Origin of the sequence: Comamonas testosteroni (genome assembly GCF_014076415.1) — a bacterium.
Lineage (GTDB): Bacteria > Pseudomonadota > Gammaproteobacteria > Burkholderiales > Burkholderiaceae_C > Comamonas > Comamonas testosteroni_F.
On the sequence record NZ_CP043568.1, the window covers coordinates 4849148 to 4904983 of the forward strand.

General features: G+C 60.6%; 55 protein-coding genes and 2 pseudogenes (2 of these 57 only partly in view). 31 read left to right on the forward strand and 26 right to left on the reverse strand.

Going from position 1 to position 55836, the window contains the following annotated elements:
- Positions 1-566: the end of a SulP family inorganic anion transporter gene (locus F0P97_RS22355; RefSeq protein ID WP_182284344.1), read on the forward strand. It extends 916 nt beyond the left edge of the window; 566 of the gene's 1482 nt are visible here — the last part of the coding sequence; its start codon lies off the left edge, out of view; the stop codon is at positions 564-566.
- Positions 567-586: 20 nt separating this feature from the next.
- Here F0P97_RS22355 and F0P97_RS22360 read toward each other — a convergent pair whose 3' ends face one another.
- The gene (locus tag F0P97_RS22360) at positions 587-958 is read right to left on the reverse strand and encodes a polyhydroxyalkanoate granule-associated phasin (RefSeq protein WP_003066750.1); all 372 of its coding nucleotides are present in this window, start codon (positions 956-958) and stop codon (positions 587-589) included.
- A gap of 87 nt (positions 959-1045) precedes the next feature.
- Positions 1046-1972, reverse strand: a complete 927-nt coding sequence (locus F0P97_RS22365; RefSeq protein ID WP_182284346.1) for a LysR family transcriptional regulator — start codon at positions 1970-1972, stop codon at positions 1046-1048.
- Positions 1973-2078: 106 nt separating this feature from the next.
- Here F0P97_RS22365 and lysA point away from each other — a divergent pair, with 106 nt between their 5' ends.
- Together lysA and F0P97_RS22375 are read left to right on the forward strand one after the other, a co-directional pair.
- Positions 2079-3326 (forward strand): diaminopimelate decarboxylase, encoded by a 1248-nt coding sequence (gene lysA / locus F0P97_RS22370; protein WP_182284348.1) that lies wholly within the window; start codon positions 2079-2081, stop codon positions 3324-3326.
- Between the two features lie 310 nt (positions 3327-3636).
- The gene (locus F0P97_RS22375) at positions 3637-4527 is read left to right on the forward strand and encodes a DMT family transporter (RefSeq protein WP_182284350.1); all 891 of its coding nucleotides are present in this window, start codon (positions 3637-3639) and stop codon (positions 4525-4527) included.
- Between the two features lie 116 nt (positions 4528-4643).
- Here F0P97_RS22375 and F0P97_RS22380 read toward each other — a convergent pair whose 3' ends face one another.
- From F0P97_RS22380 to F0P97_RS22395, 4 genes are all read right to left on the reverse strand, one after another.
- Complete coding sequence (locus F0P97_RS22380; RefSeq protein ID WP_182284352.1) at positions 4644-5654, reverse strand: NAD(P)H-dependent glycerol-3-phosphate dehydrogenase; 1011 nt, start codon at positions 5652-5654, stop codon at positions 4644-4646.
- A gap of 115 nt (positions 5655-5769) precedes the next feature.
- Positions 5770-6231, reverse strand: coding sequence for a protein-export chaperone SecB (gene secB, locus F0P97_RS22385; protein ID WP_182284355.1), 462 nt, complete (start codon positions 6229-6231; stop codon positions 5770-5772).
- Positions 6232-6428: 197 nt separating this feature from the next.
- The gene (gene grxC, locus F0P97_RS22390; protein WP_087080739.1) at positions 6429-6686 is read right to left on the reverse strand and encodes a glutaredoxin 3; all 258 of its coding nucleotides are present in this window, start codon (positions 6684-6686) and stop codon (positions 6429-6431) included.
- A 73-nt stretch (positions 6687-6759) separates the two neighbouring features.
- Complete coding sequence (locus F0P97_RS22395) at positions 6760-7167, reverse strand: rhodanese-like domain-containing protein (RefSeq protein WP_087080738.1); 408 nt, start codon at positions 7165-7167, stop codon at positions 6760-6762.
- A gap of 285 nt (positions 7168-7452) precedes the next feature.
- On the opposite strand from F0P97_RS22395, the gene gpmA reads away from it, so the two are divergent.
- The 4 genes from gpmA (at position 7453) to F0P97_RS22415 (ending at position 11169) form a co-directional block, all read left to right on the forward strand.
- Complete coding sequence (gene gpmA, locus F0P97_RS22400; protein ID WP_003066733.1) at positions 7453-8196, forward strand: 2,3-diphosphoglycerate-dependent phosphoglycerate mutase; 744 nt, start codon at positions 7453-7455, stop codon at positions 8194-8196.
- Positions 8197-8327: 131 nt separating this feature from the next.
- On the forward strand, positions 8328-9839 hold the full coding sequence (locus F0P97_RS22405) for a S41 family peptidase (RefSeq protein WP_182284356.1): 1512 nt from the start codon (positions 8328-8330) through the stop codon (positions 9837-9839).
- A gap of 75 nt (positions 9840-9914) precedes the next feature.
- On the forward strand, positions 9915-10682 hold the full coding sequence (locus F0P97_RS22410) for a HesA/MoeB/ThiF family protein (protein ID WP_182284358.1): 768 nt from the start codon (positions 9915-9917) through the stop codon (positions 10680-10682).
- Between the two features lie 106 nt (positions 10683-10788).
- The gene (locus tag F0P97_RS22415) at positions 10789-11169 is read left to right on the forward strand and encodes a response regulator (protein WP_182284360.1); all 381 of its coding nucleotides are present in this window, start codon (positions 10789-10791) and stop codon (positions 11167-11169) included.
- A 58-nt stretch (positions 11170-11227) separates the two neighbouring features.
- Here F0P97_RS22415 and F0P97_RS22420 read toward each other — a convergent pair whose 3' ends face one another.
- Entirely contained in the window at positions 11228-11860 is a 633-nt protein-coding gene (locus F0P97_RS22420) for a response regulator transcription factor (protein ID WP_003051886.1), read from the reverse strand.
- 133 nt (positions 11861-11993) lie between these two features.
- On the opposite strand from F0P97_RS22420, the gene F0P97_RS22425 reads away from it, so the two are divergent.
- The 5 genes from F0P97_RS22425 (at position 11994) to F0P97_RS22445 (ending at position 15937) form a co-directional block, all read left to right on the forward strand.
- Positions 11994-13343 (forward strand): CHASE3 domain-containing protein, encoded by a 1350-nt coding sequence (locus F0P97_RS22425; RefSeq protein WP_182284362.1) that lies wholly within the window; start codon positions 11994-11996, stop codon positions 13341-13343.
- A gap of 158 nt (positions 13344-13501) precedes the next feature.
- A complete protein-coding gene (locus F0P97_RS22430) occupies positions 13502-13663 on the forward strand; it encodes a DUF1328 domain-containing protein (protein ID WP_003051882.1) in 162 nt (53 codons plus the stop codon).
- A 161-nt stretch (positions 13664-13824) separates the two neighbouring features.
- Positions 13825-14367 carry a hypothetical protein gene (locus tag F0P97_RS22435; protein WP_182284364.1) on the forward strand — a complete coding sequence of 181 codons (543 nt, stop codon included), beginning with the start codon at positions 13825-13827 and terminating at the stop codon, positions 14365-14367.
- A gap of 73 nt (positions 14368-14440) precedes the next feature.
- Positions 14441-14761 carry a BON domain-containing protein gene (locus F0P97_RS22440; RefSeq protein WP_182284366.1) on the forward strand — a complete coding sequence of 107 codons (321 nt, stop codon included), beginning with the start codon at positions 14441-14443 and terminating at the stop codon, positions 14759-14761.
- Between the two features lie 120 nt (positions 14762-14881).
- On the forward strand, positions 14882-15937 hold the full coding sequence (locus F0P97_RS22445) for a zinc-binding metallopeptidase family protein (protein WP_182284367.1): 1056 nt from the start codon (positions 14882-14884) through the stop codon (positions 15935-15937).
- Between the two features lie 4 nt (positions 15938-15941).
- Here the strand turns inward: F0P97_RS22445 and coaD are convergent, their stop codons facing one another.
- From coaD to F0P97_RS22465, 4 genes are all read right to left on the reverse strand, one after another.
- Positions 15942-16436 carry a pantetheine-phosphate adenylyltransferase gene (gene coaD / locus F0P97_RS22450; RefSeq protein ID WP_182284368.1) on the reverse strand — a complete coding sequence of 165 codons (495 nt, stop codon included), beginning with the start codon at positions 16434-16436 and terminating at the stop codon, positions 15942-15944.
- A gap of 160 nt (positions 16437-16596) precedes the next feature.
- Positions 16597-17307 (reverse strand): 16S rRNA (guanine(966)-N(2))-methyltransferase RsmD, encoded by a 711-nt coding sequence (rsmD, locus tag F0P97_RS22455; RefSeq protein ID WP_182284369.1) that lies wholly within the window; start codon positions 17305-17307, stop codon positions 16597-16599.
- Positions 17304-18656, reverse strand: coding sequence for a M16 family metallopeptidase (locus tag F0P97_RS22460; RefSeq protein ID WP_182284370.1), 1353 nt, complete (start codon positions 18654-18656; stop codon positions 17304-17306). The genes rsmD and F0P97_RS22460 overlap by 4 nt, the downstream gene beginning before the upstream one ends.
- Positions 18657-18673: 17 nt before the next feature.
- The gene (locus F0P97_RS22465) at positions 18674-20107 is read right to left on the reverse strand and encodes a M16 family metallopeptidase (protein ID WP_371878557.1); all 1434 of its coding nucleotides are present in this window, start codon (positions 20105-20107) and stop codon (positions 18674-18676) included.
- A 64-nt stretch (positions 20108-20171) separates the two neighbouring features.
- Between F0P97_RS22465 and ftsY the strand changes: the two genes are divergently transcribed.
- Positions 20172-21338 carry a signal recognition particle-docking protein FtsY gene (gene ftsY, locus F0P97_RS22470; protein ID WP_182284372.1) on the forward strand — a complete coding sequence of 389 codons (1167 nt, stop codon included), beginning with the start codon at positions 20172-20174 and terminating at the stop codon, positions 21336-21338.
- Positions 21339-21445: 107 nt separating this feature from the next.
- Here the strand turns inward: ftsY and cutA are convergent, their stop codons facing one another.
- Complete coding sequence (cutA, locus tag F0P97_RS22475; protein WP_043006216.1) at positions 21446-21820, reverse strand: divalent-cation tolerance protein CutA; 375 nt, start codon at positions 21818-21820, stop codon at positions 21446-21448.
- A gap of 42 nt (positions 21821-21862) precedes the next feature.
- Positions 21863-22867: a 2-dehydropantoate 2-reductase gene (locus F0P97_RS22480; protein ID WP_182284373.1), complete on the reverse strand. Its 1005-nt coding sequence runs from the start codon at positions 22865-22867 to the stop codon at positions 21863-21865.
- A 239-nt stretch (positions 22868-23106) separates the two neighbouring features.
- Here F0P97_RS22480 and F0P97_RS22485 point away from each other — a divergent pair, with 239 nt between their 5' ends.
- Positions 23107-23319, forward strand: coding sequence for a hypothetical protein (locus F0P97_RS22485; RefSeq protein WP_182284374.1), 213 nt, complete (start codon positions 23107-23109; stop codon positions 23317-23319).
- Positions 23320-23399: 80 nt separating this feature from the next.
- On the opposite strand, the gene F0P97_RS22490 is transcribed toward F0P97_RS22485, so the two are convergent.
- From F0P97_RS22490 to F0P97_RS22510, 5 genes are all read right to left on the reverse strand, one after another.
- Positions 23400-24848, reverse strand: coding sequence for an aldehyde dehydrogenase family protein (locus tag F0P97_RS22490; RefSeq protein ID WP_182284375.1), 1449 nt, complete (start codon positions 24846-24848; stop codon positions 23400-23402).
- A 114-nt stretch (positions 24849-24962) separates the two neighbouring features.
- Complete coding sequence (locus tag F0P97_RS22495; RefSeq protein WP_182284376.1) at positions 24963-25892, reverse strand: dihydrodipicolinate synthase family protein; 930 nt, start codon at positions 25890-25892, stop codon at positions 24963-24965.
- Between the two features lie 11 nt (positions 25893-25903).
- Positions 25904-27076, reverse strand: coding sequence for an L-rhamnonate dehydratase (locus F0P97_RS22500; RefSeq protein WP_182284377.1), 1173 nt, complete (start codon positions 27074-27076; stop codon positions 25904-25906).
- A gap of 60 nt (positions 27077-27136) precedes the next feature.
- Positions 27137-28186 (reverse strand): 4-hydroxythreonine-4-phosphate dehydrogenase PdxA, encoded by a 1050-nt coding sequence (locus F0P97_RS22505; protein WP_182284378.1) that lies wholly within the window; start codon positions 28184-28186, stop codon positions 27137-27139.
- A 2-nt stretch (positions 28187-28188) separates the two neighbouring features.
- Positions 28189-29178, reverse strand: a complete 990-nt coding sequence (locus tag F0P97_RS22510) for a Bug family tripartite tricarboxylate transporter substrate binding protein (protein WP_182284379.1) — start codon at positions 29176-29178, stop codon at positions 28189-28191.
- A gap of 115 nt (positions 29179-29293) precedes the next feature.
- Here F0P97_RS22510 and F0P97_RS22515 point away from each other — a divergent pair, with 115 nt between their 5' ends.
- The 3 genes and pseudogenes from F0P97_RS22515 to F0P97_RS22525 all read left to right on the forward strand — a co-directional run.
- The gene (locus F0P97_RS22515; RefSeq protein WP_182284380.1) at positions 29294-30238 is read left to right on the forward strand and encodes a LysR family transcriptional regulator; all 945 of its coding nucleotides are present in this window, start codon (positions 29294-29296) and stop codon (positions 30236-30238) included.
- Positions 30239-30336: 98 nt separating this feature from the next.
- On the forward strand, positions 30337-30495 hold the full coding sequence (locus F0P97_RS22520) for a hypothetical protein (RefSeq protein WP_182284381.1): 159 nt from the start codon (positions 30337-30339) through the stop codon (positions 30493-30495).
- Positions 30496-30668: 173 nt separating this feature from the next.
- A pseudogene (locus F0P97_RS22525) lies at positions 30669-30806 on the forward strand (Mu-like prophage major head subunit gpT family protein); the annotation flags it as partial.
- A gap of 117 nt (positions 30807-30923) precedes the next feature.
- On the opposite strand, the gene F0P97_RS22530 reads toward F0P97_RS22525, so the two are convergent.
- Positions 30924-31769 carry a DNA-binding transcriptional regulator gene (locus F0P97_RS22530; protein ID WP_232538019.1) on the reverse strand — a complete coding sequence of 282 codons (846 nt, stop codon included), beginning with the start codon at positions 31767-31769 and terminating at the stop codon, positions 30924-30926.
- Positions 31770-32033: 264 nt separating this feature from the next.
- Between F0P97_RS22530 and F0P97_RS22535 the strand changes: the two genes are divergently transcribed.
- The 8 genes from F0P97_RS22535 to F0P97_RS22570 all read left to right on the forward strand — a co-directional run bounded on the left by F0P97_RS22535 (position 32034) and on the right by F0P97_RS22570 (position 40546).
- Entirely contained in the window at positions 32034-33803 is a 1770-nt protein-coding gene (locus F0P97_RS22535) for a bifunctional 3-(3-hydroxy-phenyl)propionate/3-hydroxycinnamic acid hydroxylase (protein WP_182284382.1), read from the forward strand.
- A gap of 2 nt (positions 33804-33805) precedes the next feature.
- The gene (locus F0P97_RS22540; protein WP_232538020.1) at positions 33806-34771 is read left to right on the forward strand and encodes a 3-carboxyethylcatechol 2,3-dioxygenase; all 966 of its coding nucleotides are present in this window, start codon (positions 33806-33808) and stop codon (positions 34769-34771) included.
- Between the two features lie 13 nt (positions 34772-34784).
- The gene (mhpD, locus tag F0P97_RS22545; RefSeq protein ID WP_198424704.1) at positions 34785-35576 is read left to right on the forward strand and encodes a 2-keto-4-pentenoate hydratase; all 792 of its coding nucleotides are present in this window, start codon (positions 34785-34787) and stop codon (positions 35574-35576) included.
- A 65-nt stretch (positions 35577-35641) separates the two neighbouring features.
- Complete coding sequence (locus tag F0P97_RS22550; protein WP_182284384.1) at positions 35642-36619, forward strand: Bug family tripartite tricarboxylate transporter substrate binding protein; 978 nt, start codon at positions 35642-35644, stop codon at positions 36617-36619.
- 11 nt (positions 36620-36630) lie between these two features.
- Positions 36631-37608 carry a Bug family tripartite tricarboxylate transporter substrate binding protein gene (locus F0P97_RS22555; protein WP_232538021.1) on the forward strand — a complete coding sequence of 326 codons (978 nt, stop codon included), beginning with the start codon at positions 36631-36633 and terminating at the stop codon, positions 37606-37608.
- Between the two features lie 23 nt (positions 37609-37631).
- The gene (locus F0P97_RS22560) at positions 37632-38582 is read left to right on the forward strand and encodes an acetaldehyde dehydrogenase (acetylating) (RefSeq protein ID WP_182284385.1); all 951 of its coding nucleotides are present in this window, start codon (positions 37632-37634) and stop codon (positions 38580-38582) included.
- A 14-nt stretch (positions 38583-38596) separates the two neighbouring features.
- A complete protein-coding gene (dmpG, locus tag F0P97_RS22565; protein WP_182284386.1) occupies positions 38597-39628 on the forward strand; it encodes a 4-hydroxy-2-oxovalerate aldolase in 1032 nt (343 codons plus the stop codon).
- 57 nt (positions 39629-39685) lie between these two features.
- Positions 39686-40546 carry an alpha/beta fold hydrolase gene (locus F0P97_RS22570; protein WP_182284387.1) on the forward strand — a complete coding sequence of 287 codons (861 nt, stop codon included), beginning with the start codon at positions 39686-39688 and terminating at the stop codon, positions 40544-40546.
- A 318-nt stretch (positions 40547-40864) separates the two neighbouring features.
- Here F0P97_RS22570 and F0P97_RS22575 read toward each other — a convergent pair whose 3' ends face one another.
- Positions 40865-41833, reverse strand: a complete 969-nt coding sequence (locus tag F0P97_RS22575) for a LysR substrate-binding domain-containing protein (protein WP_182284388.1) — start codon at positions 41831-41833, stop codon at positions 40865-40867.
- A gap of 127 nt (positions 41834-41960) precedes the next feature.
- Here F0P97_RS22575 and F0P97_RS22580 point away from each other — a divergent pair, with 127 nt between their 5' ends.
- Positions 41961-43535, forward strand: a complete 1575-nt coding sequence (locus F0P97_RS22580; protein WP_182284389.1) for an MFS transporter — start codon at positions 41961-41963, stop codon at positions 43533-43535.
- Between the two features lie 1537 nt (positions 43536-45072).
- Here the strand turns inward: F0P97_RS22580 and F0P97_RS22585 are convergent.
- Positions 45073-46329 carry an alpha/beta hydrolase gene (locus F0P97_RS22585; protein WP_232538022.1) on the reverse strand — a complete coding sequence of 419 codons (1257 nt, stop codon included), beginning with the start codon at positions 46327-46329 and terminating at the stop codon, positions 45073-45075.
- Between the two features lie 65 nt (positions 46330-46394).
- On the reverse strand, positions 46395-47444 hold the full coding sequence (locus F0P97_RS22590) for an SDR family oxidoreductase (RefSeq protein ID WP_182284390.1): 1050 nt from the start codon (positions 47442-47444) through the stop codon (positions 46395-46397).
- A gap of 147 nt (positions 47445-47591) precedes the next feature.
- Between F0P97_RS22590 and F0P97_RS22595 the strand changes: the two genes are divergently transcribed.
- The 4 genes and pseudogenes from F0P97_RS22595 to F0P97_RS22605 all read left to right on the forward strand — a co-directional run bounded on the left by F0P97_RS22595 (position 47592) and on the right by F0P97_RS22605 (position 51657).
- The gene (locus F0P97_RS22595; protein WP_182284391.1) at positions 47592-48305 is read left to right on the forward strand and encodes a TetR/AcrR family transcriptional regulator; all 714 of its coding nucleotides are present in this window, start codon (positions 47592-47594) and stop codon (positions 48303-48305) included.
- A 115-nt stretch (positions 48306-48420) separates the two neighbouring features.
- Positions 48421-48788: pseudogene (locus F0P97_RS27740) on the forward strand (transposase); the annotation flags it as partial.
- A gap of 338 nt (positions 48789-49126) precedes the next feature.
- Positions 49127-50914, forward strand: coding sequence for an allophanate hydrolase (gene atzF / locus F0P97_RS22600; RefSeq protein WP_182284392.1), 1788 nt, complete (start codon positions 49127-49129; stop codon positions 50912-50914).
- 65 nt (positions 50915-50979) lie between these two features.
- Entirely contained in the window at positions 50980-51657 is a 678-nt protein-coding gene (locus tag F0P97_RS22605) for a GntR family transcriptional regulator (RefSeq protein WP_182284393.1), read from the forward strand.
- Positions 51658-51687: 30 nt separating this feature from the next.
- Here the strand turns inward: F0P97_RS22605 and F0P97_RS22610 are convergent, their stop codons facing one another.
- The 4 genes from F0P97_RS22610 to F0P97_RS22625 all read right to left on the reverse strand — a co-directional run bounded on the left by F0P97_RS22610 (position 51688) and on the right by F0P97_RS22625 (position 55212).
- Complete coding sequence (locus F0P97_RS22610) at positions 51688-52485, reverse strand: alpha/beta hydrolase (protein ID WP_232538023.1); 798 nt, start codon at positions 52483-52485, stop codon at positions 51688-51690.
- A gap of 14 nt (positions 52486-52499) precedes the next feature.
- A complete protein-coding gene (locus F0P97_RS22615) occupies positions 52500-53300 on the reverse strand; it encodes an ABC transporter ATP-binding protein (protein ID WP_182284395.1) in 801 nt (266 codons plus the stop codon).
- Positions 53293-54099 carry an ABC transporter permease gene (locus F0P97_RS22620; protein WP_182284396.1) on the reverse strand — a complete coding sequence of 269 codons (807 nt, stop codon included), beginning with the start codon at positions 54097-54099 and terminating at the stop codon, positions 53293-53295. Before F0P97_RS22620 ends, F0P97_RS22615 begins: the two co-directional genes overlap by 8 nt.
- Positions 54100-54273: 174 nt before the next feature.
- Positions 54274-55212: an ABC transporter substrate-binding protein gene (locus F0P97_RS22625; protein ID WP_182284397.1), complete on the reverse strand. Its 939-nt coding sequence runs from the start codon at positions 55210-55212 to the stop codon at positions 54274-54276.
- Positions 55213-55694: 482 nt separating this feature from the next.
- Here F0P97_RS22625 and F0P97_RS22630 point away from each other — a divergent pair, with 482 nt between their 5' ends.
- Positions 55695-55836: the 5' portion of an SDR family NAD(P)-dependent oxidoreductase gene (locus tag F0P97_RS22630; protein WP_182284398.1), read on the forward strand. It continues 776 nt past the right edge of the window; 142 of the gene's 918 nt are visible here — the first part of the coding sequence; its start codon is at positions 55695-55697; its stop codon lies beyond the right edge, outside the window.

Below are 55836 nucleotides of genomic sequence, written 5' to 3' on the forward strand. Positions count from 1 at the left end.
CCACCCTGTTTGCCGGGGTGTTTCTGCTGATTCTCATGGTCGCCCTCAAGCCCTGGGTGTCGCGGGTACCGGTGATTGCTCTGGTGGCCATCATGGTCATGGTGTCGGTCTCGACCTTCGACTGGAAGTCGCTGGGCAATCTGGTGCGCCACCCGCGTCTGTCCAGCTCGGTGATGCTGGTGACGGTGGTCATCACCATCGCCACCCACAATCTGGCCGCCGGCGTGGTGGCAGGCGTGCTGCTCTCGGGCGTGTTCTTCACCTTCAAGGTGGCCCATATGCTGCAGGTCCGGGGCAGCCTGGACGAGACCGGCGATCTCTATACCTGGACGGTGAGCGGCCAGGTGTTTTTTGCCTCGGCCGATGCGCTGATCGAAGCCTTCGACGTGCGTGCCGCGGCCGGCAGGCAGGCCCGCATCGATGTAAGTGGCGCGCATTTCTGGGACATCACCGCCGTGGGCGCGCTGGACAAGGTGATGGAGCGCCTGCGCCAGCATGGCTGCCGCGTGGAGCTGACGGGGCTGGACGAGGCCAGTCAACGACTGATAGAACGCATCAGGGTCTAGGTTTGGCGGCTGGTGGCCGCTTATTTCAGGCTGGTCTGCGACAGGCGCTTGGCATTGGCCACGGCCTTGCGGCGAATCGGCGCCAGGCTTCTGGCCGCCACCTTGTCGGCCGCCACGGGCAGCTTCTGGCTCATGGTCCAGGGGTTGCGCATCCAGGCCAGACACAGCTGCTGCTGCACCTTGAACATTTCGGCCCCCATGGTCAGCCAGGCCTGGCTGAAGGCGACCTGCTTTTCCACCACCATGCGCGTGAACTCCTTCTGGTCGCGCGCAGAGAGCACCGGACCGCTGAGGGCCATGCGCGTGAGCCGGTGGTTGATGACCTGAGGCACGGCCATGCTGATGTCCAGCAGTTCGCTGGCAGTGCGGTGGGGGATGGCGGATTCAGGCATGTGTAACTCCTTGCATTCAGGCGTTTTATTGTGCACTGCAACATAGAAGTTTGCGCAAGCTCACCTGCGAAAGCCCTATCGCCGAATTCAGCGCCTGTGCCCAAGCAGGCTGAGTGCCTCCTGCTCCAGTGCCGCCGTCAGCCAGGGCAGGCCCGCATCGGCAGGCCGGTGCAGCGGCAGCAGCATATGCACCTGGAACGCTATCGAGAACGCCAGCGGCCGCACCACCAGCTGCGGGCCGGCGCAGGCCCGCGCAGTCAGCGGGTTGACGATGGCCAGACCCAGGCCATGCTGGACCATGGCGCAGACGGCAACGGCGCTGGCGGTCTCCAGGCTCAGCCGGCGCTGTACGCCGGCACGGGCGAACACCGCATCGATCTGGGCCCGGTAGGGGTCGTCGCGCGCCAGGCTGATGAAGGATTCGCCCTCAAAGTCCCGCTCACTCAGCAGCGCCTTCTGCGCCAGCGCATGGTCGGCAGGCAGCACGGCTACCTCGTCCATGGCCGGCAAGGGCTGGCTGCGCGTGCCCGGCGGCGCCTCGGCCAGCTCGGACAGGCCCAGATCGAAGCGCTGGGCCGCCATCCATTCCTGCAGCAGCGGTGCCTCCTGGGTGCTCACGCTCACGGCCACGGCGCCATGACTGACCTGCAGACGCGCCAGCGCTCCCGGCAGCAAGGCGTGGCTGAGTGCCGGCAGGCACAGCACGCTGATGCTCGCGCCCTGCGGGCGCCCCAGCTCCACGGCGCGGTCGATCACGCGCTCCAGGCCCTGCCAGCTGCGCCGCACCTCGTCCCAGAGCAGCAAGGCCCGCGCATTGGCGCGCAGACGGCCCTGCACGCGTTCGAACAGTGCATAGCCCAGCAGTTGCTCCATGCGCGCCAGCTCGCGGCTGACCGTGGGTTGGGAGGTATAGAGCAGTTGTGCCGCACCTGTGACGCTGCCGGCCGTCATGACGGCACGGAACACCTCGATATGGCGATGGGTGATGCGCTGAGAAGCTTCTGAATCAGTCATGCTCAAAGCATATCAATATTGAATAATCTTCATAAATCAAGCTATTGGACTGAATAGACAGCCGCATGCATGATGCGCTGAACTATTCCCTTTCAAGAGACCGCCCATGGCAAACCCCTTCTCTCCCGCACAGCTCTGGAACCTGGCCAACCAGTACGGCACGCCGCTGTGGGTTTATGACGCCGCCACCATCCGCGAGCGCATTGCCCAGCTCAAGGCTTTCGACACCGTGCGCTTTGCCCAGAAGGCCTGCTCCAACATTCACATCCTCAAGCTCATGCGCGAGCAGGGCGTGAAGGTGGATGCGGTCTCGCGCGGCGAAGTCCTGCGCGCGCTGGCGGCGGGCTTTACGCCCGGCTTCGGCGAACCTGCCGATATCGTCTTCACAGCCGACGTGATGGACGAGGCCACGCTGGCCACCGTGGTGGAGCACAAGGTTCCCGTGAATGCGGGCTCCATCGACATGCTGCACCAGCTGGCCGCCGTGTCCAGGGGCCACCATGTCTGGCTGCGCATCAACCCCGGCTTCGGCCACGGCCACAGCAACAAGACCAACACCGGCGGCGAGCACAGCAAGCACGGCATCTGGCACAGCGAACTCGAGGCAGCGCTGGACGCCATCAAGGCCGGCGGCCTGGTGCTGGCCGGCCTGCATATGCACATCGGCTCGGGCGTGGACTACGGCCATCTGCAGGAAGTCTGCGGCGCCATGGTCAAGCTGGTCGAGCGCACCAAGGCGGCTGGCGTGGACCTGCATGCGATTTCGGCCGGCGGCGGCCTGTCCATCCCCTATCGTGCTGGCGATGACACCATCGATACCAACCATTACCACGGCCTGTGGGATGCGGCGCGCCAGCAGGCCGAGGCCATCGTCGGCCACAAGCTGGGCCTGGAGCTGGAGCCCGGCCGCTTCCTGGTGGCCGAGTCCGGGGTGCTGCTGGGCACCGTGCGCGCCACCAAAAATGCGGGCAGCAACCACTTCGTGCTGGTGGACACCGGCTTCAACGAGCTGATGCGCCCCAGCATGTATGGCAGCTACCACGGCATGGAAGTGCTGCGCCGCGACGGCCAGAGCCTGCCCGCGCAGGACAGCGTGGTGGCCGGCCCGCTTTGCGAATCGGGCGATGTCTTCACCCAGGGCGACGGCGGCGTGGTGCTGCCGCGCTCGCTGGCCGGCGCCAGCGTGGGCGACCTGCTGGTGATTCATGACACGGGCGCCTACGGCAGCTCCATGTCCAGCAACTACAACACCCGCCCGCTGGCCGCCGAAGTACTGGTCGATGGCGCACAGACCCAGCTGATTCGCCGTCGCCAGACGGTGGAAGAACTGCTGGCTCTGGAGATTGGTTTGTAACTCCCCCTGAGCCGCTTGCCTGGGCGGCCCCGCGGCTTCCCCTGGCCGGGCGCCCTCTCGCCGGGCGCCCCTCTCTCTACGCGCTGCGCGCTAAGGGAGGGGGACGACAGCATCGCTGGGGCAGCCCTGGCTGCGGGGCGGCGCGGCCGGCTAGGCCCTTGCTTGCTGTCTCTCTCTCTTGCGTCACGCCCCATGATTGAGTTCACGCCATGAATTCAATAGCAGCTAACGTTTAGTCATCGGGGGCTTCAGGCCAAAATCACCTGAAATCTTTTCTCTCGGCACCGCGCAGTGCCCGGCAAGTTCTTTCATGTCACAGCACTCCGCCTCCTCGGTCCATCGCCATACGCTGACGGGCATCGGCTTCACGGTGCTGGCTTGCGCCTGTTTTTCGATACTCGACACGGGCTCCAAATATGCGGGTGCCCTGCTGCCGTTGCTGATGGCGCTATGGCTGCGCTATGCACTGCAGTCGGTGCTGACCGTGGGCTTTGGCGTGGCAAGACACGGGCTGGAGATTTTCCGTACCCGGCGCCCGGGCTTTCAGTGTCTGCGCGCCATCTTGTTTTGCCTGAGCAATGCGCTGGCCATGCTCAGTCTGCGCTATCTGCCGCTGGCGGAGTTCACGGCCATCGTGGCGCTGACGCCGCTGGCCCTGACCTTGCTGGCCGCTCTCTGGCTGGGTCAGCAGGTCAGCCCCTTTCGCTGGGTACTGGTGGCACTGGGCTTTGCGGGTACGCTGGTCATCCTGCGGCCGGGAGGCGACCAGTTCAGCGGCTGGGCTCTGGTCTGGCCTGCGCTGCAGCTGCTGGCCAACACGGCCTATCAGATCCTGAGCAGCCGCATGGCGGGCAAGGAGCGCCCGCTGACCACGCAGATCTACACCAGCCTGCTGGCCCTGAGCCTGAGCTGCATGGCCCTGCCCTGGGTCTGGCAGTTGCCGGACAGCGCCGCGCTCTGGCTGGCCGCGATTGCCATGGGCGCAGGCAGCGCAGTCGGGCACCTGATGCTGCTCAAGGCCTATGAAAAAGCCAGGCCCGCGACCATCACGCCGTTTCTCTACAGCCAGATTCCCTGCGCGCTGCTGGCAGGCTGGCTGGTCTATGGCCATATCCCCGACCAATGGGCCGTGCTGGGCATGGTCGTCATTGCGCTGTGCGGGGCAGCGAGTGCCTGGCTCAGCATCAGGGAGACAAAGTAGCGCCGCCCAGCGTCATAGAAAAAATAGCTGCTACCGCTTGTATCCATTGAATTTCAGATACGAAAGCACCTGAAATCTATAAATATCAAGCGCTTGAAGCTATCATTCTTTTGGACTTATTCGCCACGCGGATCGCGTGCCATCAGGTGCTGCACGGCTTCGGTGACCGGTAGCTGGCCGTCCAGCAGGGCAACCACGGTTTCGGTGATGGGCATTTCCACGCCGACCTGGCGTGCCCGGGCGAGCACGGTGCGGGCGCTGTACACGCCCTCGGCCACATGACCCAGCGAAGTCACGGCCTGCTCCAGGCTCTTGCCTTCGGCCAGCAACAGGCCCACCTTGCGGTTGCGCGAGAGATCGCCGGTGGCGGTCAGCACCAGGTCGCCGAGGCCGGACAGGCCCATGAAGGTCTCGGCGCGCGCACCCAGCGCCACGCCCAAGCGCGTCATCTCGGCCAGGCCACGCGTGACCAGGGCCGCACGCGCGTTCAGCCCCAGCTGCAGGCCGTCGCAAAGACCCGTGGCAATGGCCAGCACATTCTTGACGGCTCCGCCCACTTCCACGCCCACGATGTCCTGATTGGCATAGACGCGCATGGCCTCGCCGTGAAAGGCCGACACCAGCAGCTCGCTCACGCCTTCGTGGGCGCTGGCGGCCACCAGAGCCGTAGGCTGCTGGCGCGCCACCTCGGCCGCAAAGCTGGGGCCGCTGAGCGCACCGCTTTGCAGCTGCGGCGCCACCTGCTGGCAGACTTCATGCGCCATCAGTCCATAACTGCCGGCAGGGGCATCGGCTGCCACGGCCTCGAAGCCCTTGCACAGCCAGACCACGGGCCGGCGGCAATCCTTGAGCTGGCTCAGCCACTGGCGCAGCGCCGCCATGGGCGTGCCCAGCACAATCAGATCGGCATCCGCCACATGGGCCATCACATCGCCGCTGACCACCGTGAGCGCATCCGGGAAATGGATGCCGGGCAGATAGCGGCTGTTGGCACGATCGGCCTGCATGAGCTGCGCCTGCGCCGGGTCACGCGCCCAGAGACTGACACGGCCCTGCTCCGGATGGGTGGCCGCACTGATGGCCATGGCCGTACCCCAGGCGCCAGCGCCGATGACAAGAATTTTCATACCTGAATTTTGATAGCAGTTTGCGCACAACCCACAAGAAAAAGAGGCCGCTAGGGCCTCTTTTTGCCTGGCTGCCGATTCTTGCACATCGCAGGAATCAGCATTTGCCATCAGCTTACTGGGGCAGCTGGCCTTCGGCCTGTGCTGCGGCAGCCGCTTGCTGCTGCTCGTACATGGCCTGGAAGTTGATTTCGGCCAGGTGCACGGGAGGGAAGCCGGCGCGGGTCACCACGTCGGCCACGTTGCCGCGCAGATAGGGATAGATGATCTGGGGGCAGGCAATACCGATCACGCCACCCATCTGGTCTTCGGGCACGTTGCGGATTTCGAAGATGCCGGCTTGCTTGGCTTCGACCAGGAACACGGTCTTGTCCTGAATCTTAGTCTGAACCGTGGCGGTCACGGCCACTTCGTACACGCCTTCAGCCACGGGAGTGGCTTCCACGCCCAGCTGGATGTCCACGCTGGGCTGCACCTGCTCCAGCAGGATGGCGGGAGAGTTGGGCTGCTCCAGCGACAGATCCTTCAGATACACGCGCTGGATCTGGAACACGGGGCTGTTGTCTTGTTCGGCCATGATGAGCTAGGTCTTTCAGAAAATCTTGAGAGGGAAATGAAAATGCCTGCGCAGAGGACTAGCACGCAGCTATCCTCACAGCAGGCATTTCCATGAAATAGCACTTTGCATTATGCAGTGACAGCCGGAGGCTGCATCGTAGCAAACAGCACAAAGCACAAATTCATGCCGTTTGGCGGCAGTGGCACGGCAAGTAATCAGCTTTGCAGCAGGGGCAGCAGACCGCCCTTGGCATCCAGCGCCATCAGATCGTCGCAACCGCCCACATGGGTATCGCCAATGAAGATCTGGGGTACGGTGCGGCGGCCGGTGACCTGCATCATGTGATCGCGGGCAGCAGTATCGAAATCGATGCGCACTTCCTCGATCTGTTCCACGCCCTTGGACTTGAGAATCTGCTTGGCACGAATGCAATAGGGGCAGACGGCGGTGGTGTACATCTTCACGGCTTGCATGAGCAACTTCCTTGTAGTTTTTGCAATGCAGCATGCTGTGCTGCAGTCGTCAGAGTTCTCAGTTGCGGCCGAATCAGGCTTTTTCAACCGGCAGGCCGGCATCGCGCCAGGCCTTCATGCCGCCAGCCAGCGCCTGGGCCTTTTCGTAACCCAGCTTCTTGGCCACGGCTTCGGCACGCGCAGCACGGGCGCCCGATGCGCACACCAGCACCACGGGCAGCTGCTTGTTCTTGACGGTAGTGGGCAGCTTTTCCTCCAACTGGCTCAGGGGCAGGTTCCTGGCTCCGTTGACATGGCCGGCTGCAAACTCTTCAGGCTCGCAGACGTCCAGCACCACGGCTTTTTCACGGTTGATCAGGTGCACGGCAGCCGCTGCCGACAGCGAACCGCCTGTCGCTCCGCGCAGTGCGGGCAGCAGCAGCATCACACCCGAAGCCACGGCAATCAGGATCAAATACCAGTTATCAATGATGAATTTCACGTCATTCCTTGGGATGGCAAACCGAACGATTTTAGAGGCAGGCTTGCCGACGGATCGCGCCAGAGGTCCACGGCCCCTTCCCTCGCAAGCCCAAACCCTCTGTTTATATGCCCTACGCCGCAAGTGAGTGCTCTGCACAATCCCCGAAGGGCCCAACAGGAATAGCTTGGTGGCCACCGCTGGGGCCGACCGGCTTACCTTGCCTCAAGCCCGGACAAAGGCCTGCCCCTAAAATGCACGGTTTTGACTTTGTGTCATTACTGCTTTGCTACTTTGAGAGAATCCATGTACAAGCTCGTTCTGATCCGCCACGGTGAATCCACCTGGAACCTTGAAAACCGCTTCACCGGCTGGACCGATGTGGATCTGACTGCCACCGGCGTCGAACAGGCCAAGAAGGCCGGCCAACTGCTCAAGGCAGAAGGCTATGACTTCGATGTGGCCTATACCAGCGTGCTCAAGCGCGCCATCCGTACCCTGTGGCATGTGCAGGATGAAATGGACCGCACCTGGCTGCCCGTGGTGCATAGCTGGCGTCTCAACGAACGCCACTACGGCGGTCTGCAGGGTCTGAACAAGGCCGATATGGCCAAGCAGTATGGCGACGAACAAGTGCTGGTCTGGCGCCGCAGCTACGATGTGCCGCCTCCCGCCCTGGAAGCCACCGACCCCCGCAGCGAACGCAGCGATGTGCGCTACGCCAAGCTGCAGCCCGAGCAGATCCCGCTGACCGAGTGCCTCAAGGACACGGTTGCACGCGTTGTGCCGTTCTGGGACGAGTCCATCGCTCCCGCCATCAAGGCCGGAAAACGGGTGGTTGTGGCCGCACACGGCAACTCCATCCGCGCCCTGATCAAGTATCTGGACAACATCGCCGACGACCAGATCGTGGGCGTGAACGTGCCCAACGGCATTCCTCTGGTCTATGAACTGGACGCCGATCTCAAGCCCATCCGCCACTACTACCTGGGCGACGCCGAAGCCGCAGCCAAGGCAGCAGCGGCAGTTGCAGCCCAGGGCAAGGCCTGAAGAGACCTCTTCACCGTTCCTGTTCAGGCCGCTTGCGCAGTCTGAACAGGGCTGACACGGCAAAAGGCCTGTGGAACCTCATGGGCCTTCCGCCGTCCAAGGTGTATATTGCGAATGGTTTAAGGGGTGCTATGGGTCAAAAAATCAAAATTGCAGGCTGGATCTCTGTGGGCGTGGTCGCCGGTGCGTTGACCACCGTATCCCTGCAGACGCTGGCTCGCGGGGGTGTGACGCCTCTGCCACTTGAAGAAATCCAGCAGTTGTCGGCCGTCTTCGGCCTGATCAAGACCGATTACGTGGAGCAGGTCAGCGACAAGAAGCTGATCACCGACGCCATCTCCGGCATGGTCTCCAGCCTGGACCCTCACTCCCAGTACTTCGACAAGAAAACCTACAAAGAATTCAAGGAAGGCACTTCCGGCAAGTTCGTTGGCGTCGGCATCGAGATCACCATGGAAGACGGGCTGATCAAGATCGTCTCCCCCATCGAAGGCTCGCCCGCTTTCCGCGCAGGTCTCAAGACCGGCGACCTGATCACCAAGATCGACGACACGGCCGTCAAGGGCCTGACGCTCAATGACGCTGTCAAGCGCATGCGCGGCGAACCGAATACCAAGGTGCGCCTGAACATCCTGCGAAAGGATGAAAGCCGTAGCTTCCCCGTCACCATCACCCGCGAAGAAATCAAGACCCAATCGGTCAAGGGCAAGGTGATCGAGCCCGGTTACGCCTGGATTCGCCTGAGCCAGTTCCAGGAGCGCACCGTGGATGACTTTGTCCGCAAGGTCGAGGAAATCTACAAGCAGGAGCCCAATCTCAAGGGCCTGGTGCTGGACCTGCGCAATGATCCCGGCGGCTTGCTGGATGCGGCCGTAGCCATCTCCGCGGCCTTCCTGCCCTCCGATGTGCCCGTGGTCTCCACCAACGGCCAGTTGGCGGAAAGCAAGGCCGTCTACAAGGCATCGCCCGAGTTCTACGCCCAGCGCGGTTTTGGCGACCCCTTGCAACGCCTGCCTGCAGCACTGAAAAAGCTGCCTCTGGTGGTGCTGGTCAACGAAGGCTCGGCCTCGGCCAGCGAAATCGTGGCCGGAGCTCTGCAAGATCACAAACGTGCCACCGTCATGGGCAGCCAGTCCTTTGGCAAGGGATCGGTCCAAACCGTGCGCCCTCTGGGGCCCGATACGGCTCTCAAGCTGACGACGGCACGCTACTACACACCTAGCGGAAAATCCATTCAGGCCAAGGGCATCGTGCCCGATGTGATGGTGGATGAGACTGCAGACGGCGACTTGTTTGCTGCATTGAGCATGCGTGAAGCAGACCTTGAAAAGCATTTGTCCAGTGGACAGGGCGCGGAGGTCAAGAACGACTCACTTGAAAAGGCCCGCGAGGAAGCGCGCAAACGCCTGGAAGAGGAAGCCAAGAAGCCGGCCGCCGAACGCCGCCTGCCGGAGTTCGGGTCTGAAAAGGACTTCCAGCTGCAACAGGCACTGAACAAGCTCAAGGGCCAGCCCGTCAAGGTCAGCAAAACCCTGACGGAGCGCAAAATCGAAGAGAAGCCCGGAGACGCGACGGCTGCAGACAAAAAGCCCGCTGACAAGAAAACGCCCGAAAAAGGCGAATCCGACAAGAGCAAAAAATAAGCACCGGGTTATGGAACCCGCTCAAAATCAGCCGGGCTTGCCCGGCTTTTTTCTTGGAACCATGGAAGCAAACCGATGAATGACGATCAATTGCTACGCTATTCCCGTCACATCATGCTCGACGAAATCGGCATCGAAGGCCAGGAGCGCATTCTGGCGGCGCATGCAGTGATCATTGGAGCCGGCGGCTTGGGCTCGCCTGCCGCACTCTATCTGGGCTCGGCAGGTGTGGGGCGCATCACCATCGTCGACAACGACGTCGTGGACATGACCAATCTGCAGCGCCAGATTGCCCACACGACCGAACGCATAGGCATGCCCAAGGTGGAATCGATCCGCACTGCCGTACATGCCATCAATCCCGGGATCGAGATTCGCTGCATCCAGCAGCGTGCAACCGAAGCCCTGCTCGATGAACTGCTGCCCGAGGCCAGCATCGTGCTCGACTGCACCGACAACTACAAGACCCGCCAGGCCATCAATGCGGCTTGCGTGCGTCACGGCATCCCCCTGGTTGAAGGAGCGGCCATCCGTGTCGATGGCCAGCTGATGGTCATTGATCCACGCAACCCCGACAGCCCATGCTATGCATGCGTCTTTCCGCCAGAGGCTGAATTCGAAGAGGTTCAGTGCTCAACCATGGGCGTCTTTGCACCGCTGGTTGGACTGATAGGCACCCAGCAAGCTGCAGAAGCACTGAAGCTGATTGTCGGTTTTGGCCGATCTTCTGTCGGACAACTTCAAATGCTTGATGCACGTTCCATGGAGTGGAGTAGGATGAAAATTGCTAGGGTTAAAACCTGTGATATCTGCGGAATGACAAACACAAATTACAAAAAATGACAATACAATGATTTTCTCATGGGCCGTAATTGATTTTCCACATCGAGAATTGAAATGACTCTCATCGCTTGATCCTTGGCGTCCACCTCATCAGCTTGCTAACGTCGTGAAACTGCGTACTTTTTTTGTTGAAGACAATCCCACGATTCGCGACAACCTGATTGCGACGATGGCGGAGCTTGCCGATGTGGAAGCGGTCGGGGTGGCAGAGACCGAAACCGATGCAGTACGCTGGCTCAGCCACAACTCTGACGCCTGGGACTTGGTCATCGTGGATCTGTTCTTGCGCGAGGGCAGCGGTCTCGGCATTGTCACAAGCCTTCAGCATCGACCACAGCAGAAAAAGCTGCTCGTGTTGAGCAATTATGCGACTGCAGATATACGACAGCGCTGCCTTGAGCTCAACGCAGATGCCGTATTTGACAAATCCAACGAAATCGATGCGCTTATCGATTTCTGTATTTATTTAAATACCAGTAAATCTTGAAAATAACGAAAAATAAAAAAGGCTTGAATCTCTCAAGCCATTTTTATTTGGACATCCATTAATCGATCAATCTATTTTTCAGCGCATAGTATGTCAGATCGCTATTTGAGGAAAGCCCCATTTTTTCCATGAGTCTTGTCCGGTAAGTGCTCACTGTTTTCACGCTCAACGAAAGCGATTTGGCAATGTCTCCAGCCGTCTCGCCGCGCGCAAGCTTCAGAAATACCTGAAACTCACGCTCCGACAATTGCTCGTGTGCCGGAACATCATCCTTGCGGTTGAGTTGCTGGGCCAGGAGATCTGCGACCGCCGGCGTCAGGTAACGCCTTCCCAGAGCCACGGTCCGGATGGCCTCTGCAATATCCTGAGGATCGCACTCCTTGTTGAGATATCCGCTGGCCCCCTGACGAATCAAGTTGATTGCGTAATGTTCCTCAGGGTATCCACTTAGTATCAGGATACCCATGTCAGGTGCCTTGGCTCTGAGCATGGCCAAGGCATCTATGCCGCTTTGCCCCGGCATGGACAAGTCCATCAGCAGCACGTCAATTTCATGTTCCCGAACCAAGTCAATGGCCTCCCGCCCATTGCCCGCTTCTCCCACGACCCTCAGATCTACATGTTCCGACAGGAATTGGCGTAATCCCGAGCGAACAATCGCATGGTCATCCACTATGCCTACTTTTATCATGAACACCTCTTTTCATGAAACTGCGCTCATCTCCAGGGCGCATCACATTTTAAGACCCGCACTATGATGTCAGTCGTTGACGCTACCGTTATGCAGAATATCAGGTAATTGCCTTGTAGGTGAGAGGATGTAGATGCGTTGGACCAATATCCGCAAAATTGCAGTCAGCCTGACGATCGCAGTCATTGCGGCAGTCTTAATGGTAAGCATTAATGAGGCAGGCTATAAGCGCTCGTTGCATGCTCTGGACACGCTCACCAAGACGCAAGCCACCAGAGCAAAGCTCAATTTGCTGATGCAGCAAATGCTGGATGCGGAAACCGGCCTGCGCGGCTACCTGCTGACAGGAGAGGAGCGCTATCTCGAGCCCTATAACTCCGCCTCCGCCGCTATCAGCAGCAGCATGGATGACCTGCGCGGCATCTTCATCATGGATCCCAAAGAGCTGGCAACCTTTACTCCGCTGGCCCGCCAGGTCGAGCGCAAGACCAGCGAAATGGAGCTGAGCCTGCGCCTCTATCGCCAGGGCAACGATGAAGCATGGCGCTTTGTGATGTTTACCGACGTAGGCATGGAAAACATGGATGCCATACGGGGCCACATCAAGACCCTGATGGACAGCATCGACCAGCGCGTCAGGTCCAATCTCGCGGATATCGAACAGACGCTGGGTCTGTCACGCCTGGGAATTGCGACAGTGACCGCCCTGGGGATTCTGGGCTTCTTCATGTATCTGCGACAGGCGAATGCGCTGCAGCATTCACATCAGCGCGAACAGGAGATTCAGCGCGATGAACGCAATCGTCTGGAGGAGGTGGTTCGCGACCGCACAGCGGCCCTCACCGAGCTGGCAACCCATTTGCAGCAGGTACGCGAGGATGAGCGGGCGCACCTGGCACGCGAGTTGCACGACGAACTGGGCTCGCTGCTGACCGCAGCGAAGCTGGACGTTGCGCGCCTCAAGTCCAAGATCGACACCTCGACACCCGACGTCTCCGAACGCATCACCCATCTGATCGAGACGCTCAACAGCGGGATTGCACTCAAACGCCGCATCATTGAGGACCTGCGCCCCTCTTCTCTCTCCAACCTGGGCCTGACCACCGCGCTGGAAATCCTGACCCGGGAGTTCGGTGAACGCAGCAACATCGAGGTGGAATGCAGCCTGGAGCAGGTGGACCTGCCTGAATCCACGCAGCTGACGGTCTATCGCGTCGTGCAGGAGTCGCTCACCAACATCGGGAAATACGCCAGGGCCAGCCATGTCATCGTCACGGTGCACAACTATCCCACCTATGTGGCGGTGCAGATCCAGGACGATGGCCAAGGCTTCGAGACGGCCAGCATGCGCCCCAACTCCCATGGGCTGGCAGGCATGAAGCACCGCGTTGAAGCTGTCGGCGGCAGGCTTACCGTGGCATCCCAGCCCGGCAAGGGAACCACTATCTCGGCAGTCATTCCTTTGACAATGGCAAACACCTGAACCGGGTGGACAGGTCAGCGCAGTCCTACATGACTGTCCCTAAATACCCCGACCCTGGTGACAGAAGCTCACCGTCAGGCACGGGCTGCTCAGTTCTCTACAGTCAATACATGGCCACACGGCAATGCCTGTCGGCCTGCATTCGAAAGGAGAAAACCATGTTGCACTACGCCATTGTCTTTCTGGTGATTGCCTTGATCGCTGCAGTTTTCGGTTTCGGCGGTATCGCGGCCAGCGCCGTAGGCATTGCCAAGATCCTGTTTTTTGTCTTCCTGGTCATGGCCGTCATCACCTTCCTGATGGGCCTGGTGAAGAAATAGCAACGGCACCGAATGTGTAGAACTTTGTTCGCTCACATTGCACAAACCACCAGTATTCGCCATGATCACACTCAACTTCTGCCTCCTGGAGGCAGGGTTCCGCAGACAGGCGTTACTGCACGCTGTCACGAAAATTTCTAGATTTCAGGGAGTTCCAAACAATGAGCCAAGCCGTAAAAGACGCCAAGGACACGGTTGAAGATCTCAAGGGCGCCGCCAAGGATGTGGCTGCAGACGTCAAGGACACGGCAAAGCACGCCGCCCAATCCGCCCAGGATGCTGCACACAAGATGGCCGATGCAGCACAAGATGCGGTGGACTCCGGCAAGCAGGCTGCCCAGAAGATGGTCAATGAAGCACGCGACGTGGCCGAGGATGTTGCCGACAAGGTTGAGGACACCGCACGCCGCGCAAGGCGCACAGCCTCCGAGGCGATAGACTCCACGGGGCGTCACATGCGCAATCTCGACGACAGCGAAAACCCGCTGATCGACAACCTGGCCAACCGGGCTCAGGACCTGGCCGAGCGCAGCATCAACTTCTGGGCCGACAGCTCGCACCGCGCACGTCGTCAGTTCAACACCGCAGCGGATGCGACCACCAAGTATGTGTCCGAGCAACCCGGGCGTTCCGTGCTGATCGCCGCCGCGACCGGCGCAGCCCTGGCGACGGCCTTCTTTCTGGGTCGCTCGCGCAGGAAATAACTCTTGGAACGTGCCGACGTTCCAAGCTTTCGCAGGCCTGCTCTGCGCCTTTTCAAAACCAAGGGAGAACCATATGAAGAATCTGACTCGCGCTTTGGCTTTCAGTCTGGTCGCTGCGACGACCGTGCTGGGTACCACGGCCTGTTCGGTTGCCCGTGACCAGCAGACTGTGGGCTCCTATGTGGATGACGCAGGCATCACCACTGCGGTGAAAGCCAAGATGGCCGAAGACAAGAATGTCTCCGCAACCGCCATCAGCGTCGAAACCATGAACGGCACTGTGCAGCTGTCGGGCTTTGCCAAATCCGAAGCAGAAAAAGCCCGAGCCGGCGAAATTGCCCGCACGACCAAGCATGTGCGTGAAGTGCGCAACAGCATCGTGGTCAGACCCTGATGATGCGCGCCTGAAGCAAGACTCTTTCTGAGGGCCTCACTTCCCGCCACAAAGCCAGCTTTTGAGCTGGCTTTGTTTTTTCCTACACCCGGCGGCTGACTTCGCCATTAAAGTGCTCGAATGCAAGTTTTCAACTGCGAAGCCTGCGGGCACCTGATCTATTTTGAAAGCCTGCAATGCGTGCATTGCGGTGCAAGCCAGGCCTTTCTGCCCGATCAGCTGCGCGTCGGCATTCTTCCCTCGGTCGGAGGCCACGACGCACGCTATCGCCCCTGCGCCCACCGCCACAACATCAGCCTGTGCAATTTTGCGATCGAGGCTTCAGACCCGCAGCCACTGTGCGTTTCCTGCCGACAGACCGAATGGCTGCCCGACGGAGGCGATCCCGCCAATGAACTGCGCTGGGCCAAGATCGAGGTCGCCAAGCGCAGGCTGTTCTACACCCTGGCCAAGCTGGGTCTGCTGGACCCGCATGGGCACCGCGTGGCCGAGCCGCGCTTTTCCCTGCTCGCAGACCTTCCCGGTCAGAACCCCGTCATGACCGGCCATGCCAGCGGCATGATCACGCTCAATGTCGTCGAGGCCGACGACGATGAGCGCACCAAACGCCGCCAGGCCTTGCACGAGCCCTATCGCACGCTGATAGGACATCTGCGTCACGAATCGGGACATTTCTACTGGGATCAGCTCATAGCGAACAGCGAGTATCTGGAGCGCTTCAGAGCATTGTTTGGCTATGAGAATCAGGACTATGCCCAGGCGCTGCAGCGCCATTACGGCAAGAATCCGCTGGACAACAGCTGGCGCGGCCAGTTCATCAGCGCCTATGCCACGTCCCACCCCTGGGAGGACTGGGCCGAAACCTGGGCTCACTATCTGCACATGGTGGACTTGCTGGAGACCGCCGCCAGCTACGGCACCTGCATTACCGTGCCGGACATCCCCGGCGCGGGCCAGCAACTCATTCAAAACCCGCTGGGGCCGGTGCCGCCCGATTTTTCGGTGATGCAATCCCAGTGGGTGCCGCTGACCCTGCTGCACAACAGTCTCAATCGCAGCCTCGGCCATGGCGACGCCTATCCCTTTGCCATTTCCGGCCCGGCCTGGGACAAGCTGCGCTTCGTACACGAGACCATCAGCAGCTATCGCAGCAGGGCGACTAGCCAGGGACGCTGAAAGCTCAGACCTTGCGGCCGACCTTGAGCATCAGGCGCTCATGCACGCCCTTGGAGACAAACTTGTCCACATCGCCATTGAGCGTGGCAATCTCGCGCACAAAGGTGGAGCTGATGAACTGATAGCGATCGCTGGGCGTGAGGAACACGGTTTCCACTTCAGGCATCAGCGTGCGGTTCATGCCGGCAAGCTGGAACTCATAGTCGAAGTCCGTCACCGCGCGCAGGCCGCGTACCATGGCCTTGGCACCGCGCGCGAGCACGAAATGCGCCAGCAGTCCGTCAAAGCTCTCCACCTCCACCTGCGGATAATTGGCACAGGACTCGCGCACCATGGCAATGCGCTCCTCCAGCGTGAACAGCGTCTTTTTGTGATGGCCTGCCGCCACGGCCACGATGACCTTGCCAAACAGCTGTGCAGCCCGGCGCACCACATCTTCATGCCCCAGCGTGATCGGGTCAAAGGTTCCGGGGTAAACAGCAATCAGGTCCTGGCTCATGGCTTATCTCTCTCCTGCGGGTCTTGATGAGGGTGAGGGCTGCTGCAGTGCAGCGTAAAGAGATTATGCATTCAGGCCTGAAGAGTGCTGACCCATGCAAAAAAGAGCTGCTGGCGCCTCTGCTCGAAGCGCCGGCAGCTCCCGGTTCGGCAGCAAAGCCCTACTGCTTCTTCAGCAGATGCGCATGAACGGCGCCGGCCTTCAGATAGCGATGCAGCGCAAGCCCCATCTCCAGCAGGCGCTCCTCGGCCCAGGCCTCGGGGGCTTCCAGGTAAATGAAGCCGTCGTCGTTCAAGGCCGCGGTGGCAGCCTTGAGCGCGGGCTCGAACAGCTCGGTCTGACCGAAGGGCGGGTCCAGCAAGATCAGATCCTGGCCCGCCACGGTCTTCAGGCAGCTCAGCGCATCACCGCGCTGCACCTTGACCATCCTGGCATCGAGCTTCTGCTGCAGACGCTGCAGCTGCTGCACCAGGGCCGCATCCTGCTCGTTCATGATGACGCTGGTCGCGCCGCGCGATGCGGCCTCGAAACCCAGTGCCCCCGTGCCCGAAAAGGCGTCGACACATTTCCAGTTGCTCAGATCCTGACCCAGCCAGTTGAACAGGGTCTCGCGCACGCGATCGGGCGTGGGCCGCAGGCCGGGCTTTTGTGCCACGGCCAGACGCGTGCGACGCCATTGCCCGCCGATGATGCGAATTTCACCGGCCCCCGTGGCGGCCGGCTTGGCTGCGGCAGGCTGGGCGGCCTTGGCTCCGGGGCGAGCCGGACGGCTGGCTGCCAATTCCTGTGCCTTGCGTTCGGACTCGTGAATCATCTTGTCCAGTGCCTTGCGGCCTGCGGGGGTGTGTAGCTTGATGGCACTGCGGCTCATGGCTTGGCTCCGAGAGTGATGGTGACCATGCGCTCGGGCTGGACCATGCGCTGCATCGCCTCCTTCACGTCCTTGGTGGTCAGAGCCTGAACGCGATCAGTCCAGTGCTCCAGATAGTCGAGCGGCAGGCCATTCCAGGCGATATTGGCCACATTGCCCAGCAGCTTGCGATTGCTGTCTATGCGCAAGGCAAAGCCGCCGATCAGATTGTCCTTGGCCGCCTTGAGCTCCTTGTCGCTAGGACCTTCGGCTATGAATTTGCGCAACACGTCCTGCGAGACCTTGAGCGCCTCGGCCGCCTGATCGGGGCGGGTCTGCAGGCCGATGATGAAGGCGCCGCGATCCGGGCCCGGCGAGAAGTCGCTGGAGACACCATAGGTCAGGCCCCGCTTCTCACGCACCTCTTCCATCAGCCTGGAGGTGAAGCCGCCGCCGCCCAGAATGTGGTTGCCCACCATCACGGCGAGAAAATCGGGGTTGTTGCGCGCAATGCCGGGCTGACCTATGAGCACCTGGGCCTGGGCCGACTCGAACGGAATGTTCTCGACCTTGGCTTGCTGCAGGTCCTGTACCTTGCCCACGGCAGGCAGCGGCGGGCAGTCGTTGCCATTGGTGGCCTGCAGCGGTCCCAGCAACTGCTTGACCATGGCATCGGCCTGCTGGCGATTGACCGCTCCCACCACGCTGACCTTGGCGCGGCAGGCGGCAATCAGCTTGCGGTGAAAGTCCTGCATGGCCGAAACATCGATCCGGCCCAGGCTGTCGACCGTGGTCTGATAGCCATAGGGCGAGCTGCCGAACACGGCCTTGCGGAAGGCCTTGGAGGCCACGGTGCCGGGACGGGTGTCGGCTTCCTTGATGGAGGCGCTCCAGCGCTCGCGATCACGCTGCCACACGGCTTCCGGCCAGCTTGGCGAGGCAATCTGGCGCGCCGCCAGGGCCACGGCCTTTTGCTGCAGATTGGGCTCGGTCAACGTGCGCAGGCCATAGCTGAAGCTGTCGCGCCCTGCACTGGCGCCAAAGCTGGCCCCCAGGTCGGCCCAGGCCTGACCCAGGCCGTTTTCATCCAGCGCAGGCGCATCGCCTGCCGCCTTGACGCCCTTGGAGGACATCATGGCCACGGCTGTCGCAAGGCCCACCTTGTCCTCGGGATCTCGGCGACTGCCGGCGTCGAAGTCCACCTGCACATCCACCATGGGAATGCCGGGACTTTGCACCAGCCAGACCTGGGCGCCACTGGGCTGGATCCAATGCTCTATCGGCAGCAAGGCCCAGGCAGATTGGGTTAAAAAACCCATTCCAGCGCTTACTACAAAAGCGCCAGCAGCTATCTTTTTCATAGTTTTCATAGGTTTCTCCGCTGCGCTCAGTGCATGGATTTATCTGCATCCGCCTTGCCCGACATGGGACGCTGGGGCTTGCTACCCGCCGGCAGAGGCTGAGGCACCAGGGTGCCGACAGTAAGCTGGTCATCGCCAAAATATTTGGCGGCCACGGCCTTCACATCGTCAGAGGTGACTTTGCGCAGTTCGGCCAGCAGCTTGTCCTCGGCATCCAGCGGCATGTTCTGGATCCAGTAGTTGCCCAGGTTCTGGGCCTGGCCCATGACGGAATCACGCTCATAGACGTTGGAAGCCATCCACTGCGTCTTGACGCGCTCCAGTTCATCGGCCTGCACGCCCTCATCAGCCACCTTCTTGATCTGGGCACGCAGCGCAGCTTCCACATCGGCCGCGGTCTTGCCCTGGGCCGGAACGCCGGTCAGCATGAACAGGCTGGGCCCGCGCCCCATCATGTTGGCCGAGCTGCCGGCACTGTCGGCCACGCGGCCATTGGCCTGGCCTTCGCCCTGCACCAGGGCGCGCTCCAGGCGAGCGCCGTCATAACCGTCAAGCACGGCAGACAGCACCAGCAGCGCCAGCGCGTCCTTGTCCTCTGGCTGCAGCTTTTCAACGTTCTTCAGGGTAGGCGTGCGATAGGCCATGGCGATAAAGGCCTGCTCGGCAGGCTGCTTGACCTCGATGCGGCGCACGCCGATCTGTCTGGGTTCGGTCTGCGGCTTGCGCTGCGGCAATGCGCGCGCAGGAATGCTGCCATAATACTTCTCGGCCCAGGCACGCACCTGGTTGACGTTCACATCGCCCACCACCACGACGGCCGCGTTGGCCGGCACATACCAGCGCTTGTGGAAGTCGCGCACATCGCCGGGCGTCATGGAGTTCAGGTCGCTCATCCAGCCCACCACGGGGCGGCGATAGGGCGAGGCCATGAAGGTGGCCGCCATCAGCTGCTCCATCAGCATTGCGCGGGGCTGGTCGTCGGTGCGCATGCGGCGCTCTTCCTTGATGACCTCGATTTCCTTCTTGAATTCGGAGTCCGGCCACTGGTTGTTGGCAAAACGGTCGGACTCCAGCTTCATCACGTCTTCCAGACGGTTGGACGGAATCTGCTGGTAATAGCCGGTGTAGTCACGCCAGGTGAACGCGTTTTCCTGGCCGCCCAGCGCCGCCACGCGACGCGAGAAGTCTCCGGGCTTGACGCTTTTGGAGCCCTTGAACATCATGTGCTCCAGCGCATGGGCCACGCCCGTGGTGCCGTCGACCTCGTCCATAGAGCCCACACGCACCCAGACCATGTGCACGACCGTAGGCGCGCGCCGGTCGGGCTGCACGATCAGCTGCATGCCGTTCTTCAGCGTGAACTGCTGCACTTGCGGCGCTGCAGCCGTGGCGGCAGCAGGCACAGGTTGCGACGATGCGCCCGGTGCAGCCAAGGCTGCCCCAGCGCTCAAACAGGCCATTAAGCCCAGTACAGGGAGTGCGCGTACATGTTTCATAGAATGATGCGATTCTAAAAACCCGCCAATGTTCAGTTTTTTCAAGAAAAAGCCCAATTCACCCGATGCGGTGAACACCACGCCCGCTGCCGAGGCAGCCGCGGCGCCCGCTCCTGCTACGCAAACCAGGCCCGCTCCACAGGATACGCCTGCTACGCCTGCCGAAAATGGCAGCAGCTCCTGGTGGCGCAAGCCCTTTGGTGGCGGCGCGACGGCCAAGGCCGGCGAAGATCAGCCTGCTACTCAGGATTTTGTAGCAGCCCCCGAGCCTACCGCAAAGCCGCAAGCCCCAAATTCCCGTCAAAGCTGGATGGAACGCCTGAAAGCCGGTCTGCGCAAGACCGGCTCCAGCATTGCCACCGTCTTTACCGGCACGCAGATCGACGACAGGCTCTATGAAGAGCTGGAGGACGCGCTGCTGATGGCCGACACCGGCGTCAAGGCCACCCAGCATCTGCTGGAAGACCTGAAACGCCGCGTCAAGGAAACCAAGACCACCGAGCCCGCCGCCGTCAAGGCGCTGCTGGCCGATGCGCTGACCGATTTGCTGAAGCCCCTGGAAAAGCCGCTGAGCATCGGCGAGCACACACCGACCGTCATCATGGTGGCCGGCGTCAACGGTGCAGGCAAGACCACGTCCATCGGCAAGCTGACCAAACATCTGGCCGACAGCGAGCAATCCGTGCTGCTGGCCGCCGCCGACACCTTCCGCGCCGCCGCGCGTGAGCAGCTCGGCGTCTGGGCCAATCGCAACACCGTGGAGATCATCAGCCAGGACGGTGGCGACCCCGCCGCCGTGAGCTTCGATGCCGTTTCCGCCGGCAAGGCGCGCAAGAAGGATGTGGTGCTGGTCGATACGGCCGGACGCCTGCCCACGCAGCTGCATCTGATGGAAGAGCTCAAGAAGATCAAGCGCGTGGTGAACAAGGCCGACGGCACGGCGCCGCACGAGGTGCTGCTGGTGATTGACGGCAATACCGGCCAGAACGCCCTGACCCAGGTGCGCGCCTTCGACGATGCGTTGCAGCTCACGGGCCTGATCGTCACCAAGCTCGACGGCACGGCCAAGGGCGGCGTGCTGGCCGCGATTGCGCAGGAGCGCCCCGTGCCCGTCTACTTCATCGGCGTGGGCGAGAAGATCGAGGATCTGGAAACCTTCAGCGCACGCGAGTTCGCCCAGGCCCTGCTGTCCTGAAGCACAAGAACCATAGCTGCCAGCGCTTTATCCATCGATTTTTCAGATAGATTAAGCACTGAAACCCAATGAAGGAGCGCGCAAGGCGCTCCTTTTTTATTCGGGCTTCAGAGCTGAACCTGCTGCTTGAGCCATTTGGCATAGTCGTTCAGGCAGCGCTCGGTGCGCATGGTGATCTGCGGTACCTCATAGCTGTGATGGCTGCGCAGCAGCGCGGTCAGCCGCGGCAGTGCCTCTGGCAGGGTCTTGCAGATCAGCCGCCATTCGGGAGCGGTTTGCAGCACGCCGTCCCACTCGTAATACGAGGTGATGCGCTCGGTCTGCACACAGGCCGCAGCCTTGGCCGCGACCAGCGCCCGCGCCATGTCCTCGGCCTCGGCCGAATGCCCTACGGTCGTCGTCACCACGCACAGCGTGGCCCAATGGCTGTCCTGCGCGGACGCGGATTTGAGAGTCGCGGTCTGGGTAGATGTGGTGCTCATGCCGCCTAGTCTAGGCCCAAGACCGCCCTGCCCGCCACCGCCTTACATCGGATACAGGCCCAGCTGCTGCGCGCGCAGCCGCGTCAGACCCAGCAGCGCATCGGTGAATGGGGTCGCCATGCCGCACATGGCGCCCATCTCGCGCACGGCGCCCACCAGCGCGTCCAGCTCCACCGGCTTGCCGGCTTCCACGTCCTGCAGCATGGAGGTCTTGAAGCCGCCCAGCTTGAGCGTGACCTGATGGCGGTCCTGCGGGCTGTCGGCAATCGGCAGGCCGATGCGCGCGCCGATTTCCCTGGCCTCCAGCATCACGGCCGTGATGAAGTTGCGCACCAGCTCATCGCCCAGAATCCTGTCCGTGGTTGCGCCAGTGATCGCACTGACGGGGTTCATGGTCATATTGCCCCAGAGCTTGTACCAGGCATCGCGCTGGATGTTGTCGCTGAGCCTGACCTCGATGCCGCCCGCGCGCAGCAGCTCGGCCAGCGCCAGCAGGCGCGGCGTGGGCGCATCGCCGGGCAGGGCCGTGGGCTCGCCGACGATGAGGCTGTTGCCGAAATGACGGCGCACCACACCCGGCGCATCGAGCGAGCAGCTGGCATGCACCACCGAGCCGAGCACCTGCCCGGTGGGAATGGCACGCGCGATCTCGCCCTGCGGATCCACAGCCCTGAGCTGCAGGCCGCGCAGGCCGGCATCCACGCCACCGGCCAGAAACCACCAGGGAACGCCGTTCATGGCGGTCAGCACCAGGGTCTGCGGGCCGATCAGCGGTGCGACGGCACGCGCCACATCGGGCATGGACGGTGCCTTGACGGCAATCACCACCAGATCCTGCACGCCCAGGGCGGCCGGGTCCTGCTGCGCATTGACGGCCACGGTCTCGCTCTCCTCGCCATGCACCAGCGTCAGGCCGTTGTGCTGCAGCGCAGCCAGCGTCTGGCCTCGCGCCACGGCGCTCAACTCGCAGCCGGCCCTGGCCAGCGCCACGCCCAGCCAGCCGCCAATGGCGCCAGCACCGTAGATACAGACTCTCTTCAGACTCATGCTCTTGTCTCTCCTGTCTTATATAGATCTCAAAAACAGTAGCTGCCGGTGCTTTACCGCGAAGCATCTGAAGACTATCCGCCCTTGAAACCAGGCGAGGTCTTCGCGGCCGCTGCTCATTGTTGATACGTTAACAGCAGTATCCACCCGCGCGACACTGAAGGCCGTTGACAGCTTGGCACCCCGCACTGCGCGCCAGGCCAGCTGCCCTGTTCATCGACATTTTCAAGGACCGATTCATGAGCTCCAACACCACCGTCGTCAATCTCACAGCCCAGATCACGGCACTGGCCTCCGCCTTGCGCATCGTGCTGGACGCCAGCCCACAGGCTGCCCAGACACGCGAGCAACTGGCTGCCGCGCTGGACAAGACCATTCACGATGCGCTGGAAGAAGGGGTCTGGGACAACGCCGACGGTGTCGAGACCATCAAGGCAGCGCTGCTGGGCTGATCAGCACCGCACCATCAAAAAGCCGGGCACCAGGCCCGGCAAGGAGAAGCAGCAAACCGGAGAGTCCTTCAGGGCCGCGCTCAGGCCAGCGTATAGGCCGTCTTCACCGTGGTGTAGAACTCCTGGGCATGGCGGCCCTGCTCGCGCGGGCCGTAGCTGCTGCCCTTGCGACCGCCAAACGGCACGTGGTAGTCCACCCCCGCCGTAGGCAGGTTGACCATGACCATGCCGGCCTGGCTGTGGCGCTTGAAGTGGGTGGCGTACTTGAGGCTGGTTGTGGCAATGCCGGCCGACAGGCCGAACGGCGTGTCGTTGGACATGGCCAGGGCCTCTTCGTAGTCCTTGACGCGGATCACGCTGGCCACGGGGCCGAAGACTTCTTCGCGGTTGATGCGCATGCCGGCTTCGGTGTCCACGAACAGCGTGGGCGCCATGTAGAAGCCGTCCTTGCCGCTGCCCGTGTGGCAGGCGACGCGGATGCCGCCAGCGGCCAGGCGCGCGCCTTCGGCCTTGGCGATTTCCACATAGCTCAGATCCTGCTCCAGCTGGGCCTGGCTGACCACGGGCCCCATGTCGGTGCCGGCGGCGCGTGCATCGCCGACCTTGATGCGCGCCATGCGCGCCTGCAGGGCTTCGATGAAGGCCGGGTAGATCTTGTCGGTGACGATGAGGCGACTCGATGCCGTGCAGCGCTGGCCGGTGGAGTAGAAGCCGCTCTGGGCCGACAGCTCCACGGCCTGGGCGAGGTCGGCATCGTCCAGCACGATCTGGGGGTTCTTGCCGCCCATCTCCAGCTGCACCTTCTTGCCGCTTTTGACGCAGGCTTCGGCAATGCCGCGGCCCACGCCCGTCGAGCCCGTGAAGCTGATGGCCGCCACATCGGCATGATTCACCAGGGCTTCGCCGATCACGCGGCCCGGGCCCATGACCAGGTTGAACACGCCGGCGGGGATGCCCGAGCGGTGGATGATGTCGGCCAGGGCCCAGGCGCTGCCGGGCACCAGATCGGCGGGCTTCAAGACCACGCAGTTGCCAAAAGCCAGGGCCGGAGCGATCTTCCAGGCCGGAATGGCGATGGGGAAGTTCCAGGGCGTGATCAGGCCGACCACGCCGATGGGCTCGCGCGTGATCTCCACACCGATGCCGGGGCGCACCGAAGGCACGGTCTCGCCAGTGAGGCGCAGGCACTCGCCGGCAAAGAACTTGAAGATCTGGCCGGCGCGGCCGACTTCGCCAATGGCTTCGGGCAGGGTCTTGCCTTCTTCGCGGGCCAGCAGCTCGCCGAGTTCGGCCTTGCGCGCCAGGATTTCCGTGCCGATCTTGTCCAGGGCGTCGGAGCGCGCCTGGATGCCCGAGGTGGACCAGGCCGGAAACGCGGCCGCGGCGGCGGCCACGGCGGCCTGCACGTCGCCAGCACCGCCCTGGGCGTACGCGCCGATCAGATCGGACAGATCGCTGGGATTGGTGTTGGGGGCGTAGCTGTCAGCAGCCGTCCACTGGCCGTTGATCAGGTTGAGATGTGGGGTCATGGATATGCTCTTGATAGAGGAGCTTACTGCGCCTGTTATTCATAGATATCAGCATGAAAGGCATCTGAATTCCTGAATCAAAAAGCGTAACCAGCTCCTGTATTCATAGTCGATTCAACGGGCCCAGCGCAGCACCAGCGGATCCAGCCGGCGGGCGATGTCCAGCAGCTGGCGCCGCACCTCGGGATGCATGGGCGGCCAGGGCGAGCGCGGTGCATCGCAGGTGATGACACCGCCCTCCTTCATCAGCGCCTTGGCGGCGAGGAAGCCGGCCTGGCGGTTTTCGTGGTTGATCAGCGGCAGCCAGCGCTGGTACTCGGCAAAGGCCTTGTCCTTGTCGCCAGCGCGGTGCGCCTCGATGATGGGGCGAATGCCGTCGGCAAAGCCGCCGCCGGTCATGGCGCCGGTCGCGCCGGCTTCCAGGTCGGCCAGCAGGGTGATGGCTTCCTCGCCGTCCCACGGGCCTTCGATGGCTTCGCCGCCCAGGGCGATCAGCTCGCGCAGCTTGCCCGCCGCGCCTGCGGTTTCCATCTTGAAGTAGCTGACCTGTGCTATCTCCCTGGCCATGCGGGCCAGAAAGGCGGGCGACAGCGGCGTGCCCGCGGCCGGCGCGTCCTGGACCATGATGGGGATGTCGATGGCGTCGGACACGCCCTGGTAGAAGGCCTGTACCTGGTCTTCGCCAAAGCGGAAGGTGGCACCGTGGTAAGGCGGCATGACCATGACCATTGCGGCGCCCATGTCCTGGGCACGACGGCTGCGTTCGGCGCAGATCTTGGTACTGGTGTGCGTGGTGGTCACGATCACGGGCACACGGCCGCCCACATGCTCCAGCGCCGTGCGCGTGAGGATTTCGCGCTCCTCGTCCGAGATCAGGAACTGCTCGGAGAAGTTGGCAAGGATGCACAGGCCGTCCACGCCCGAGGCTACCATGAAGTCCAGACAGCGCTTCTGGCTGGCCAGGTCCAGCGTGCCGTCCTCGTGGAAGGTGGTGGGCACGACGGGGAAGATGCCCCGGTAACGGGGATTGGAGAGTGCTGGCATGCTGCGGCTCCTTACTCGATGATGTGGAACTGGTCCAGGTACTCGGTCTTGAGCGTGAGGCCCAGGCCCGGCACGTCGTCGCGCAGTTGCAGGAAGCCGTTGTCGGCAACCGGTTCGCCGTCGAAGATGTACCAGAACAGCTCGTTGCCGACTTCCACGTCGAAGATGGGGAAGTACTCGGCCATGGGCGAGGCCAGCGTGCTCATGGTCAGGTGGTAGTTGTGCATCTGGCCGGCGTGCGGGATCACCGGCACTGAATAGGCTTCGCACAGTGCATTGATCTTGTGCGCCGCCGTGATGCCGCCCACGCGGTTGGTGTCGTACTGCACGACGGAGACGGCCTTCCTGTCCAGCAGCTGCTTGAAGCCGTAGAGCGAAAACTCGTGCTCGCCGCCCGAGATGGGAACGATGCTCATGGCGTTGAGCTCGGCGTAGCCGTCGATATCGTCGGCGATCACGGGCTCTTCCAGCCAGCGCGGCTCGAACCTGGCGAGCTTGGGCAGCATGCGCTTGGCGTACTCCAGGTTCCAGCCCATATAGCACTCCAGCATCAGGTCGGTGTCGTAGCCGATCACTTCACGGATGGCCTCGACGGACTTGAGGTTCTCCTTCACACCTTCCTGCAAATGGGCGGGTCCGTAGCCGAAGCGCATCTTGAAGGCCTTGAAGCCCTGATCCAGGAATTTCTGGGCCTCGTCCTGCATCTCTTTCAGGTCGGTGCGGTAGAGCTTGCTGTAGTAGCAGGGAATCTTTTCCTTGGTGCGCCCGCCCAGCAGCTTGAACACGGGCTTGTTCACGCTCTTGCCCAAGATGTCCCAGATGGCCAGGTCCACAGCCGAGATGGCGGCCATGGTCACGCCCTTGCGGCCCCAGGCGTGGGTGGCGCGGTACATGCGCTGCCACAGGTATTCGTAGTCCCAGGGGTCCTGGCCGATGACCAGGGGCGCCAGGTACTCGTCGATGATGGCCTTGGCTATTCTTGGTGCCAGGGCCACATTGCCCAGACCGATGATGCCGTCATCGGTTTCGATCTCGACCACGGTCCACGAATGGAAGCGGAAGGTGCTCATGGACTCGGTGTTGGAGTACACCAGATCCATGGCGTTGGAGCAGAAGTTGCCCTGGGGCGGAACGGTCTTGCCCTTCCATTCATAGACACGGGCGCGGACGGACTTGATCTTCATACAGACCTCGGGAGAAAAGAGTGAGTGGGACAGGCGGCCCAAGCCGCCCGGGAAATGGACTCAGACGGCTGGAGCGGCCTGGCGATCGCGGTGGGCGACCCCCATGCGTGCGGCAATCTGCAGCGCCTGCCAGGTGGCTTCCACATTGGCCTTGCCCTGGCCTGCGATGTCGTAGGCCGTGCCGTGGGCCGGCGTGGTGATGGGAATCGGCAGGCCGCCCTGCACCGTCACGCCGCGCGAGAAGCCCAGCAGCTTGATGGCGATCTGGCCCTGGTCGTGGTACATGGTCACGATGGCCTGGTACTCGCCGGCCTGGGCCTTGAGAAAGATGGTGTCGGCAGGGAACGGGCCGTGGAACGGCGCATCGCTGGGCCAGTCGCGCGCCTGCAGGGCCTGCACGGCGGGCGCGATGATGTCGATTTCCTCGCGGCCACAGGTGCCGCCATCGCCGTTGTGCGGGTTGAAGCCGGCAATCGCCACCTTGGGAGCAGCCAGGCCGCTGGCGCGCAAGGCGTTGTAGATCAGCTCGGCCGCCTGGCTGATGCGCTCCACGCTCAGATAGCTGGCCACATCCTTGAGCGGCACGTGCGAGGAAATGCGCGAGGTCCAGAGATCGCCCAGCGTGTTGAACTCGCAAAAGTAGCCGGTCACGCCCAGGTACTCGGCAAAGTGGTGCAGCTCGTCCTCATGGCGCAGGCCGCCCAGCTTCATGGCCTGCTTGTTCAAGGGCGCAAAGCAGATGGCGTCGATATCGCCGGCCAGGGCCGCATCCATGCATTGTTCAAGCACCTGCAGCACCGAGCGGCCGCCCGCCGCCCCCACCTGTCCCTGCACCACATCGGCCTGGGCGACGGTGTCCACGGCCACAAAAGCCGGCAGCCGCGTATCGGCACGCTCGCGCGCGGCCGACAGGCCGGCCAGCGGAACGGTTGCGACCTGCAGGCCGGCGATGCGCTGACCCTGCTCCCAGAGCCATGGATCGCCGACCAGCACCAGTTTCGCCTGCTCGGTGGCTTGCGGCCTGGCGAGCAAGCGTGCAATCAGTTCGGCGCCGATGCCACAAGGATCGCCCAGGGTCAGGGCGACAACGGGAAGAGAAGCCTTTCTCATGCTCAGTCCAGCTTGATGTTGTTCTTGCGAATGATGTCGCCGAAGCGCTTGTACTCGGCGAGGTGAAAACTGCCGAAATCTGCCTGAGGCATGGGCCGCAGCTCGGCCCCAACGGCTTCGAGACGGGTCTTGGTCTCGGGCATGGCGATGACCTTGTTGACCTCGTCATGCACCTTCTGCTGCACAGCCTTGGGCGTGGAGGCGGGCATGTAGATGCCGTACCAGGCGCTGATCTCCACGTCGCGCAGGCCCGCTTCGGCCATGGTCGGCACCTGGGGCAACTGGGGGTTGCGCTGGGGCGAAGTGACCGCCAGGGCACGCAGCTTTCCGGCCTTGATCTGGCCTATGACCGAGGGCATGGTGTCGAAGCTCATCTGCACCTGGCCGCTGACCAGATCGACCAGGGCTGCGGCACTGCCCTTGTAGGGCACGTGGGTGATCTGAATGCCTGCGGCATCCTTGAACACCTCGGCGGCGATATGCTGGGTGCTGCCCGTGCCGCTGCTGGCGAAATTGATCTGATTGGGATTCTTCCTGGCCATGGCCACCAGCTCCGCCACCGTGTTGGCGGCAACGGAGTTGCCTACCACCAGCACATTGGGCACCGAGCCGACAAAGGCCACGGGAACCAGATCCCGGTTGTTGTCATAGCCGAGCTTGAGCAGATGCGGCGCGATGGCATGGGCCGTGACCACGCCCATGACCATGGTGTGGCCGTCCGTGGCCTTGGCCGTCATGTCCACGGCCAGCGTGTTGGAGACGCCGGGCCGGTTCTCCACGATCACCGGCTGCTTGAGCAGCGGCCCCAGCCTGTCGGCCACGGCGCGGGCCATGGCATCGGTGCCGCCTCCGGGCGCAGAGCCCACCAGCATGCGCACGGGCTTGACCGGCCAGTTCGCAGAGTCCTGAGCCTGGGCCTGGGCCTGGGCCTGCCAGGGCAGCACAGCGGTGCCGCACAAAGCGGCTATGGAAAGTAGATGACGTCTTTGCACATTTGTCTCCTTGGCTTTTTTATTTCATCGCAGCCCGATGCTAGGGAAGCCGCTGATATGCGTAAACTGAAAGTTATTGATTAATCGATAACCTGAAGCGATAAGAAGCCATGCCATGGGATCGATAGACAAACGCGACAACACGCCACAGCTGCTGAACCGGCTGCGCATGCGTCAGGTGGCCCTGATTCTGGCCATCGACGAGCGCCAGACCTTGCGCGCGGCTGCGGCCCAGCTCGGTCTGACCCAGCCGGCAGCCACCAAAATGCTGCAGGAGCTCGAAGACGCCCTGGGTCAGCCGCTGTTCGAGCGCGTGGGACGCCGGCTGCAGCGCAATGCGGCAGGAGAGCGGGTGCTGGAGTATTTCCGTTCGCTGCGCGGCAATATCGAGGCCCTGAATCGCGAACTGGGCGAGCTGCGCCAGGGAAGCGCCGGACGGCTGGCCGTGGGCAGCATCATGGCCGCATCACCCGGGCGGCTCACCCAGGCCCTGCTGGAGCTGAAAAAGCAGCTACCCCTGCTGGAGCTGGAAGTAGCCGTGGACACCAGCGATCGCCTGCTGGCCCAGCTGCGTGAGGGGGTGCTGGAGGTGGTCGTCGGGCGCATGACCAATGAAGCGGGCAGCGATTGCCGCTTTTGCCCGATCGACGACGAGCAACTGGCCTTCATCGTGCGCAAGGAGCATCCTCTGCTGTCGCTGCAGAGGCCCGGTCTGCAAGCCTTGCAGGGGCATGGCTGGGTGATGCAGCCGCCCGGCAGCCCCATGCGCAGCTTGATCGAGCAGGAGTTCCGCGAGCACAGTCTGCCGCTGCCGCGCGGTCTGATCGAAACCGGCTCCATACTCACCACCATCAATCTGGTGCGAAACTCGAACATGGTGGGCGTGATTCCGCGCACGGTGGCCGATCTTCATGCCGCCCACGGCATGCTGCATATCCTGCCGTATCGGACAAGGCGCAGTCTGGAGGCTTATGGCAGCCTGGTGCGCAAGGACAGGCCCGTCAGCCGCTCGGCACAGATGTTCCTGGATCTGCTGCACCGTCACGACGCAGCGGCCTGAACAAGGACCCAGCCTCCAGCAAGTTCGATTCTGCGCAAGGGCCGCTCCGATCCAGCGCCCCGTGTCTTGGCCCCTCGGATCCAAGGCGCTCAAGTGCAATGCCCAGCCCCTGGCGCAATGCCGCCGCCCGGCGCATGCGCCATCAAACCCGAGGCCTCGATGAACATGGGCTGCGCTTGCTGAAAACGACGCTATCGGTATGCCAGGCCGGCAAGGCCTCGGGACTTTTCTGCTCGCTGTACAGCGCCAGCGATTGAGCATATAGCGTCTGCGCCTGCTCCTCATGGCGAAGGGCCTCGGCCGGCCGCTCTTCAACGTGGCGGCACAGCAATGCTGATCACTCCCGTCAATCTGAAAACCCTTTTCACCGGCTCTAAGGCAGCCTTTCAAGGCGGCCTCAACGAAGCACAGAGCATCTACCAGAAGCCACGCAACCATGGTACCCAGCACAACCGGCACCGAAGAGTATGGCTGGCTGGGCCAGATCCCCGGCATGCGCGAGTGGATCGGCGAGCGCGTCGTTCATGGCCTGGAAACGCACGGCTATCTGCGGGGTGACTGGTTCTGAATGAAGGTGCGACAACTATAGAGATACCCGAAGCAGGCAGTTGCTTCGCACGAGGACTCGAGAACGGCTTGAAAAGATATGAAGTCCCACGAAAACCAGACCTTCCCGGTTGAACATCTAGTCCAGCCAAGGCGCCACATCCCTGCCCATGCGCACAGCCAGCTTCTTCAGTCGGGGAAGATAGCGGGCAAGCAACTCTTCCCTGGCGACAGCAGACTTCGGAAAGACCAGATTCAGACCTCCGATCAAACGACGTCCGCACTTCAATGGCACTGCGACTGCTCCAAACGGCGCTTGCTGATGCCAATCACCATCGCTGATGCCATATCCTCGCTGGCGCGTCTCCTCAATCAAACGCTCTACCGATGCTCTATCCCTTGCCATGGCACCTGTCGCATCGTCACGTTGAGCGAGCAACGAGAGCAAGCCTTCCTTCTCATCTTTGGTGCAAGACGCCAGATAGGCTCGTCCCATCGCCGTGAAGAACAGCGGCAATTTTTCTCCAATCATGCCGCGATGCTGAGACAGCCGGCTGAAACGGTGCGTGCTTTCACGCACAACCATGAAGCCGCCTTCCACGGTCCCCAGATCGCAAGGCCAAAGCAGCTCGGGCACGGCAGCACGCATCAGCGGTAGTGCGACCTGCTCAACCCAGGCATCATCGACAAGCCCTTCGCTAAGGCTGCGCACTGCAAAAGTCAGGTAGTACTGCCCGTCTTTCTCACCCCTGCGCACGAAACCCTCCGCCCGCAAGGTCTCCATCAATCGCTTGACGGTGGTGCGATGAATATCGCATGCCTGTGCCAGTGCCGTGGTTGAAGCGATGCCGCCAGGGGCTCTATTCATTGCCTGCAGCAGAGCCAGGCCTCGCGACAAGCTGCGTACATCCTTGTAGTCATTCATGGGACTGTGCTCAAAGTGCAGATTTCTTGGGAATGCCCAAGTATGAATACCGCAAGCCATACGACGCAATCGCCGGGTGCTCTGCTGCTGCGCTCAAAGAATACTCCGACTCGATGCTCAACCACGCGCAGCTTTGCCATTCATCACCCCGACGCCCACCTTACGAGTCTCACTTCAACGGATTGGTAGCCGGCGCAAGCGGTGACAGCAAGGGTATGCACCTAGCATTATGTGCACCAGGTGCACACTGTTTTCAGACTCCTCGAGTGTTTTGACAATTATCAAAACAGCACTCGATGCGCTCACCAAATACGGAGACTGACAATGAACGCCCCCCAAGAAAACCAAGCGAGCCAAGACGATGCCGATGTCCTGATCATTGGAGCTGGCCCGGTAGGGCTGACACTGGCAAACACTCTGGGGATGGCTGGCGTACGCGTCATCGTGGCAGAGAAGCTGCCACAGATTATTGACTACCCCCGAGCCATCGGCATTGACGACGAATCGCTGCGCACGCTGCAGGCAGCAGGTCTGTCCGATCAAGTACAGGCACACATCACCCCTCATCACTGGATGCGCTTCTACACCGCCAGCGGCCAGTGCTTTGCGTCCATCGAACCTCGCACCGATGAGTACGGATGGTCCCGCCGCAATGCCTTCATCCAGCCTCAGGTGGACGACATCCTGTACCGGGGTCTGCAGCGCTTTGAACAGGTCCAGGTACTGCTGGATCAGGAGCTGCACAGCTTTATCCAGGACGATGCTGGCGTCACCGCCACTCTCAGGAGTTCCGAGGGCGTAGAGCGCACACTGCGCGCCAAGTACCTGGTCGCCAGCGATGGAGGCAACAGTCTGGTGCGTCGCACGCTGAACGTGCCCTTTGAGGGCCGTACCAAACCCAATCAATGGATTGTGGTTGATGTACGCAATGACCCCCTGGGAACCCCTCATATCGACATGCATTGCGACCCGGAGCGCCCCTATGTCTCTGCAGCCCTGCCGCATGGCATCCGCCGCTTTGAATTCATGGTCATGCCCGGGGAGACCGAAGAGCAGCTCTCAAAGCCGGAGAATCTTGCCCAGCTGATGCGCAAGGTCGTCGCAGATCCAGACAAGGTCGACTACATCCGCAAGCGCGTGTATACGCACAACGCACGACTGGCGGCGCAGTTTCGGGTCGGACGAATCTTGCTGGCAGGCGATGCCGCGCACATCATGCCTGTCTGGCAGGGCCAGGGCTACAACAGCGGTATGCGGGATGCCAGCAATCTCGCCTGGAAGCTGGCCATGGTCATCAAGGGAGAGGCCAGCAGCGGCCTGCTTGATAGCTACGAACAGGAACGCCGCGACCATGCCCGCAGCATGATCCATTTGTCCGAGGTGGCAGGCGACATCTTTGCCCCTGAAAGCCATACCGCAGCCAAAGTACGCGACACGGTGATGCTTGCCCTGAACGCGGTGCCGCCCGTCAAGCAGTATTTCGCCGAGATGCGCTTCAAACCCATGCCGCGCTACGAGCAGGGCGTGGTGCTGCACCACACGGGCACCGGCAATCAAGGAGCCAGGACACCGTTCGCTGGTCTGCTGGACCGCTCGGGCAACACTCCCTTGAGCCGCCTTCTGGGCCTGATGGCGGAAAAGAAGGAGTCTCTGGTGGGGCGTCTGGTGCATGGCCTGGAGACGGCGGCGTCCAGTCCCGTAGGTCGGATGTTCATTCAGCCTCGTGTTGCCACTGCGAACGGCCACTCTGGCCTGCTGGACGACTTTGTTGGACTGAATTTCTGCATTCTGGCCTGGGGTACGGACCCCAGCTATGGCATGGACAAAGAGGCTCTGAATTTCTGGCAGCGCCTTGGCGCTCGCTTCATTCGTGCCATGCCCTCTGGCCAGCTGCTTCATCCAACGCCGACCCGCGATGGCGTGCTGACCGTTGGCGACGAACAAGGCCGCCTCAAGGACTGGTTCAGCGCTCAGGGCAAGTCGGTGGTGTTCGTGCGCCCGGACCGCTTTGTCGCGGCTCTGGCATCTCCGCAGGAGGTCAGCGCTGTCACCCGTCAGATGGCCCGGGTACTGCACTCCCCACTGGAGGCATGAAGATGAGTGATAGCGCCATCGCCACTGCGCGCCGGGCATTTCTTGGCATGTCGCACTCGCCTTTGCTCGGTCTCAATCCTGTCGCGGCAGACGATCAGATCGCCATCGACAAGGCGATTGCTGCGGCGCGCGCGGCAGTTCATGAGTTCGCGCCAGAGCTCATCGTGCTGCTGGGGCCGGACCACTACAACGGCTTCTTCAATGAACTTATGCCGCCGTTCTGCATCGGCAGCCAGGCTACAGCCGTGGGCGACTATCTGTCTCCAGCCGGTCCTCTCAATGTAGCTGGAGAACTGGCCATCGCACTTGCCGACCACCTGATGGATAAACATTTCGATATCGCGGTGTCGCGGCGCATGTGGGTCGATCACGGCTTTTCGCAGGCCCTGCAGCTTCTGTGGGGGGACGAGATGGACACGCCGCCTGTCATTCCCATCTTCATGAATGCAGTGGCCCAACCCGGTATTGCGCGCATGGCCCGATGCAAGGCACTGGGAGAAGGCATTGGCAGCTTTCTCGACCGGTTGCCACAGCGCACACTGCTGATTGGTTCCGGCGGGCTGTCGCACGAGCCTCCCGTCCCGACGCTGACCCATCCTGACCCTGCCGTACGCGAGCGCATTACCGTCCGCTCCACGCCCACAAAGCAGGAGCGCGAGCTCAAGACCGAGCGCGTCAAGGCCGCCGGTCTGGCTCTGGCCAATGGCGACAGCTCGATGAAGCCGCTCAACCCCGAGTGGGATCTGCAATGGATGGACGCCATGGCCAGCGGCCAGCTGGACGGACTATGTGCGATGAGCGAAGCCTCGATCGGCGCCATGGCCGGCAACTCTGCCCATGAGTCCAAGACCTGGCTGGTGGCGCGGTCCGCACTGCCTGCCAACACCCGTCTGCCTTGTCCGGTACGGACCTACCGCGCCATTCCATCGCTCATTGCGGGCTATGGCGTGATGTTCATGCACCACTGATCCTCATTCTTTCATGACTGCCATGCCGACCACCAAGCAAATACAGGCCTGGGCCGAACGCCTGCGCCACGCGGAAGCCACCGCCACCCCCATTGCTCCCCTGCGCGAGGAGATCGCCGACAACGACAGCGCCTATGCCGTGCAACTGGCCAATGTGCAATATGCACAGAGCCAGGGCCGCCGGATCGTGGGTCGCAAGATCGGGCTGACATCCCTTGCCGTGCAAAAGCAGCTGGGCGTGGACCAACCCGACTTCGGCACGCTGTTCGCAGACATGCTCTATGGCGACGATGAGGTCGTGCCCCTGTCGCGGACGCTTCAGCCCAAGGTCGAGGCCGAGGTGGCGCTGGTACTGGCCAAGGATCTGGAGCGACCCGACACCACGCTGGTGGATGTCATCAGCGCCACCGCCTATGTGCTTCCGGCCATCGAGATCGTGGGCAGCCGCATTGCCGACTGGAATATCCGCTTCATTGACACCGTGGCCGACAACGCATCCAGCGGTCTGGTCGTGCTGGGCGCCGTACCGACTGCGCTCAACGCACTGGATCTCAAGCTGTGCGAGATGCAGATGACGCGCAATGGCGATGTCGTCTCCACCGGATCCGGTGGAGCCTGCCTGGGCCATCCCCTGAATGCCGCCGTTTGGCTGGCCCGCCGACTCGCCAGCCTCGGCCAGGCGCTGCGAGCCGGCGACCTCGTGCTGACCGGTGCCCTGGGCCCCATGGTCGCAGTGAATGCCGGCGATCGTTTCGAAGCCCGCATCAGCGGCGTCGGCTCCGTGTGCGCGCAGTTTGAACGGTAAATCTTCTCGAAAGCATTCCCGCCCCCGTTTTCCATTGCTCATAACGATTATTCAGGAGACAAATCATGTGGAATCGACGTCAATTGTTCGCAGCCGGTGCTGCCTCGCTCGCTGCCTGCGTGGGTACACCCGCCATCGCGCAGAATTTCCCCAACCGTGCTGTGACCATGGTCGTTCCCTTCCCGGCCGGAGGCATCACCGATGCCGTGGCGCGTGCGCTGGCAAGCAAGATGGGAGAGCAGCTTGGCAAGCCTGTCATCGTTGACAACCGGCCCGGCGGAGGCGGCCAGATTGCGGCGGTCTATGTGCGCCAGCAAGCGGCCGACGGCCATACCCTGTATGTCGGTGCCACCGAGATGTTTGCCATCAACCCCTCGTTGTTTCGCAATTTCTCATATGACCCGCTGAAGGATTTCAGTCCCGTCACTTCGCTGATCGCTTCGCCGTTGGTGCTTGTCGTCCCTGCCAATAGTTCACTGACCAGCGTCAAGGAACTCATAGCCCAGGCCAAGAGCCGCAAGGACGGACTGAACTTCGCCTCGCAGGGCATGGGCTCCATCGGCCATCTTCTCGGAGAGACCTTCCGCGGCAAGGTTGGCGGAAAGTTCAACCATGTAGCCTACAAAGGCTCCGCACCCGCACTGCAGGATGTGATGGGTGGACAGGTGGACTTCATGTTCGACCCGGTCATCACCACAGCCCCACTGGTGGCCGGCAAGAAACTCAAGCCCCTGGCGATTGCGGCCGACAAGCGTTCGCCACAAATGCCGGACGTACCCACCCTGGCCGAGCTTGGCGTGCCCGGTGTGAATGCCGGCGTGTGGTTCGGTGCCGTGGTCAAGACAGGTACCGCTGCCGCTGTGGTTGAACGTCTGAACGATGCCATCCACCAGGCCATGAAGGACCCTGAAGTGGTCAAGCGTTTTGCCGATCAAGGCATGCAGGCGTTCCCGTCAACCCCGGCCCAGTTTGGCAGCTTCATGCAGTCGGAGCTGACCAAATGGGGTCCTCTGGTCAAGGCCAGCGGCGCTTCGATCGAGTGAGCAGGCAGCCAATGTTGCATCGTCGAACTCTTTTGCAGTCGGCTCTGGGCTTGGGCAGCCTGTCGATCGGCGGCCTCGGCTCGGTGCAGGCCTTTCCCGGCAAGCCCATCACACTCGTGCTGCCGTTTTCCGCCGGCGGCATCAGCGATGTCATGGCCCGAGCCCTCGGTCAGCATTTGGCTCAACAGCTGGGCAAGCCCGTGATTGTTGACAACAAGCCTGGTGCAGGAGGGCAGATTGCGGCCAGCACCGTGCTTCAACAGGCAGCCGATGGACACACCGTGTATGTGGCTGGCACGGCCATGTTTGCCATCAACCCAACGCTGTTCCGCAAGTTTTCCTACGACCCTGTCAAGGACTTCGAGCCGGTAACGTCTCTGGTCACCTCTCCTCTGGTGCTCGTGGTTTCGGCAGACAGTCCTGTCAGGACGCTGAGCGAGCTGGTGGCGCTTTCCCGCAGCAGCAAGCAAGGCCTGACATTTGCCTCACAAGGCCTGGGCTCCATCGGCCACCTGCTGGGGGAGCTGTTTCGCGGCAAAACCGGTGGAAGCATGTCTCATGTGGCCTACAAAGGCTCGGTGCCGGCACTGCAGGACGTGATGACAAACCGGGTCGACTTCATGTTCGATCCCACGAGTTCAACCGAAGCGCTGATCCGAGGCAGAAAGCTGCGCGCGCTGGCGATTGCCTCTGAAAGACGCAGTCCCCAACTGCCCGATGTTCCCACCATGGCGGAGCTGGGAGTGTCCGGTGTCGATGCAGGCGTCTGGTTCGGCGCAGCCGTGCGAAGCGGAACTCCTGCCACGGTGGTCCAGACATTGAACCGTGCGCTGGTCGCAGCCTTGCAGGACCCGGGAATACAGAAACGCTTCGAAAGCCAGGGCATGCAGGCCTATCCGCAAACCCCGGAGCAATTCAGGCAATTCATCCACAGCGAGATCGCACGCTGGGCACCGCTGATCCGGTCCAGCGGAGCCGGCATCGACTGATTTTTTTTCTGAAGGTAAACGCTATGACGCGCAAACTCAAGGCCGCCATCATCGGCAGCGGCAATATCGGCACGGATCTGATGATCAAGATCCTGCGCCATGGCAAGCACATCGAGATGGGGGCCATGGTCGGCATTGACCCCAACTCCGACGGTCTGGCCCGCGCCGCCCGCATGGGCGTGGCCACTACCCACGAAGGCGTGGAAGGCCTCACGCACATGCCCGGGTTCGCCGACATCGACTTTGTGTTCGATGCCACCAGTGCCGGCGCACATGTGAAGAACGATGCCTTCCTGCGCAGCCTCAGGCCCGGCCTCCGCATGATCGACCTGACGCCGGCGGCCATCGGCCCGTACTGCATTCCCGTGGTCAACGGCGACATGCATCTGGACGCGCCGAATGTGAACATGGTCACCTGCGGCGGCCAGGCCACCATCCCCATGGTGGCCGCAGTCTCTCGTGTGGCCAAGGTGCACTACGGCGAAATCATTGCCTCGATTGCCAGCAAGAGTGCCGGCCCCGGCACCCGTGCCAACATCGACGAGTTCACCGAGACCACCTCCAAGGCGATCGAGGTCGTGGGCGGCGCCACCAAGGGCAAGGCCATCATCATCATGAACCCGGCCGAGCCGCCCCTGATCATGCGCGACACGGTCTACACCCTGAGCGCGCTGGCCGACGAGGCCGCCATTGCCGCATCGGTAGAGCAGATGGCCGCTGCCGTGCAGTCCTATGTGCCGGGCTACCGCCTCAAGCAGCAGGTGCAGTTCGACCGCATCGATGCACCGATCCGCATCCCCGGCGTGGGCAATGCCCTCACGGGCCTGAAAACCTCGATCTTTCTAGAGGTTGAGGGGGCGGCCCACTATCTGCCCGCCTATGCAGGCAACCTGGACATCATGACCAGCGCCGGTCTGCGCACTGCGGAACACATGGCCGAGCGCATGCTGGCGACGCTCGCCGTGGCCGCCTGAGGAGACGACACACCATGACGCAAACCAAGAAAATCTACATCTCCGACGTGACCCTGCGCGACGGCAGCCACGCCATTCGTCACCAGTACAGCGTGGAGCAGGCCAGGCAGATTGCCCAGGCGCTGGATGAGGCCCGGGTCGACTCGATCGAGGTCGCTCACGGCGACGGTCTGCAAGGCTCCAGCTTCAACTATGGCTTTGGTGCCCATACCGATCTGGAATGGATTGAGGCCGTGGCCAGCGTGGTCAAGCACGCCAAGATCACCACCTTGCTGCTGCCGGGCATCGGCACCGTCCACGACCTCAAGGCTGCCTACGAAGCCGGTGTGCGTGTGGTGCGGGTGGCGACCCACTGCACCGAAGCCGACGTGTCCAAACAGCATATTGAATATGCGCGTCATCTGGGCATGGAAGCCGTGGGCTTTCTGATGATGAGCCATATGACCTCGCCCAAGGCTCTGGCTGAACAGGCCAAGCTGATGGAGAGCTATGGCGCTACCTGCTGCTATGTCGTGGACTCCGGCGGTGCGCTGGGCATGAACGATGTGCGCGATCGCTTCAAGGCATTCAAGGACATCCTCAAGCCGGAAACCCAGACCGGCATGCATGCCCACCACAACCTGAGCCTGGGCGTGGCCAACTCCATCGTGGCGGTGGAAGAAGGCTGTGACCGCGTGGATGCCAGCCTGGCCGGCATGGGCGCGGGCGCCGGCAATGCTCCGCTGGAGGTGTTCATCGCAGCCGCAGAGCGCCTGGGCTGGAACCACGGCACGGATCTCAACAAGCTCATGGATGCCGCCGACGACATCGTGCGCCCGCTACAAGACCGTCCGGTGCGCGTGGACCGCGAAACACTGGCACTGGGTTACGCAGGCGTTTACAGCTCGTTCCTGCGTCACTCCGAAGCTGCGGCGGCCAAGTATGGACTCAAGGCCGTGGATATCTTGGTGGAGCTGGGCAAGCGCCGCATGGTCGGGGGTCAGGAAGACATGATTGTCGACGTAGCGCTGGACCTGCTGAGGCAACGCGAAGCCGCCTCCCTCTGATCTTTTCACCATCCTCGCGGTCAGCCAGCCGTGGCTGCCGCCTTCACGGAGTCATTTATGAACGCCCCTAACACGGAAGCCTCCAGCAGTCGCTTTGTCACGATCACCGAGGCGGGACAGCCCCTGAGGCTGCACTACAACGATGTCGGCTCCGGCAGTGAAGTCGTGGTCATGCTGCACGGCTCCGGCCCAGGCGCCAGCGGCTGGGCCAACTTCCACCGCAATATCGAACCGCTGGTGGATGCGGGATACCGTGTCATTTTGCTGGACTGCCCCGGCTGGAGCAAAAGCGACACCATCGTCAGCACAGGCTCGCGATCGGATCTGAACGCACGCTGCCTCAAAGGCGTGCTGGACGCGCTGGACATCGCCAAGGTTCACATCATCGGCAACTCCATGGGCGGTCATAGCGCCGTGGGCTTTGCGCTGGCCAACCCCGAGATGGTGGGCAAGCTCATCCTCATGGGCGGCGGCACCGGCGGCCCCAGCGCCCTCGTGCCCATGCCCGCCGAAGGCATCAAGCTCATCGGCGCGCTGTACCGCGACCCTACGGTGGAGAACCTCAAGCGCATGATGAATGTGTTTGTGTACGACACCAGCAGCCTGACCGAAGAGCTCTATCAGCAGCGTCTGAGCAATATCCTGGCCCGCCGTGATCACCTCGAAAACTTCGTCAAGAGCGCCCAGATCAACCCGAAGCAGTTCAGCGACTACGGCGCACGTCTGCCTGAAATCAAGGCCAGGACCTTGATCATCTGGGGCCGTGACGACCGCTTTGTGCCATTGGACATCGGCCTGCGCCTGCTATGGGGTATTCCCAACTCGGAATTCCACGTGTTCAGTCAGTGCGGCCATTGGGCACAGTGGGAGCATGCCGAAGTCTTCAACAATATGGTTCAAGACTTTCTCGCACGCTGACCGGCCAGTGAGCCAGCAAGAAGTGGGAGCAAGCCATTGAGATGCATGCCATGCATGGGCAACAGTTCAATGGCTTGTTTGGGATGCGGGGCAGGAATTCAGGTCAGCGGCCCAACCATCCCTGCCTCAGGCAGGCTCCGCCTCCGATTGAGCTAGCTGGATGCAACAGCCTGGCTGTCACACGGATATTGGCATCAATCAAGCGAAATTCCACGTTTCGTCGTCAGGATCACTTCGAAGCATTTCACTCACTGTGATCCTTCTGCGGCTCAAACACATCCGCCCGGGCCATGCTCCGCTAGTGGAAAAGCGCGGCCCTTACCGAGAACGGATTGAATTGCCGTTTTTTGCCACGGAATCATCATCGACATTCAGCAAAGCCGGAATTTCAGCCACCAGTGCATCGATGGCCACCCGCAACTTGCGACGCAATTGCCGTGTCTGCGGCCAGAGAGCATGGATCTCATAGGAGCGGGCCCGATAGTCGGGCAGGATATGTACCAGCTCTCCACGCTTGGCATAGCTGCTCAGCAGCCAGCAGGGTACCCAGGCAATACCGTAGCCGGCCACGGCAGCAGCGGCAATGGCCTGGATATCGTCCATGCTGATCTGGGAGCGCACTTGCAGGCGGTAGTCTGAGCTGCCGCCTCGCCCAGCAACTGGCGAAACATTCCACGGAGCGACGACACCCGAGCGCGAGTAACTGATGACCGCATGACCATCGAGTTCCTCCAGGATGCTGGGCGTGCCGTGGCGTGCCAGATAGGCCGGGGAAGCTCCGATGCTGATGTGCTGTGTGCCCAGCAGGCGCGCAGACAAGGTGCCGCTGTCATGCAGGGGGCCTATGCGTATGGCCAGGTCAAATCCCTCCTCGATCAGATCCACTGTCCGGTCGCCAAACGACAGATCGATACTCAGCTGCGGATACAGACGCGTCAGATTCAGCAGTATTGGCGCCACGCACAGCTGCCCAAAGCCTTCTGGCACGCTGACCCGCAGGCGGCCGATGGGCTCCATGCGGCCACTGTCCAGATCTGCCTCGGCTTCATCCAGCTCCTTGAGTGCCCGAGTGCAGCGCTCGTAGTAGATCTGCCCCTCCTCGGTCAGGGTCTGGCTACGCGTATTGCGCTGCAGTAGCCGCGTGCCCAGACGTGCCTCCAGCCTCGCAACGGCCTTGCCCACGGCAGAGCGCGTCACACCAAGCCGCTGGGCAGCAGGGGTGAAGCCGCCCGCTTCCACCACCTGCACAAAGGTGGAAACTCCTTCCAGAGGGTCTTGCACAGCCATTTCTATTAGGTCCTTTCATTCCCCAAAAATGGGAAATCAATGCGTGAATTTAAGAATTCTATTCCCATAGACTCGCATTGAACGTTCTGCGTCAGAACGCCGTTTCCCTTTTCTGGAATGCGCAACCATGTCCTCGAATGATGTTGATCTCTTGAACACCAGCCGCCTGGAGCTGGCACCGAACCGGCGCAATCGCATTGCACTGCTATCGGTCTGTCTGGCCGCACTGATGTTCAGCCTTGAAATCTCCAGCGTGCCTGTCATCCTGCCCACGCTGGAGTCCGTTCTGCACAGTGACTTCAAAGGCATTCAGTGGATCATGAATGCCTACACCATCGCCTGCGTCTCGGTGCTCATGGCCACCGGGACACTGGCAGACCGGTTTGGCCGCAAGCGGGTCTTTCTGATCTCCATAGCCCTCTTTGCATTTTCATCGCTGCTGTGCGGCCTGGCATGGAACACGCCGATGCTGATTGCCAGCCGCGTGTTCCAGGGGGCCAGTGGCGGGGCCATGCTGATCTGCCTGGTAGCCGTCCTCTCGCACCAATTTCCACAAGGCGCCGAGCGCAGCCGCGCCTTCAGCACCTGGGGAGTCATGCTCGGCATAGGCTTGGGCTTTGGCCCGCTGATTGGCGGCATGATCGTCGCCCTATCGGACTGGCGCTGGGTGTTCTGGGTACACGTGCTGATTGCCACGCTGACCTTCTTTCTGGCCGCCATCGCCGTGCAGGAATCGCATGACCCCAAGGCCGGCGCGCTGGATCTTGCGGGCATCGTCACGCTGTCCCTCGCGGTATTCGGCCTGGCCTTCTTTGTGACCCAAGGCTCCGACACCGGTTTTGGCAGCATGTCTGCTCTGGCCGCCATGGCTGTGGGTCTGCTGAGTTTTGCGATCTTTGTGTGGGTGGAACTGCGTGCCCAGCATCCCATGTTCGACTTCTCGGTCTTTCGGGTGTGCAATTTCTCCGGTGCGCTGATGGGCTCCATGGGCATGAACTTCAGCTTCTGGGCGTTCATCATCTACCTGCCCATCTATTTCCAGAGTGCGCTAGGTCAGGATGTCACGGCCGCTGGCGTCTCGCTGCTAGCGTACACCCTTCCCACGCTGGTGTTCCCGGTGGTCGGAGAACGCATCGCCATGCGCTATGGCCCACGCATCGCCATTCCGCTGGGGTTATTCGCCATCGGTCTTGGTTTCATGCTGATGCTCGCTGGCAGCCAGCTCGCCCACAGCCACTGGCTTTACGTGCTGCCGGGCTGCCTGATTGCCGGCGCAGGGCTGGGCATCACCAACACCCCGGTGACAAATACCACCACGGCAGCGGTCTCCAGCACGCGCGCCGGCATGGCGTCCGGCATCGACATGAGTGCCCGCATGATTACGCTGTCGATCAATATCGCGCTGATGGGCTTCCTGCTGGTGCATGGCGTACAGCAGCATCTGCAAACCGCATTGCGCGACCCTGTCGATGCTGCAGCGCTGCGCGAGGTGGCCAACGGCATTGCCTCTGGCAACCTGCAAGCCCTGTATACCCTGCAGGCAGGAGCTGGCGCCTCCACTTCGCCACAGGCGCTGACAGACATTGCCCGCGAGGCACTGGTACACAGCTTTGGCGGCGTAATGCTCTATGCCGCCATCGCCGTGTGGCTGCTGGCACTGTGCAGCTTTGTGATCTTTTCGGGTCGCAGGACAGCCCGGTAGCTTTTATGGCGCTCCAGGCCGATGGACAGTCCAGTGAATGTTACCGCTCGAACGCTATCGGCGAAATGTTGCCGAAGGCAGCCTGGCGACGTGTTGAGTTCTAGACCATTTCGATCTAGAGGACGTCGGTTTTGCCGAGCTGGCCTTCAAGCTTGGCGTCGGACGTCATGGGCTACCAAGGCTGAAGCAACGGGCTTGAAAACTTGAAAGAGCACTCAATGGCCTCCCATAGAGGTGGAGGTGATACGTAGCAGCTTGGCCAACTACTTCGGTGGAGTGGATATCGTCGGGCCCTAGGAGCAGAACCTCGCCAGAGCCCACTGCAACGTGGGTGGTTTCGACGACGATTCCGGACTTAGCGGACTTCGTGTAGAGGCGGTTCAATTCCAAGCCCCGAATGCCCACCACGACAGCCCATGTTTCGTGGCAGTGAGGAGGACTTGTGACGCCAACTCCATCCGAGACAAGATACAGTGCCGGCCGATCCCCAGCGACGGCAAGTTCATAGAGAGCCTCCTCGCCAACTCGAGCTACAGGATAAGGAGCTACTTGCCACATAGGGGAGTTCGCAAGGTGTAGAAGGCTGTCTGCAATAGCCTCGAAATCGACCGCAGACTTTGGCGGCGTGCTGATGCGATCGACTAATTGATGCGCCTGCTCGACTATCGTGCCTGGTGATTGCATCAGAATTCCCCAACTTCCTAACATGATGTAGACCGACTCTGGTTGCGCGAGACAGCAACACTGCTGCGTGATGGCGAAAGTCCATTGGCTCACCCATTCACATAAGTGACTGCTCAGGGCCGCAAGCCAGCCATGAATCGACTCGGTTAAATGAGTCCCCTTTAGGGGGAAATATTCCTGGATATCGACTTCTGAGAGAAACCCGCGAGGTCACATGACGGGTCGTTCGAGTGACAACCTATTTCCTTTCCCCCAGCCTCATTTGATAGACCGCTGCGCTCCAGTACCGCGTACCGCTGCTTTCTCGGCAAATCCACCCCGCAGACTCCAACTGCTTCGCGATCAATCGATTCATGAAGCCATGGCCAAGCAGCAGAACGGGGCCTTCATTTGCGATCAATTGAAGTCGCTGAGCCGCTGTATTAGCTCTTGCTTTAGCTTCTCGGGCAGACTCGACTCCTCCAGAAAAACCGCACAGCCATGCAATCCGGAGAAAAAATGCCCATGTAAATGGGGAAAAGCGAGGTCGTCTCCATCTTCCGTGAGGCAACTTCGCCTCGCCAAAAATCTCATCTATAAGATGAGGTCGAAGGCCCAATGCTCGAACAGACGCCAGTGCTCGAGGTGCATTGCTCGAAATGATCACTTTTGCTGTGGCGGCCAAGCCTATGCTGGCCACAGGGACGGGATGTTCTACGATTTCGGATAGCTCGTAATGCTCAATCCAGTACCTCATGTCAAGTGCCGAAACCTTGCCGCCTGGAGCCAAGTTCGGCCGACCGTGGCGCATCAAAATAATTTCTCGATTCATTGAGTGGGAGCAGAGTTAATCGATTGCTTGTCAGCGGTCCAATCAATGGCCGACTTTTAGCCGTCGCATGAGCCAGTTCGCGGTGAACTCGAAGTGCTCTCGCATGTTCGACTCTGCCGTGTGGCCGTCATCTCCAAAGACCAGTTGCGTCACATTGAAGCCGAGAGCGGTAAGAGAGGTAGGCTCATTTCTGGATACGAGATCTTCGCGGGCGCCGTTCACCATGAGGATGGGTTTGCGCAACTGCGCCGCGGTGGGCATCTTCAATTGATAGGAGAGTTGGAATGCTTCGTAGTATTCGCACATCGCCTGACGAGGTGTCGTCAGCGGATTCATGTTGGCAAACACGGTGTAGGGAGCGACGATCCATGCAGGCGCTTTCTCGCAATGCTCTTGTCCGAAGCTCGAATCGCTAGGGCCACCTACATTGACAATCGCTTGGTAGAAGTCGTTTCGCAGCCCGCCAAGAGTTCCCAAATAGCCCCCCATACTCCAGCCGTACACGGCCACTCGGCTTGTGTCCAGGTCGTTGCGAGTCTTGATGTAGTCGGCAACCGTGTCCAGCATTGCAGAGGACTCCGGACGGAATCCCAGCGGGTTCTCCCCGGTGTCTGGATTTTCCACAATGAGGGTCGCAAACCCGCGGCCCATGAAGTAGTCGCTATGCCGGATCATCTCCGTCTTCAGGTTGTCAAGGCCACCGAGAATGACCAGCACCGGAGGCTTCTTATTGCTGCTGCTTCGTGTCGACAGTGTTCGGAAGTAGCCAATGAAATCCTTTTCGCCGCTCCTGAATTTGATCCTCTGGAGCGGTTTTCCCAGGACTGCGTAAGCTCGTTCGGTTGCCGACAGATCCGCAATGGGGACCTGCTTGGGCAGTCGATTCATTCGCAGATAGAACGCGGCCTTTTTGTATTCGGCCGATGCACTCTCGCTCTCGCCGCGCGCTTCGGCCGCATGCGCTCGTGCTAGATGCACCTGGGCGGGCTTGCTAAAAGTCGCCTGCCAAGCCGCCTGCGACGGCCCCGCGTTCTCCGGTAACCTTCCAACGATGCTATCGAACGTGCTTGCTTCGATGCCTGCATCCTCGAGCCACCAACAGATGTTGAACTTGAACGAAGGATGCATGCGAGCGATGCCTTCCGGGTACTCCGCCTGTCCTTTCCTGCAAAACTCGGCCATGCTGTCCGCTGCCCTGACGGAGAAGATGCTCTGCGCAGCGGATTGACGCGGGGCAACCGCAGAAAGAACGACGGCTCCAAGGAGCGTCAAGAGTTTCAAGATCAATTTTTCCGTCACAGTCGTTCCTTGTTTGGCTTCGGCAAATCCCCCAGAACAAGGGCGACGAAGAGGTTTACCTGGCGTTATTGAGGTGACGCAATGGGTAGCCAACCATGGCGGCGATACCAAGCGACCGTATCGGCAACAGTTTGCTCAATGGGTCGAAATATCAATTGAAGTTGCTGTTCGCTCTTCGTGTGAATGAAATGACTTCGTCCCGCCTCCTTGCGCATGAGCCGTACCGTCGCCAAGCTGAGTAAGATGGGTTTACCGCTGATCTTCGCGTAGAGTTCCTGCGCCGCCGCCAGGAAATACAGAAGCAAGAAAGGCAAGTTGCGTGTCGGCGTCTTGATTCCCGCGATCTGCCCCACCAAGGGAACCAATTCCTGCATCGTCATGTGGCGACCTGCGGCGAGATAGCGCTCACCGCGCTGGCCGCGCTCTGCAGCTGAAATTTGCGCCTTCGCTACATCGCGAGCATCGACAACCGAGAAGCTCCCTGGCAGCAACCCAGGCAATTTGCCAAGCACCACATCGTTGACAAATTGTCCTGACGAGGTTGGGCCGATATCGGCAGGACCCCACATCCAGCCGGGCAAGACAAAGCTCGCATGCATGTCCGGATGTGTGTCAAGAAAGGCCGATACGACTTGATCGGCCAGTATCTTGCTTCGGTAATAGTCGTCGTCAGCATCTGCTAGGTCACGCAGACAAGTCTCATCGATGGGCGCACCCGGCTCGCCATTCAGCACTGCGATGGATGAAGTCTGAACGAAGCGCCGGATGCCGGCGTCGTATGCCTGCTCAATAAGCTGCTGCGTGCCGTCTACATTGATGCGTTTGAGCTCTTCCCAGTGGCTGCCGCCTTTGAAGTTGTCTCGAAAGAAGGCCGCGGTATGGAACACCACGTCACATCCTTGCAGCGCCCTGGAGAAAGCGGGCACATCTGCCATATCACCCTGCACCAGTTCCACGCCCTTCACTCCTGTGAACTGTTGCATACCTTTGGTTTCCGAACGGACGAGAGCCTTGACGAAGACGCCACGCGCGACCAGCTCACGCACAAGGTTGTTGCCAAGAAGGCCTGTGGCGCCAGTGACAAAAGCTGACTGCGGATTGCTGTACTTTTTCATTTCGACTGATCTTCAAATATCACTTGAAATTTAAATGTACCGCTGGAACTTTGAAATCTCAAGTGATATCTGAAATTATTTTGGCAAGCATTCACACGAGGTCACACAACGATCGATATCTGAATCTCATGTGATATCTTTAAAGCCATGAGCACCACGACTGCAAGAAGACGCCTGACCCGAGACGAAAGCCGGGCACAGACTCGCGAGCACCTGATCGACGCTGCACGGCACTTGTTTGTGACAAACGGGTATGGAGGCGCATCGATCCGTGACATCGCGAACAACGCTGGCTATTCCCAAGGCGCTTTTTATTCAAACTTCTCAAGCAAAGAGGATGTCTTGCTAGAGTTGCTGCGGCGGCACATGGATGCAGAAGCGATGCAACTTACTACGCTCATGGGCGACAACGCGCAGTTGCCCGAGCAAATGCTGGCCCGACTGGAGGCCTGGGCTTCTACCCTCAATCACGATGCTGACTGGTGCATGCTTTCCATAGAACTGCAATTGCATGCGAGGCGTAGCCCATCTTTCGCTACGGAGTACCAAAAGGTTTGGGACAAACACCAATCCGAGATCGGCGGCGTGATCGACCTATTGTTTAAAAAGCTTGGTCGCTCAACTCCTGCCGAGCCTCACGAACTAGCTGCTGCTTTTATGGCACTTTCACATGGGCTTGCACTGCAAAAGACCACCGACCGCCAGGAGCTGACTGGACGCTTGATCATGGTGTTTCTACGTGGATTGATCGCAAGTTCGACACTCGATGGAGCGAAGAAACGGGCATTCAGGCCGGTGCGTGGTGAACCACGCAAGCGAGTGGCCAGTTACGAGGGTGATGTGGCCGTTCAAGACACTTGACGTTCAACGACTGGTGTTGGCGATTGCTGCTGTTTAGGCACTGAGTCACGAACGGTAATCCCCCCAAAAATCCAATACGCGAAGAAGTAGAGACTCTCAAAGGAGAATCTCTACCATGAAGAAATCGCGTTTCGCCGACAGCCAGATCATTGATGCACTCTAGCAGGCAGAGGCCGCTCGGACGGACCCCGAGCTCTGCCGAGAGTTGGGTATCAGCTCGGCGACGTTTTACAAGTGGTGAACCAAGTTCGGTGGCATGGACGCCTCGCTGATGGCGCGCATGAAGGAGCAGGAGGAAGAGAACCGACGCCTGCGCAAGATGTACATCGAGGAGAAGCTCAAGGCTGAGGTCGTGGCGGAGGCTCTTGCAAAAAAGTGGTGAAGCCATCTTGCCGATGCGAGATGGCTCAACGAGCTGTGCAACAACGAGGGCTGTCGATCCGGGCAGCCTGCCAAGCCTTCAAGATCAGCCAGGCCTGCTACTAGGGTGGATTACCAACAAAGTACAAATGTCGATTCTCCTTGAGTCTTGTACTCGCCTCCACAAACAATCAACGGCTTAGCGCTGCATGAAGAGGCTAGTTTTGTACTCGCTTCTCATTGGTGTTGTACTTTCCGGAATTTTTCTCACTCAGTTTTGTATTTTCCGAGATGGCAGGCTCGGAAGCCTGGGCACAACCAACGTGGCCAACAATTTCTGACCGACTTCCCGCTGCCTTCATAGCCGAACTCGCTGGGAACTTCGGAACGAGGATGGATTACCGCAAACTGGCACACAACCTGCTTAAACCAAGCATCTTGTATACATTTGGGTATTCATCATGCTGATTGGTTCATTTGAAGATTGGAAGCGGGCTTATCAAGAAGGCGCTGACCCTGCTGCATTGCTTGAGCAGCAGCGTCGTAGCCTGGCAAGCGATGACTCGGCCTGGATCAGCTTTGCCAGTGACGCGCAATTGAAAGCGCAGTTGCTGCAACTGGAGGCACTTCAGCAAACCCAAGGTCGTGAGCGTCTTCCTTTGTTCGGCATCCCCTTTGCAGTCAAGGACAACATCGATGTGGAGGGCTTTGTCACCACGGCAGCCTGCCCTGCTTTCGCCTATTCGGCACAGCGCGACGCTGTGGCAGTTCAGCGCCTCAGGCAAGCCGGAGCCATTGTTCTGGGCAAGACCAATCTGGACCAGTTTGCCACCGGTCTCGTCGGAACGCGCTCGCCATTTGGTGCCGTGCCCAATACGTTTGACAGCAGACTGATTTCCGGCGGCTCCAGTTCAGGCTCGGCATCTGTGGTGGCGCGTGGTCTGGTTCCATTTGCCCTGTCCACGGATACGGCTGGATCGGGCCGAATTCCTGCGGCCTTTAACCAGATCGTCGGAATCAAGCCCACTCCCGGTGCAGTGCCCGGCACTGGTTTGGTGCCTGCCTGCCGCACGCTGGATTGCATAGGCGTTCTGGCGCTGAATGTGGCCGATAGCGCTCTGATTCTGTCACTCATGGAAGGGCCTGACACACAGGACAGCTATGCCAGGCCACGTCCCTTCATCGCCAAACACACCCCACTGTCTCAACTGCGCGTGGGGGTACCTGATGCACGCAAGCTTTCCAGCGACTATGAGGATGCATTTGCTGCGTTTCTTGCGCGTCTGAAGCCGCAAACCGAACGGGTGCAAACCCTGCCCTTTGATGCATTGTTTGAAGTCGCCAATCTGCTGTACTACGGCCCCTGGGTGGCTGAACGGGTGGTCGGAGCACGCGGCATCTACGAACAACAGCCAGAAGCCTTGCTGCCAGTGATTCGCCAGGTTCTGGACGTACACCAGCGCTTCAATGCTGCTGATACCTTCAACGCCCAGTACCAACTGCAAGACCTGAAACGGCAAGCCGAGAATATCTGGCAACAATGTGATGTGCTGTGTGTTCCTAGCGCACCGCGCCACCCCTCCATGGCCGAGGTGGAAGCTGACCCCATCGGCGTCAACTCGGAGATGGGAACCTATACCAATTTCGTCAATCTTCTCGGTTGGTCGGCGATCGCAATCCCTGCATCGCAACTGCCAGACGGCCTGCCCTTTGGCATCACCTTGATAGCGCCGGGCTGGCGCGAGCCGGATCTGGTGCGCTGGGCTCAGCAGTTGGAAGCACAAACCAATCTGTGTGCCGGCGTGACAGGCCTTCCCGCCCAAAACGATGGCTCACTGCCAACATGGCTGGTACCGACACAAGGCGAGACCATCGAAGTAGCCGTGGTGGGTGCACATCTGCGAGGTATGTCTCTCAATCATGAATTGCTGGCTTGTGGTGCGCGCTTTCGCGAGGAGACGAGCACTGCCTCAAACTACCGCCTATATGCCCTGCAAGGCACGGTACCTCCCAAACCTGGAATGGCACGGTCAGAGGAAGGGGCTGCCATCACAGTCGAGGTGTGGGACATGCCAGTTGCCAACTTTGGCCGCTTTGTAGCCGGTGTCCCAACCCCTCTGGGCATTGGTTCGGTTCAGCTACAGGATGGACGCAGCGTGAAAGGCTTTATCTGCGAAGGCCATGCATTGACACAGGCCCGGGACATCACCACGTTCGGCGGCTGGCGCGCGTACTGCCAATCTCTGTGAAGCACGCTGCGGCGCACAGCCCCCGTGCGGCGCTGCAGCCAAAGAAAAAACAAGGAGCCCCCATCATGTCTTCCACCAGCCTCGCCAGCCTTGCTTACGAAAAACTACGCCAAGCCTTGGATAATTTTCAATATGTGCCTGGTGACCGCTTTAGCGAAAACGAAGTAGGCGCGGATCTCGGCATGAGCCGAACCCCTGTGCGCGAGGCGCTCGTACGCCTTCAGCGCGAAGGATATATCTCCGTCATACCCAAGCTCGGTTGGATCGTGAACAGCATTGACTTCACGATGTTCGAGCAGTTGTACGACGTGCGTTCGATACTGGAATGCGCAGCGCTGGATCTACTTGTGCAGACTTCCGACCTGGAAATACGTTTGCATGAGCTGACCACACTATGGTGTATCCCCGCGCCACAACGGCTGTCTGAAATAGCCACTGTCTCGCGCAACGATGAGCAGTTTCACATGGCCTTGGTGGCGGCCAGCGGCAATCAGGAGATGACTCGCATCCATCGCGATATAACTGACCGAATTCGTATCGTGCGGCGTCTGGAGTTCACGCGCAACTACCGCATTGACGTGACCTACGAGGAGCATGGCAACATCCTCAAAGCATTGCTATGCCGAGACGGCTTGCAGGCCAAGTCTTTGCTACAGCAACATATCCGTGTCAGCCGTGATGAGGTAAAAAACATCACCTTGCATACCCTGCAGAATGCGAGACAGAAACAGCCTTCCCTTTAAGTTTCACGACCACTGTCGTTGATATTCGGGTCACCGATGCTGTAGCAAGGCCTGCAGCAGCACGCCATCCTCGTGAGCCAGCGCATTCAGGATGCTGAAGTGATCCGCGCCTTCTACAACGACGTCTGCATCACCCTCCATGCCACCGCGATAAGCCGAAAAGGTTTGACTCTGCGCCTGCAACTGGGGAAGTTCGGCCGTTCCATAGGCTGTCACAAACGGCTTGCGTGTTGCAGGCAGACATAAGGGACTCAGTTGCTCGATTTCTTCGATGGATAGCCGGAGCGCCTGGTTCAGATAGGTATGAGCAATCGGTGCCAGGTCGTAGATTCCGCTGATGCCCAGACCTGCAACCACTCCCTCACAATTGAAGCCCATCGCGGTGAGATGCCCCCCTGCAGACCAACCGCATAGCAGGATGCGTCCGTTACCGCGCTGCTGCAAGGCATGGCTGCGGACAGCCGCGATGCCTGATCTCACCTGCTCCACGATTTGAGTTAGCGTGGCCTCGGGAGCCAGCGTATATCCAATCAGAGCAGCGTTGAGGCCATGCGCGAGCGCACCCTGAGCCACAAACCGAAAAGTGTTCTTATGGCGCATCTGCCAATAGCCGCCGTGAATGAACAGCAGCGTGCTGGCACCTCTCTCACCTTCAAAGAAGTCATAGCGCAAACGCTCTGCCGTACCAAACGGCACATCCAGTTGCCCTGCAGATCGCTGCGCCAACTCGACACTGCGAACTTCAAAATCAGCGAGCTGCTGGGCGCTATCCGTGACGGCGCGGGTGTTGTCGTAGGCCGCATCACGCGCGGCCTGCGACAGGCTCAACAAACAGTCCAGCATCAGGCAGCCTTGGCGTGATGCGCCACATGACTGCTGAGCATTTCCGTCAGCTCTTTGCGCACCAGGTTGAATTCCGGTGCAGTGATATGGCGCGGGCGCTCCAGTGGAATACGATAGTCACGCTCCACACGGCCTGGACCGGCCGTCATGACCACCACGCGGTCGGCCAGCAAAACAGCCTCCTCCACTGCATGGGTGACGAAAATCACGGTCAGCTTGGTCTTTTCCCAGATATCCAGCAGCTCCTGCTGCAGCACTTCGCGAGTCAGCGCATCCAAAGCGCCGAAAGGCTCGTCCATGAGCAGCACTTCACACTCATTGGCCAGCGCTCGCGCGATCGACACGCGCTGCTTCATGCCGCCTGACAGCTGGTTGGGAAAATGATCTGCAAACTTGGTCAGTCCTACCATGTTCAGATAGTGATCCGAGATTTCCTTGAGCTTGACCTCCGTCAGGCCTCGTTGCTTGGGACCAAATGCAATGTTCTGGCGCACAGTGAGCCATGGAAACAAACCATAGTCCTGGAACACCATGCCTCGATCCGGCCCGGGCTCGGAAATCGGCGTGTGATACATCTTGGCCACGCCCGTCGAGACTTTCTCAAAGCCCCCCATGATGCGCAGCAGCGTGGATTTGCCGCAGCCCGAAGCACCGATCAAGCAAATGAATTCGCCCTTCTGGATCTTCAGGTTCACGTCCTTCAGAGCGTGGATGGGACGGCCATTCAAACTAAAGACCTTGCTGACATTGGCAATGTCCAGAATGGGCGCGGGAGTACGGTGAGCAAGGATTTCAGACATTGTGTTGCGGGCTCCACTTGAGAAGACGATTGTTGAGTGCGACCAGCAGACGGTCGGTGACAAAGCCAGTGAAGCCGATGACGACCATGCCGGCAATCACCACATCAGTGCGCGAGAGCATGCGACCGTCCATGATGGCGGCCCCCAGTCCTTCGGGAACGCCCGTCATCTCACCGACCACGATCAAAAACCATGCAATGCCGTGACCCAGGCGCAGGCCATTGAAGATGGATGGCATGGCCGCTGGCAGCACCACCTGACGAAACATGGAAGCGCCCTGACAGCCCAGCATGGCGGCGGCTTCAAACAGACGAGGCTCCACCGACTTCACGCCAAAGGTGGTGTTGATGACAATGGGAAAAAACGCCCCAAGGAACACCAAGAAGATGGCCGCGTTGGGGCCGACACCGAAGAAGATCATTGACAGCGGAAGCCATGCCGTCACAGGCACAGGGCGCAACATTTGCAGCGTGGGGTCTACAAAACGGCGTACGGCGGCGTTTTTACCGATCACCAGACCCAGGGGGATGCCTAGCAGAGCAGCGAGTCCAAAAGCCCCGTAAACACGAGACATGGACTTCAACCAGTGAATACCCAAAGTTTCGCTGAAGGCATCGTCATAGATACCGCCAAACGCGAAGTCCCACAGCATCAACCCGACTTCCTTGGGCGAAGGAACCAGCATGGTTCCGGTCGCACGCACGGCCAAGTCCCAAGCGATCAGCAGCAGCAGTGGGAGCACAGCAGGCACCAGCCAGGTCGTCATCCAAACCTTGGCGGCACTAGGTTGCGGCGGCATAACCAAATCCGCAGAAATTGAAGCAGCATGATTGACAGGCAGTGCGGGCGCTACAGCAGCACGCGCTTGAGGGTCAAGAGTGGAGGACGACATGGCAAAGATTCCAAAAGCAAGCAATTGCAGCTCAACGACGTCTAGACCTGACCGCGCTGTGCACAGCCAGGCCGCGCCGCGTTACTTGGGGTTAAAACCCGTCACGATGAAGCTGCTGTAATCAGGCAACTTACGAATCTGCTTGCGCTCCAGCATCAGCGAGCCGTAGTACTTGCTGCGGTTGATCCAGTCCTGATCAATCTTCCATGTCAGCTCCACATTGTCGGCAGCCAGATTGGCCACATCGGCGGGCAGGCCCAGCTTGGCCCCCGCCATCTGTACCAGCTCAGGACGATGGGCCATGGCGTATTCGGAGGCCTTGCGGTGAATCTCCAGGAATACCTTGGTCAGTTCTGGATCGCTTTTGACAGTGTCGGCATGGGTGGTCATGACCATGTTGACCTTGCCAGTGGGCGTGCTGTAAGGAAACTCGAGAACCTTGCCCACACCGCGAATAGCGCTGATGGAAGGGCCAGGTTCTGCCCCAACATAGCCATCGATATCGCCACGCTCCAACGCACCCGCCATCTCGCTGAAGGACACGCGCACGGACTTCAGGTCCTTGAGCGTCATGCCTTCAGCCTTCAGACGATCCAGAAACACGGCTTCCTGCGTGGAGCCGGGCAGAATGCCCACTCGCTTGCCCTTGAGTTCCTTGAAGTTGCCAATGCCGCTGTTCTTGCCCACCACAATCGCCATCCCACCGTTGCAAGTCGGCGCGACGATGACCACAGGCTCGCCCGCAGCAGCACCCAGGGTGGCAGCGGCCAAACCATAGGTACCGAAATCCACAGATTTGGTAACTATCGCATTCTTGCCATCGGTAGGTGTTTCAAACGGGATGACTTCGATCTTGTAGCCCGCTGGCGTGAACTTATCGTAGAAATAAGGTGTTATGCCATGAATGAGTTTGAGCGTCCCCACCTTGATGACCTTGTCAGCAGCCTGTGCTGGAGCCGTCACAGACAAGGCCATGGCAGTAGTAGTCAAAGAAGCGAGCAAAAGACGGCGAGACAGCATGGCAATTCCTTTGTAGAGGAGTCAAAGAGAGAACGCGTGCCACTTGAATACATGCCTGTACACAAGTGCTTTAAACACTCAAAGCAAGCACCGTGCCAATCTCGCTTCCTCTTTGAAAATTGCCGAACTCCCTCACCCAAACACCGTTTTCGTGCGTCCATCCCCGTGGACATGCGCTATTTCAGCTCACCATGCACCGAAATGGACTACGAATTCTCGTACCGCTCCAAAGTTGAAAACCTCAGAACTTAGGTCGGTGATATCAATCGCCAACACAGCACTAGCGATTTAGCTAGCGCCAGTGAAAGAGCCTGTAGCAAGCCTCCCAGCATGGGGATTCGTAGAGTGACTCGCACATCCGATATGCGGATTTCACATATCAGCCTCTGAGCTTCTCGTCTTGTTGTGTGGCAGCCCGCCTCCGAGAATCATTTTCAGATTCTTCAATACCGGCAACTGCTGACAACTCACGAGAAAAAGTCATGGATAGACTCAAGGACAAAGTCGCCATTGTGTTTGGTGCGGGTCCCAATATCGGCGGCACGATTGCTCACTTCATGGCTCGCGAAGGTGCACGCGTTTGCGTCACCGATGTAAGCGAATCCGCAGCAAACGACACAGTCA

Bases quoted from the DNA above. Each gene is read 5' to 3' on its own strand.
- F0P97_RS22360 (WP_003066750.1), bottom strand. From the start codon at position 958: ATGCCTGAATCCGCCATCCCCCACCGCACTGCCAGCGAACTGCTGGAC.
- F0P97_RS22365 (WP_182284346.1), bottom strand. From the start codon at position 1,972: ATGACTGATTCAGAAGCTTCTCAGCGCATCACCCATCGCCATATCGAG.
- lysA (WP_182284348.1), top strand. From the start codon at position 2,079: ATGGCAAACCCCTTCTCTCCCGCACAGCTCTGGAACCTGGCCAACCAG.
- F0P97_RS22375 (WP_182284350.1), top strand. From the start codon at position 3,637: ATGTCACAGCACTCCGCCTCCTCGGTCCATCGCCATACGCTGACGGGC.
- F0P97_RS22380 (WP_182284352.1), bottom strand. From the start codon at position 5,654: ATGAAAATTCTTGTCATCGGCGCTGGCGCCTGGGGTACGGCCATGGCC.
- secB (WP_182284355.1), bottom strand. From the start codon at position 6,231: ATGGCCGAACAAGACAACAGCCCCGTGTTCCAGATCCAGCGCGTGTAT.
- grxC (WP_087080739.1), bottom strand. From the start codon at position 6,686: ATGCAAGCCGTGAAGATGTACACCACCGCCGTCTGCCCCTATTGCATT.
- gpmA (WP_003066733.1), top strand. From the start codon at position 7,453: ATGTACAAGCTCGTTCTGATCCGCCACGGTGAATCCACCTGGAACCTT.
- F0P97_RS22405 (WP_182284356.1), top strand. From the start codon at position 8,328: ATGGGTCAAAAAATCAAAATTGCAGGCTGGATCTCTGTGGGCGTGGTC.
- F0P97_RS22410 (WP_182284358.1), top strand. From the start codon at position 9,915: ATGAATGACGATCAATTGCTACGCTATTCCCGTCACATCATGCTCGAC.
- F0P97_RS22420 (WP_003051886.1), bottom strand. From the start codon at position 11,860: ATGATAAAAGTAGGCATAGTGGATGACCATGCGATTGTTCGCTCGGGA.
- F0P97_RS22425 (WP_182284362.1), top strand. From the start codon at position 11,994: ATGCGTTGGACCAATATCCGCAAAATTGCAGTCAGCCTGACGATCGCA.
- F0P97_RS22430 (WP_003051882.1), top strand. From the start codon at position 13,502: ATGTTGCACTACGCCATTGTCTTTCTGGTGATTGCCTTGATCGCTGCA.
- F0P97_RS22435 (WP_182284364.1), top strand. From the start codon at position 13,825: ATGAGCCAAGCCGTAAAAGACGCCAAGGACACGGTTGAAGATCTCAAG.
- F0P97_RS22440 (WP_182284366.1), top strand. From the start codon at position 14,441: ATGAAGAATCTGACTCGCGCTTTGGCTTTCAGTCTGGTCGCTGCGACG.
- F0P97_RS22445 (WP_182284367.1), top strand. From the start codon at position 14,882: ATGCAAGTTTTCAACTGCGAAGCCTGCGGGCACCTGATCTATTTTGAA.
- coaD (WP_182284368.1), bottom strand. From the start codon at position 16,436: ATGAGCCAGGACCTGATTGCTGTTTACCCCGGAACCTTTGACCCGATC.
- rsmD (WP_182284369.1), bottom strand. From the start codon at position 17,307: ATGAGCCGCAGTGCCATCAAGCTACACACCCCCGCAGGCCGCAAGGCA.
- F0P97_RS22460 (WP_182284370.1), bottom strand. From the start codon at position 18,656: ATGAAAACTATGAAAAAGATAGCTGCTGGCGCTTTTGTAGTAAGCGCT.
- F0P97_RS22465 (WP_371878557.1), bottom strand. From the start codon at position 20,107: ATGGCCTGTTTGAGCGCTGGGGCAGCCTTGGCTGCACCGGGCGCATCG.
- ftsY (WP_182284372.1), top strand. From the start codon at position 20,172: ATGTTCAGTTTTTTCAAGAAAAAGCCCAATTCACCCGATGCGGTGAAC.
- cutA (WP_043006216.1), bottom strand. From the start codon at position 21,820: ATGAGCACCACATCTACCCAGACCGCGACTCTCAAATCCGCGTCCGCG.
- F0P97_RS22480 (WP_182284373.1), bottom strand. From the start codon at position 22,867: ATGAGTCTGAAGAGAGTCTGTATCTACGGTGCTGGCGCCATTGGCGGC.
- F0P97_RS22485 (WP_182284374.1), top strand. From the start codon at position 23,107: ATGAGCTCCAACACCACCGTCGTCAATCTCACAGCCCAGATCACGGCA.
- F0P97_RS22490 (WP_182284375.1), bottom strand. From the start codon at position 24,848: ATGACCCCACATCTCAACCTGATCAACGGCCAGTGGACGGCTGCTGAC.
- F0P97_RS22495 (WP_182284376.1), bottom strand. From the start codon at position 25,892: ATGCCAGCACTCTCCAATCCCCGTTACCGGGGCATCTTCCCCGTCGTG.
- F0P97_RS22500 (WP_182284377.1), bottom strand. From the start codon at position 27,076: ATGAAGATCAAGTCCGTCCGCGCCCGTGTCTATGAATGGAAGGGCAAG.
- F0P97_RS22505 (WP_182284378.1), bottom strand. From the start codon at position 28,186: ATGAGAAAGGCTTCTCTTCCCGTTGTCGCCCTGACCCTGGGCGATCCT.
- F0P97_RS22515 (WP_182284380.1), top strand. From the start codon at position 29,294: ATGGGATCGATAGACAAACGCGACAACACGCCACAGCTGCTGAACCGG.
- F0P97_RS22520 (WP_182284381.1), top strand. From the start codon at position 30,337: ATGCCCAGCCCCTGGCGCAATGCCGCCGCCCGGCGCATGCGCCATCAA.
- F0P97_RS22530 (WP_232538019.1), bottom strand. From the start codon at position 31,769: ATGGCTTGCGGTATTCATACTTGGGCATTCCCAAGAAATCTGCACTTT.
- F0P97_RS22535 (WP_182284382.1), top strand. From the start codon at position 32,034: ATGAACGCCCCCCAAGAAAACCAAGCGAGCCAAGACGATGCCGATGTC.
- F0P97_RS22540 (WP_232538020.1), top strand. From the start codon at position 33,806: ATGAGTGATAGCGCCATCGCCACTGCGCGCCGGGCATTTCTTGGCATG.
- mhpD (WP_198424704.1), top strand. From the start codon at position 34,785: ATGACTGCCATGCCGACCACCAAGCAAATACAGGCCTGGGCCGAACGC.
- F0P97_RS22550 (WP_182284384.1), top strand. From the start codon at position 35,642: ATGTGGAATCGACGTCAATTGTTCGCAGCCGGTGCTGCCTCGCTCGCT.
- F0P97_RS22555 (WP_232538021.1), top strand. From the start codon at position 36,631: ATGTTGCATCGTCGAACTCTTTTGCAGTCGGCTCTGGGCTTGGGCAGC.
- F0P97_RS22560 (WP_182284385.1), top strand. From the start codon at position 37,632: ATGACGCGCAAACTCAAGGCCGCCATCATCGGCAGCGGCAATATCGGC.
- dmpG (WP_182284386.1), top strand. From the start codon at position 38,597: ATGACGCAAACCAAGAAAATCTACATCTCCGACGTGACCCTGCGCGAC.
- F0P97_RS22570 (WP_182284387.1), top strand. From the start codon at position 39,686: ATGAACGCCCCTAACACGGAAGCCTCCAGCAGTCGCTTTGTCACGATC.
- F0P97_RS22575 (WP_182284388.1), bottom strand. From the start codon at position 41,833: ATGGCTGTGCAAGACCCTCTGGAAGGAGTTTCCACCTTTGTGCAGGTG.
- F0P97_RS22580 (WP_182284389.1), top strand. From the start codon at position 41,961: ATGTCCTCGAATGATGTTGATCTCTTGAACACCAGCCGCCTGGAGCTG.
- F0P97_RS22590 (WP_182284390.1), bottom strand. From the start codon at position 47,444: ATGAAAAAGTACAGCAATCCGCAGTCAGCTTTTGTCACTGGCGCCACA.
- F0P97_RS22595 (WP_182284391.1), top strand. From the start codon at position 47,592: ATGAGCACCACGACTGCAAGAAGACGCCTGACCCGAGACGAAAGCCGG.
- atzF (WP_182284392.1), top strand. From the start codon at position 49,127: ATGCTGATTGGTTCATTTGAAGATTGGAAGCGGGCTTATCAAGAAGGC.
- F0P97_RS22605 (WP_182284393.1), top strand. From the start codon at position 50,980: ATGTCTTCCACCAGCCTCGCCAGCCTTGCTTACGAAAAACTACGCCAA.
- F0P97_RS22615 (WP_182284395.1), bottom strand. From the start codon at position 53,300: ATGTCTGAAATCCTTGCTCACCGTACTCCCGCGCCCATTCTGGACATT.
- F0P97_RS22620 (WP_182284396.1), bottom strand. From the start codon at position 54,099: ATGCCGCCGCAACCTAGTGCCGCCAAGGTTTGGATGACGACCTGGCTG.
- F0P97_RS22625 (WP_182284397.1), bottom strand. From the start codon at position 55,212: ATGCTGTCTCGCCGTCTTTTGCTCGCTTCTTTGACTACTACTGCCATG.